Below are 51,314 nucleotides of genomic sequence, written 5' to 3'. Positions count from 1 at the left end.
AGAGGATGTGGGAGAGTAGCACGTCGCCGCTACACACGTAACCGAATCCCCGGCAGGACAACACAGTCCCCGGGGATTCCTGTTTTCCCGGCTCCGGGCGAACCCGACCCGGAACGGGCGGGAGTACGTTCCCCCGGACACTCCTAAGAAACTTCCGGACAACCGTACTCCTACGATCGGTATCCGTACGGTTGGCCGGAAACCGGTCGAAAACACCCGGACAACCGTACTCCTACGATCGGTATCCGTACGGTTGACCGGAAACCGGTCGAAAACCTCCGCAAGAACGTACGCTGACAGGCAATGGCAGCATCCGCAGCCTGATCCTTATCGGGCGGACAAGGAGTTTTAGGCATGGCCGACCTCAATCCGCAGTCGCTGGTCACCTTGTGGCGCATCGAACAGTACGGTTCGTTCTCCGCCACGGCCAAGGCGACCGGATGGTCGCAGCCGGCCATCAGCCAGCAGATCAGAAAACTGGAATCGCAATGCGGCACCACGCTGGTCGATCGCACGTCACATGGCGTCGCGCTGACGGCCACGGGCGTGATGCTCGCACGTCACGGAGAGGCCATCGCGGACCGACTGGAACGGGCGTCACGCGAACTCAAGGACTATCGCGAACGCCGGTTCGCGCATCTGACGCTGGTCGCGCCGCCGTCGATCTGCTCGACGATCGCGGCCCGTGCGGTCGTCAAACTTGGCATGTTCACCGACATCGAACTGAGCCTGACGCAGATGGAGCCGCCCGAGGCGATCGCCCTGATCTCGCAGGGCAAGGCCGACGCGGCCGTCGTGTTCCGCTACAGCAGCATCCCCGGCTTCCTGCCCATCGGCGACGATCTTGTGTTCCAGACGCTCGGCGACGATCCGCTGCGACTGCTCGTGCGCCGATCCAGCGACATCGCGCGCACGTACGAGTCGGGGAACGCTCCCATCCCGCTGTCCGCGGCCAAGGACGAACCGTGGATAGCCGGATGCGCGACCTGCCGGGCGAACCTCGTCAAACTCGCCGCCCGCGCCGGCTTCACGCCGGACATCCGCCATTCCACGGACGATTACTGGGCGACGCAGAACCTCGTGGAGGTCGGCATGGGCGTCTCGCTCGTGCCGGCGCTCGATACGCATATCAATCTCGGCGGCGATCTGGTCGCCTGCCCGATCGCGGACGACTACGCGTCCCGCGAGATCGGCGTCGTCACGCGCGCAGGCGACGGTCGTCCGGCGCTGGAACCGCTTATCGCGGAGTTGAAGCGCACCGCGTTGCGGTATCTGACAGGTTCGGAAGGACGCTGACAGCCGATAAGCAACATTGCCAACGCCATTATGATTCCGGGGTGCCCGGGCGTTGAGGGGTCGCCATGCGCCGGGAACAATGGGCGTCATGGATACGAAGAGCAGCATCATCGACCGTGTGACGAACGAGACGGCGGAATCCGACGGCGGTTTCGACGCCGCGCGCATCGACGCCGAAAGCATCGAGGAACTCGAGCGCGTCGGATCGGACAAGTGGACCCGTCACCCCGGATGCATCGGGGCGTTCATCGCGGAGATGGACTACGGTCTGGCTCCGTGCGTCGCCAAGGCCATCGAGAAGGCGACCGCACGCGGCGCGCTCGGCTACATCCCCGACCCGTGGAAGCGCGAGGTCGCACGCTCCTGCGCCGCCTGGCAGCTGCGCTACGACTGGAACGTGAATCCCGCGGTGATCCGGCCGGTGCCGGACGTGCTCGAGGCGCTCGAGGTGTTCCTGCGCGAGATCGTGCGCGCCGGCAACTCGATCGTCGTGCCGACGCCCGCGTACATGCCGTTCCTGAGTGTGCCGCGCCTGTATGGCGTCGACGTGATCGAGATCCCGATGCTGCGTGCGTCGTCCGGCGACTCCGGCGAGGCTGGCGACTCCGGCGCGGAGTGGCTGTTCGACTTCGACGCGATCGAGCGCGCGTTCGCGTCTGGCTGCCACGCGTTCACGCTGTGCAATCCCCACAATCCGATCGGCAAGGTGCTCACGCGCGAGGAGATGCTGCGCATCTCCGATCTCGCGGCGAAGTACGACGTGCGCATCTTCTCCGACGAGATCCACGCGCCGTTCGTCTACCGCGGTCACAGGCATGTGCCGTTCGCCTCGATCAACGAGCGGACCGCGATGCAGGCGTTCACGTCCACGTCCGCCTCAAAATCCTTCAACATCCCCGGCACCAAGTGCGCGCAGGTGATCCTCACCAACCCCGACGACCTCGACATGTGGATGCGTAACGCGGAATGGTCCGAGCACCAGACCGCGACCATCGGCGCGATCGCCACCACCGCGGCCTACGACGGCGGCGGCGTGTGGTTCGACGGCGTGATGACCTACATCGAACGCAACATCGCGCTGGTCAACGACGAGATGCGCACACGGTTCTCGCGCGTGCGCTACATCCCGCCGCAGGGCACGTACATCGCGTGGCTCGACTTCTCGCCGCTCGGACTGGACGATCCTGCCGGATACTTCCTCGAGAAGGCCGGAGTCGCCCTGACGGACGGACGAGAATGCGGCGAGTGCGGCGCCGGATGCGTCCGCATGAACTTCGCGATGCCCTACCCGCTGCTCAAGGAGTGCTTCGATCGCATGTATGAGGCTTTGCGCGCGGACGGGCGGTAAGCTGTCAGGCATGTACACCGACATCATCTTCGATTTCTGTGACGTGCTGGTCGACTGGAGGCCGCGACGCGCCGTCGAGGGTCTGTTCCCGGACGACGTGCTCGACGCGCTCTTCGACCGGCGCGACCCGTTCGGCTTCTGGCATTACGACATCCTGTCCGATCTGGGCTGGAGCGAGGAGCAGGTCCTCGCCGAATACGCGGCGCGGCATGGCATCGGGGAGGAATCAGGCGGCAAGGCACGCCAGCTGGAGGCGTACGCCACGTATTTCCGGCGCCAGCGACGTGCGCTCGTCGGCATGATCCCCGGCATGGAGACGCTGCTGCGCGATCTGGACGCGGCCGGCGTGCGGTGTTGGGGGCTGACCAACTTCACCGTGAAATACGTCGACGCGGCGCGCGAGCTGTTCCCCTCGCTGAACATCCTGCGCGACGTGGTCGTATCCAGCGCCGAGAAAATCCATAAGCCCGATGCGGAGATCTACCGGCGCGCGGTCGCGCGGTTCGGTGTCGACCCGGCGCACACCGCGTTCGTCGATGACAAGCAGCGCAACGCCGACGCCGCATCGGCCGCAGTACCGGGCTTGACCGGCATCCGCTTCGTCGACGAAGCGACGCTGCGCCCGCTGCTGCTTGGGCAGTGAGAGTCAAGATGAGAGTATGAAGCATGCGATGCGTGTCAAGGTGTTCATTCGTGAGCGTGTATGCCGGTCGGAGTTCGATGCAGGGGACGTCCCCGGCAGATTGGTACATCTGCTTGCGCTCGAGAGCGGTGGCTACTGCAGCTGACCGAATACGTCTATAAACACGGTCGTCACGGCTGGCTCATCAAGACCTTATACAGTGGTGCATATCGGCGATGCGATTTCAAGGGAGAAACGAATGGACAATTCAAGCGAGACATCTGTCGAATCGGATGCATGGCGTGACGGGATGATCAAGGATCTCACCCTGATGCTGTTGTGGCTGACGTCATGGGATGAGAATTCCAAGACCGAGGGTGCAAAACCCTTGCTGCGCTCGTGGGTCAGCTACAGCTGGGGCGCCGTGGATGCGCTACGTGACGAACAGCTGGTGGAGGGGCGCAAAGGCAACAAGTCCGTCTATCTGACGGAGCGGGGGATCGATCTCGCCGAGGCATTGGTCGATCGGTATCGGAACATGACCGGTGGTGGCGCTGCGAACGGTGTGGGTCATGGGCATCATGACATGTTTGCGCAGATGATGGAGGATGTCGACACCCTTACCGAGCAGGAAGCGCAGATGGTGGTGATGTCGCTGATGGCACGCGCGGCAGGTCGTCCCGACCTCGATCCCTCTGATGAACGGAACGATCTCGAACACGTCTTCGGTCCGCACGGATTGGTGACATTGCTGGAAGACGATGGTGACGAATCCCATGCGGATCATTCGGGCTTTGATCCGTTCCGCGGATACGCCAGCTACGGTGATTCAACACCGATGGATCATATCGTAGAACATATTGACACGAAGTACGTAGGCGTCGATGATCCGCGCTCATTTCTGTTGCGTGTGACCTTGCGTCTACACGATGCGACGTCACCTGACGGCAAGCCATTGGTATGTTGGCGTGAAATTGAGATGCCAGCCGGATCGTCCTTCACCGACCTGCACATGGCCATCCAGCATGCGTTCGACTGGAAGGACTACCACCTATGGAACATCCAGCTGAACAGTCGCGGTGTGAAATACCAGTTGGAGTCCTCGTCGAACGAGAATTCGTTCGACGACTACTGGAGCCGGCGTACGCCCGCCGACGCGGACACCGTGCGTCTTGATGAAGTGTTCCCGCGCAGCCGCACCGCGCTGTACACGTACGATTACGGCGACAACTGGGAACACGAGATCAAGCTTGTCAAGACCAACACAACGAGCGGGATCGAACATCCCACGGTTTGTGGGAGTGAGGGTGACGCACCTCCTGAAGACGTCGGAGGACCATGGGGGTTCGCCGAGTTCCTCAAGGCGTATACCGACCCGAACCACCCCGATCACAAGTTCATGGTCGAGTGGAAGAAAGGGATCGATTCACTGTGATGCCATGATGACGGTCAGCTGCCGCTGTCGATGTACACCCAGCCGTGCTCGGCGTCGGGCGAGCCGGGCGCGTAGGCGTAGTAGTCGTGCCAGCCGGTCGTCGTGCCCCGGTTGAACCCGTAGCCGTAGGCGCTCTGGTGCGCGCAGGTGAAGTCGGTGGTGAGCACGGCGACATGGTCGATGCCGTACTTCCTGATGGCGCTGTAGACGGAGGAGCCGCTGTCCGCGCCCGAGCCTTCGACCATCCGCACCTCCGAGCGCAGCATGTCGTCCGAGCTGGTCTCGTCGTAGGTGACACTGTCGATCGAACAGCCGCGCAGCGACTGCTTGTGCTCGAGCATGACGTCTATCGCGTCGTCGAGCTGCGCGTGCGTGAACTTGGAGCCGTCCGTGGCGATGACGTATCGCGTATGACTGGTGTCGAGCGGCCTGTACGGCAGCCAGATCCAGAAATACGCGATGACGGCGAGCGCGACGACGACCGCCAGCGCTTTCCAGTGCCGCGCGATCGTCCGCAACAGGTTCCACGCGGTCCGGGCCGCGGCCGTGCGCGTCGGGTCCTTCTGCAACGTCAGGAAGACGAGGGCGACGACGAGGAGGATCGCGATGGACAGGACGCCGAGGGAGGCGTTGCCGGTCAGGGTCGTGGTCGTGGCGACGAGGAACGTGCCGAGGATCGAAGCCGTCTTGCCGAAGATGTCATACAGACCGTAGTACTCGTTGGCGTGCTCCTTGGGGATGATCTTGCCGTAGTAGGAGCGCGACAGGGCTTGGATGCCGCCTTGGAACATGCCGACTAGGATCGCGAGGATCCAGAATTCGACGGCCGACTTAAGGAAGAACGTCGCGAAGAACACGATGCCCATGTACGCGGCGACCGCGACCATGATCATCGGCTTGCAGCCGAAGCGGCCGGCCAGCCGCCCGTAGAGGATCGCGCACGGGAACGCGACGAACTGTGTGACCAGCAGCGCGACGACCAGCTGGGTCGAGTCGATGCCGAGCTGCGTGCCGTACGACGTGCTCATCGAGATCACGGTGTTGACCGCGTCGATGTAGAAGAAGAACGCGACCATGAACATCCACAGCGGCTTGTTCTTGACGAGCTTGCGCAACGTGCCGGCGAGCTCGGTGAACGTGCCGCGCACCGCCTCGGCGGCGTGGTCGCGCGTCGCACGGTAGTGGACCTGCGTGTAGCTGGTGAGGAGCGGGATCGTGAACGCGACCCACCAGATGGCGGTGATGACGAACGCGGCGCGCGTGCACGCGGCCGTCGACCAGCCGAGGATCGCCGGGCCGCCGAAGATCAGGGCGATGCAGGCGATGAACGGGATGGTCGAGCCGACGTAGCCCCAGCCGTAGCCGTGCGAGGAGACCTTGTCCATGCGTTCGTTCGACGTCGTGTCGATGAGCATCGAATCGTAGAACGTGAGCGAGCCGTTCAAACCGATCGTCGCCAGCACGTAGACGATGAGGAACGGCAGCCACGTCAGCGGCAGGGCCATCGCGCAGCACATGACCACGCCGGTGCCGAAGAAGCCGAGGAAGAACTTGATCTTCATGCCCTGCACGTCGGCGATCGAGCCGAGCAGTGGCATGAGCAGGGCGATCACCAGCGAGGCGATCGTCTGCGCGTAGCCCCACGCGGACACGATGTTGCCGTCGGCCGGCATCAGCGACTTCGCGTAGATCGGGATGACGGCGGTCGACAGCAGCACGAACGCGGAGTTGCCCACGTCATAGACGATCCACTTCTTCTCGCGCGCGGTGAGCTTGGCGGAGGCGGGCAGGGCCGCGGTGGTGCTTTCGGGCATGTTCACTCCTCGACGAATCCGTGGGCGTTCGACGGAACGTCCAGACCACCTTTAATCGTACGGATGCGGGACGCCGGTGCGGGCCGTGGATAGGTGAACGCAGGATGAACTTCTACCGAGGCGTATGTGGGTGTCATTTCCTAGGCAGGTTTTGCGTTTCTTAGGCAGGTCGCGTCTCGTGCCCATCGGATAAGGCGCGGAAAATCACGGTTCCTTTTTGTGTTTTCCACGCCCACCTGCCTAGGAAGTGAGAAAAGTGCCTAGGAAATGGGTGCGTCAGCACGAGGACTGCGAATCGGGCGCGACTCCGGCGAGCGCGATCGCCTCGTCGGCGGACGGGCAGACCGGCACTCCGGCGCGGGAGCGCTGGATGGCGATCGAGGCGGCCGCGTTGGCGATGTTCACCGCGTCGGCGAGCGACCAGCCCTTCGCGAGCATCGCGCACATCGCGCCGGTGTGGCAGGAGCCTGCGGAGCGGGTGTGCACGCCCTTGGTGGGGTAGCCCTCGACGTGGATCGTCTCGCCGCCGGGTTCGCGCACCCACGCGCCGCGCGATCCAGCGCGCACGACCAGCGGGGCGCGCAACGTGTTGCCGAGCGCCTCGCACAGCGTCTTCATCGCCTTGTCGAAGCCGCCGCCGACGGTGAGCGTCTCCTCCTCGTCGATGACGATGCCGAGTCGTTCGGCCAGCGTGGTCGCCTCCTGTCGGTTGCACGACCAGATCGGCCGGGCCAGCACCAGATCCTCGAGCAGGTGGTCGTTGACCAGTTTCAGCGTGTTCGTGGGGTTGATGACGAGCCGGTACGGGCGCTTCCTCGGATCGGTGCCGGCGCGGTCCATGAACCCGTCGATGCCGGCGGCCGTGTGGTCGAGGAGCGTGTTGCCGGAGATGTGCACCACGTCGCCGGCACCCGGCTCGAGGGCGTCGAACGTGCGCTCGTCGCCCTGCGCCTCGGCGCCGTAGTGCGCGACGAAGGTCTTGCGTCCGTCGGCGTCATGGAACACGAGGCGGAATCCGGAGTCGGCGTCGAGGCGGCTCGGCCCGACGTGCGCGATGTTGTCCTCCTCGTACGCCTTGCGGATCATCGACGCCCACACGCCGTTGCCGATGACGCCCGCGTGCTCGGCCGGGACCCCCATGCGGCTGGCCGCGTCGAGGACGCGGTAGCTGCCGCCGATGGCCGGGTGCGCGTCGTCGGCGACGGCGAACCCGCCGCTCGCGGGCAGCGCGTCCACGTCCATCATGATGTCGACCCACACCTGCCCCAGGGAGATCACCGCGGGGATGTGCGCGGGCGCGTCGGCGTTGCCGGCATCGGGCTGCGTTTCGGCGCCGGTGCCGGTGCTGGCAACGCGCTCGCGCTCCTCCTCGCGACGCCGCAGTTCCTCCTCCTGTTCGGCCTTCCTCTTCGCGATCAGCCTGCCGAGCATGGTCTCCTCGTTGACGGTCAAACCGAGCATTGTCGTCCTCCTTGTGCCCGTGGAAGCGGCCGGTCGTGGCCGTTCCTTTTCGATTTTCATCGCCGCGTCGTCGCCCCGTCGGTCGTTCCCCGCCGTGCGTCAGTGCGCGGCTTGGATGCGGGCGGGACTCTCCGCCATATACAGTCTGTTATGTTGCAGTTGTGGATGTAATTTCAGTTCTACCGTGATTCTATGCTGACACGCTGGAATCGCAATGGTCAAAATGATACGGGCGGTCCGTTTTCCGTTGGTTTCCGGTGAATTTCGCCGGCGTGGGCGCCTTGGCGTTTCGGCGGGTTTCGGTGCGTTTCGATGCCGTTCGACGCCGTGCGCGGGGTAGGATACCACGCCGCGGTTGCGTTTGTCGGCATTTAGGGATATATTCGTGAAGTTGTGTGTTCGGCTAGACACTCAGCGTGTGTCGGCGATTGCGCCTGACGTATGCGGATGTGCCCGGCCGGAACGCGAAAGACTTGACAGTCAAGGTTAAAGGGAGTCCATCATGGCAGCTCGTTGTGCAGTGTGCGGCAAGGGTCCGCAGGTCGGATACACCGTGTCTCACTCGCATATCCGCAACAAGCGTCGCTTCCGCCCGAACCTTCAGCCGGTGCGCACCACCGTCGACGGCCAGAACGTCCGTATCGCCGTGTGCGCCAAGTGCCTCAAGGCCGGCAAGGTCCAGCGCGTGGTTGCGTGAGTGCGCGATAGCGTAAACGTTATGAAGCCCCCATCGGTTCGCCGATGGGGGCTTTTGCTATCTTCACTGGTCCGCGTCCGCATATGCGGGAACAATGGATTGCCATGAGCATAACGTTGGATACCCGTATCGCCTCGCTGCTGGCGAACACGCGGCGCGTGTCCGCGCTCAAATCCTTCGGCATCGCGACCATCGGCGACGCGCTGACCTACTATCCGTTCCGCGTGTCCGATCCGGTGCCCGCGCGCGCCGTGCGCGAGGCGCGCGTCGGCGAGTCGATGGCGTTCGTCGCGACGGTCGTCTCGTCGCGTGTGATGACCGGCCGGATGCTCAGGCTCGAGGTCATCGTCGATGACGCCGTCTTCGCGGCCACCCGCGGTGTCGCCCCCGGCAAGGCCCGGCTCGTCTTCTTCTCCGGCAAGCGCGGGTACATCGACTGGATGTCGGCCAGGCTCGCCCGTGGCGCCGTCGTGGTCGTCGCGGGCGTGGCGGGCGAATACATGGGCCAGCTGCAGTTCACGCATCCGCAGATCCTCACCGTCGCGCCGGGCGTCGACATCGAGCGCAACGTGCGCGACCGGTCCAATCCGGGGTATCGCACGACAAACTATGACGCCCCCTCGCCGATCGAGGGGCTCGCGCGCGTCTGCCGGCCGCGTCCCGTCTACCATGCGTCGGCGCGACTGTCCAGCGAACGCATCCACGAGACGATCCTGAGCCTGATGTGGGCGCTCGGCGGACGGGACATGGCCGCGCCCGGCACCGACGACATCGCCCTGCAATCGCACGACGATGAGGAGGAGTTCGCCGGCACGCTCGCCAAGGCCATCCCCGACGTGCTGCCAGAGGATGTTCGCGCCGCGCGCGGGCTCATGCACCGGGCCGAGGCGTTCCGCGCGGTCCACGACCCCCAATCCGTCGAACTGTTCCACAAGGGCATCGAGACGTTGCGCTACGAGGAGGCGTTCGTCTGCCAGACGGCGCTGCTTCGGGCGCGTGACAGCGCGCACAAGGCCCCTGCCCACCCGTGTCCGCTGGAACCGCTGGAGATCGGGAATGTGGGGGAGTCACAGGCGCAAACCGGTCTGCGCGACCGGTTCCTCGCGTCGCTGCCGTTCGCGTTGACCCACGGCCAGCGCCAGGTCGTCGACGACATCGCGCGTGACATGTCCGGCGAGCGCCCGATGCGCCGCCTGCTGCAGGGCGAGGTCGGCTCCGGCAAGACCGTCGTCGCGCTCGCCGCGATGATGCAGGCGGTCGGCGCCGGGTATCAGGCCGTGCTCGTCGCGCCCACGCAGGTCCTCGCCGAACAGCACTACGACACCATCCGTCGCATGGTCGAGGCGATGGCCGGGGGATCGGCCGAGGGGCCGGCCGGGGAGCCGGTCGTGCCGGTCACGATGCTGACCGGCGGGATGCGGCTCGCGGCGCGGCGCAAGGCGCTCGCGTCGGCGGCCGGTGGCGAGGCGGGCATCATCGTCGCGACGCACGCCGCGTTCTCCAAGAGCTTCCAGGCGCCGAACCTCGCGCTCGTCGTCATCGACGAGCAGCACCGTTTCGGCGTCGAACAGCGTGACGCGCTCAACGTGGCGTCGGATGACGGCAGCGTGCCCCACCTGCTGGTGATGACCGCGACGCCGATCCCGCGCACCGCCGCGATGACCTGGTTCGGCGACCTCGACATCTCGTGGCTGACCGAACTGCCCGGCGGCCGCAAGCCGATCCGCACGATCGTCGTCGACGAGGCGGACGGGGCGACGATGGGGCGCATGTTCGCGCACATCCGCGCGCGCATCGACGCGGGGGAGCGCGCGTACATCGTGTGTGCGCGCATCGACGCGGATGCGGACACGGAAGGGGCGGGCTCGGACGCGGGTGGCGACGGCATCGACGACCTGTTCGAGGCGGTGGACGAGAACGGCGAGGCGGTGGCGCGCCCGCCGCTGCACTCGGTCGCGGAGATTGCCGCGCGTCTCGAATCCCTGCCGCAGTTCAAGGGCGTGAGGTTCGCGACGATGACCGGACGCGACAAGGACGACGTCAAGACCGCCGTCATGGCCGGATTCGCCTCTGGCGAGACCCCGGTGCTGGTCGCCACCACCGTCATCGAGGTGGGCGTCGACGTCAAGCAGGCCAGCTGCATCGTCATCTTCGACGCCGACCGGTACGGCCTGTCGCAGCTGCATCAGCTGCGCGGGCGCGTCGGACGCGGCGGCACCGACAGCTGGGCGTTCCTCGTCTCGCGCGCCGAGGCCGGCTCGCTTGCCGCGCAACGGCTCGAGGTCATCCGCGGGTCGCTCGACGGCGCCGAGATCGCCAAGGCCGATCTCGAGCTGCGCGGCGCCGGCGATGTGCTCGGCGATGCGCAGTCCGGCGCCAAATCGGGGCTCAAACTGCTGCGCGTCGTCAAGGACGCCGACCTCATCGTCGACGCGCGCTCGCGCGCGGAACGGCTGCTCGCCGCCGACCCCGAGCTGTCCGGCAACCCGCAGCTCGCCGGCGCCGTGCTCGACTTCACGCGCGGCAACGAGACCTTCCTCACCTCCAACTAAAGTCGGTCGTCATGCGTGTGATTTCCGGACGATTCAAGGGCATGGCGCTGGCCACGCCGAAAAGCGTGACCCGCCCCACCACCGACCGCACCAAGGAGGCGATCTTCTCCCGGCTCGACTCGTGGGGCGTGCTTGACGACGCCCGCGTGCTCGACCTGTTCGCCGGCACCGGCGCGCTCGGCGTCGAGGCGCTGTCGCGTGGGGGCCGTGAGCTGGTCGCCGTCGAGGCCAACGGTCCGGCGGCCGCGCTGATCGCGAAGACGCTGGGCGCGCTGAAGCGCAACCGCGCGTGGTCGGCGGATCTGAGGGCTCGCGTGGTCAAGGCGAAGGCGGAGCGGTTCGTCGAGCCGGCGCACCGGGTGGCGGGCGATGGCGCGGTGACCTTGCCCGCGGCCGACGCCTACGACGTGATCTTCATCGACCCGCCCTACGCGTTCGAGACCGAGGCGTGCGAGAAACTGCTCGCCGATCTTGCCTCCTCGGGCATGGCGGGCGAAGGCACGGTGATTGTGCTGGAGCGTTCCGCGCGCTCCGCCGACCCCAATCCGCCCGCCGGGTGGGGCGTCACCGATCGTCGCGATTACGGCGAGACCGCCGTGTTCTATATCGAGCGCGCCGAGGAGTGATGTGTCTGTCGGCTTCGTCTGTCTCTCCCCCAGTCAGCTTCGCTGACAGCCCCCTCGTCAGAGGGGGCCGGGCAAAGTCGAGATGGGGTGGGCCAGTGGAACGCCTCGGGTGAAGTCGAGAGGGGCCGGGCGGTGGAACGAGTCGGGCGGAATCGCGCTGTCTGGGATATCTCGTATCGTGGTATTCGTAAGCAATGGATCGAAACGATATATGTCAGATTGTGGCAATCTGTACGACGCCTGACGTTCACCGACGTGGACCGATCAGGTGCCGGGCGTCGTGGAGGGCCGGAACACCGAACCATGTGCAATCATGTGAAAGGGACAATCATGTCGAACTTCGTCGAGGAACTCGAAAAGCGCCGCTCCCAGTACGCCCTGACCGACGCCTCCCCGATCAGCGACCAGGAGATCGCCGACCTCGTCAAGAAGGTCACCGTCGAGGTGCCGAGCGCCTTCAACTCCCAGCCGCAGCGCGCCGTCGTCCTGTTCGGCGACGCCAACCAGAAGCTGTGGGGCATCGTCAAGGAGACCCTGCGCAAGGTCGTCAACGACGATGAGCAGTTCAAGGCCACCGAGGCCAAGATCAACGGCTTCGCCGCCGGCCATGGCACCGTGCTGTTCTACGACGACGAGGACGTCACCAAGCAGCTGCAGGAGAACATCCCGGCCTACGCCGCCAACTTCCCCGGCTTCGCCCGTGACGCCGCCGGCATGCTGCAGCTCGCCGTGTGGACCGCGCTCGCCGAGAAGGGCCTCGGCGCATCCCTGCAGCACTACAACCCGCTGATCGACGAGGCCGTCACCGCCGAGTTCGGCCTGCCGGCGAGCTGGAAGCTGCAGGCCCAGATGCCGTTCGGCGTCGTCGCCCAGCCGGCCGGCCCGGTCGACAAGCAGCCGGCCGACGCCCGCGTCAAGGTGTTCGGTCTGTGATCTAACCGGGGCCGGTTCACGGGATTCGTGTGTGCGATCCCCGGGAACCGGCCTTCCTTTCACACCCTCCTCGGATGAGCCGAGGAGACCTCCCAGCCGAGCGCGATCAGCGTCTTGCGGTCGGCCTTGTCGAGTGCCTTGCAGTCGAGCCGCTCGATCAGGTCGGGGCGGATCTCGCTGGTGCGCTCCAGCGCCTCGTCGCGGCGGTAGCGGTCCACCTTGCCGTGGTCGCCGGACAGGAGGATGTCCGGTACCTTGAGGCCGCGCCATTCGGCCGGCTTCGTGTACTGGTGATGCTCGAGCAGGGCGTTCTGCCCGGTGTAGGATTCCTCGACGATGGAGTCGGAGTTGCCCATGAACCCCGGAATCAGGCGGGTGATCGCCTCGATCATCACCGAGGTGGCGACCTCGCCGCCGTTGAGCACGTAATCGCCGATCGAATACTCGCGCACGTCCACGCCGCGCGAGCGGTAGTACTCGGGGATGCGCGCGTCATAGCCCTCGTAGCGGCCGCAGCCGAACAGCAGGTGGCCGGCGTGGGAGAGCTCGGTCGCGTCGCGTTGCGTGAACAGCGGCGCCGACGGATTGGGGAAGATCAGGACTGGGGTCGGTTGATCGGTCGGGGCGGTCGCCCTGTCGTTTGGCGCGGGGGCCTCGATATCCGCCGGCTCGAGACCGAGCAGCTCATCAAGACATTCGGCCCAGACACTGGGTTTCATGACCATGCCCGCGCCGCCGCCGACCGGGGTGTCGTCGACCGAGTGGTGCACGTCATGCGTCCAATCGCGCAGGTTATGCGCCGTAATGCGCAACAGGCCCTTCTCCTGCGCCTTGCCCATCAGGCTCAGCCCCATCACGTCGAAATATTCGGGGAACACGCTCACGATATCGATCTTCATAACCACCCACCCTATCGTAAGAGGTGCGTATAGGAACAATCGCACGAAGGAGCACATGATGGCGGCACGCAAGCTGATTCTGGATCTGGACACGGGCATCGACGACACGCTGGCGATCGCCTACGCGCTGGGCAGCGCCGACGAGGCCGACCTCATCGGCGTGACCGGCACGTACGGGAACGTCACCGTGCGCCGGGGCGTGCGCAACTCGCTCGCCGTGCTGCACCTGTTCGGGCGCGACGACGTGCCCGTCTACCCGGGCGTCGACCATCCGCTCGCCTATGATCCGGTGGCGAACGGCCCGTGGAAGCCGAGTGCCGGATCGGTCGCGGTCCACGCGCCCAACGGCCTCGGCGGTGCCGAGATCCCGGACTCGCCGCGCGAGGCCGAGCCGGACGGCTCCGCGGTCGACTTCATCATCGACGCGGTGCGCACGTACGGCGAGAACCTCGTGATCGTGCCGACCGGCGCGATGACGACGATGGCGACCGTCCTCGACAAGGCCCCGGACGTCAGGGACTCCGGCGCGCGCATCACCCTGATGGGCGGGGCTCTCACCGTGCCGGGCAACGTGAGCCCGGGCGCCGAGGCGAACATCTCCCAGGACCCCGAGGCCGCCGACCGCCTGTTCCGCTGCGGCGCACGCACTACGATGATCGGGCTCGACGTGACCCACCAGACCGCGCTGACCCGCAAGGGCACGGCCGTCTGGCGCGCCCTCGGCACCCCGGCGGGCGACTTCCTCGCCGACATGACCGACTACTACATCGACTTCTACCTCGCCAACCAGCCCGAGATCGGCGGATGCGGCCTGCACGATCCGCTCGCCGTCGCCGCCGCGCTCGACCCGACGCTCGTCACGACGCTCGGCGTGAACCTCAAGGTCGATCTGGACGGCGCGTTCCGCGGCCGTACGATCGGCGACCGGGCGCGCCTGACCGATCCGGACAAGCGCACGCAGGTCGCCCTCGGCGTCGACGTGCCGGAGTTCCTCGAGAGGTTCATGACGCGCGTCACCGCCCTCGCGGCGAAGTAGCGGCGGGGCGTCGGAGGGGCGCCGGGACGGAGCCCGAGACTGGGCCGCGGAATCTCCCACGATGAAATATCTCGTATCGTGGCGTCAAACGTGAGATTTCGCGGTGGAAAAGCGGGCTATCGACGGAACCGATAACGCTCACATCCCGCGGAAAACCGCGGTGCGGATAGCGCGCCATCAGAATTGACGATCCTCGGCAACTTCCTCGCCGACATCGCGTACTCGATCGCCGACCCGCGCGTGCGACTCGCGCAGAAGGCGCAGGCGTGAGATGGCGAAATCGAAGGCAACGAACATGATCGGCGTCAAGTCCAAGCCCAACCGCACGATCCCGCTGTGGCGACGCTACACGCGCGACCTCGTGCACATCCGCGCCGCGCAGATCGCGATCGGCATCCTCATCTTCATGCTGGTGTTCAGCTATCTGGGCCCGCTGTTCAGCCCGTATGGCCAGAACCAGCTCAACGTGCGCTTCGCCGAGCAGGCGCCGACCCTCGCGCACTGGCTCGGCACCGACGACTACGGCCGCGACGTGCTCACGCGACTGATGTACGCGGGCCGCGTCTCGATGCTCATCGGCATCCTGTCGACCGTCATGTCGATCGTGCTGGGCGCGCTCGTCGGCGTCGCCTCCGGCTACTTCGGCGGCCTCGTCGACGCGGTCATCATGCGCGTCGCCGACCTGCTCATGTCCATCCCGAGCCTGCCGCTGCTCATCATCATGGCCGCGTTCCTCTCCGCGTTCAAGGTGCCGCCCGACTCGCGCATCTACGTGGTGATGATCATGCTGAGCCTCATCGGCTGGCCCGGCATCGCCCGCATGATCCGCGGCGAGGTGCTCTCGCTGCGCGAGGAGCTGTACATGAAGGCCACCGAGGCGCTGGGGCTGAGCACCCGCTCGCGCCTGTTCCACCACCTGCTGCCCAACGTCTACCCGCTGCTCATCGTGCAGACCACGCTGAGCGTGGCCGGCGGCATCCTCATGGAGTCGACGCTGAGCTTCCTCGGCCTCGGCGTCATGCCGCCGAACGCCTCGTGGGGCAACATGATGGCCGTCGCCTCGAACCTCATGGACTTCCAGAAGCGCTGGTGGCTGTGGATCCCGCCGGGGTTCGCGGTCTTCATCACCGTGGTCAGCATCAACGTGCTCGGCGACCGCATCCGCGACGTCGTCGACCCGCGCTCGAAGGAGGCGTGATTTGTCGGACGAGAACAAGAACCGGTCTTCCATCCCCGAGCCCGGCGACGCCCTGCTGCGCATGAAGGACCTGCATGTGTCCTTCCCGCTGGAGGACGGCACCGTACGCAAGGCAGTCGACGGCGTCACGTTCGACGTGCCGCGCGGCAAGGTCACCTGCATCGTCGGCGAATCCGGCTCCGGCAAGTCCGTGACCGCGATGTCCGCGATCAACCTGATCGACAGGCCCGGACGCATCGACTCGGGGTCGATCGACTTCGACGGGCGGGATGTGCTCGCGATGGACGCCAAATCGCTGCAGCGACTGCGCGGCGAAGGCATCTCGATGATCTTCCAGGAGCCGATGCACTCGCTCAACCCGGTGTTCACGATCGGCAGCCAGATGGTCGAGACGATCATGACGCACCTCGACGTCACCAAGAAGGAGGCGTGGGCCAAGTCGGTCGCATGGCTCGAGCGCGTCGGACTGCCCAACCCCGAACGCATCATGCGCCTGTATCCGTACGAGCTGTCCGGCGGCATGGTGCAGCGTGCGATGATCGCGATCGCGCTGAGCTGCGAGCCGAAGCTGCTCATCGCCGACGAGCCGACCACCGCGCTCGACGTGACGATCCAGGCGCAGATCATCGACCTGCTGCTCTCGCTCAAGGCGCAGATGGGCCTGACGATCCTGTTCATCACGCACGATTTCGGCGTGGTCGCGGAGGTCGCCGACGAGGTCGTCGTCATGTACGAGGGGCACATCATGGAGCAGGGCGACGTCTACACGATCTTCGATCATCCGACGCACCCGTACACGAAGGCGCTGCTCGCCACCCGTCCGGTGATCGGCAGCCGGCGCCGTCGCCTCGCCACCGTGCGCGACATCGCGCCGGAGTTCTCCGACCTGTCCGACGGCACGTTCTTCAGCAAGCAGTATGGGTTCGACGACGCGACGGCCGGTTCCGGCGGTGCGGCGGGCACTGCGGGTGCGTCGGGCGCGGCAGGCGTCTCGCTCGACGACTTCAACGCCGTCGACCTGTCCGGCCGCGACCTCGGCGACCCGAACGCGCCGCTGGTCGAGGTGAAGCATCTCAAGAAGTACTTCCCGATCAAATCGGGCTTCTTCAACCGCGTGACCGACGTGGTGCGCGGCGTCAACGACGTGAACCTCACGGTCAACGCCGGTGAGACCGTCGGATTGGTGGGGGAGTCCGGTTCGGGCAAGACCACGCTCGGACAGACGATCCTGCGACTGCAGTCCAAGACCGAGGGCGAGGTGCGGTTCCGCGGGCGCGACGTGTTCGCGTTGCCGCCCAAGGAGCTGCGCACGCTGCGCCCGCAGATGCAGTACATCTTCCAGGACCCGTACAGCTCGCTCAACCCGAGGCTGCCGATCGTCGACGCGATCGGCGAACCGATGGTCGAGCACGGGCTGGCGACGAAGGACGACGTGCGCGACAAGGTCGTCCAGATGCTCGAGATCTGCGGGATGAACGCCGACGCGCTCGACCGCTACCCGCACGAGTTCTCCGGCGGCCAGCGCCAGCGCATCGGCATCGCCCGCGCGATGGCCCTGCGCCCCGATTTCGTCGTGGCCGACGAGCCGGTCGCCTCGCTCGACGTGTCGATTCAGGCGCAGATCATCAACCTGTTCAGTGATCTCAAGGAGATCCGCAAGACGGCGTTCCTGTTCATCTCGCACGATCTGAGCGTCGTCGAGCACCTGTGCGAGCGGATCGTCATCATGTATCTGGGCGTCGTGGTCGAAAGCGGCAGCCGCGAGGAGCTGTTCGCCAACCCACTGCATCCGTACACCAAGGAGCTGCTCGACGCGATCCCGGTGCCGAACCCGCGCCAGCGCCGCGCGGTCTCGGCCGCGGACGTGCCCGATGGGGACCCGGCCGCGCACCGCCCGTACGCGAAGGCGATCCGCGAGGGGCGTGTACCGGCGCTGCATCGGGTCGGTGACACGGATCACTGGGTCGCCGAGGTGTGATCCGGGGGATCGATCACATCCCCGGGATCAGCCCGCCCGGCGGGTCGAGGGTGAGATAGCCCTCCTCAAGGTCGATCTCAGGCACGATCTCGTCGACGAACGGCACCAGCGCGGTCTTCTCGACCACCGGCGTGCCGTCCTTGGCGGTGCCGACCGTCACCGGCTCGGCGAGACGGATCTTGAGCAATGACTGGGCGGGGGAGTCGATCACATCGACGACCTTGCCCACCACGCGCCCGGCCTCGACGCCGAGCGCGTTCTCCTCGTCCATGCGCGCCTCGAGGCCGATGAGATCCTTCGGATACCATTCGTCGGCCTCGAGCATGTCGTCCGGATCGTCGGCCTCGCCGTACAGCATGGTGCCGTTGAGCGCCTCGGAGGCGTTGCGGTCGTCGCAGCCATCCAGTTTGATGATCCATCGGTTCTTGAACGTGCGAGAGGATTCAATGGTGTACTCCGTCTCGCCGTCCTCGGAATACAGCACCGACCCGGGCTCGAAACGCCATTCCGGTTCGTCGGTGAAGATCTGTACGGTGACCTCGCCCTTCATGCCCTGGGCGCGGCCGATACGACAAACCCTCAGCAGCTCAGGCTGCTGAGGGTCGTCCTGCATATTCTGCTGATCTGTCATGCTAGGCAGTGTAGCCCAAGGCCGGCACCACCATCACACGTCGATCGGCGTGGCTGTCTCGCACAAGGTCAGCGGCGCACATCCATGATGTCGACGCGCACCTTGTGGTCGGACAGGGCCTGCACCACCGTGCGGATCGCGTTGGCCGTGCGGCCGGAGCGACCGATGACGCGGCCGATGTCCTCCGGGTTCACGCGCACGCGAAGCAGTTCGCCGCGCGCGTTCTCGTGGGACTTGACGGACACGTCATCCGGGAAATCGACGATGTTCTTGATGAGGTGTTCCACAGCCTGTGCGAGCATGACCAGCCTTCCTATGCGTTATGCCTGTTGGCGCAAGCTCACTCGGCGTCGGCCGGAGCGGCTTCCTCGGCCGGGGCCTCCTCGGCGGCGGCAGCGGCCTCAGCCTCGGCCTTGGCCTTCGCCTCGGCTTCGGACTTGGCGGCCTTGAGCTTCTGGGCCTCGGCCTCGACGGCCTCGACACGGGCGGCGGCATCCGGGCCGGCCTCGACGGTCTTCAGGGTGCCCTCGGCACCGTCAAGACCCTTGAACTTCTGCCAGTCGCCGGTGATGTTCAGCAGCTTGTAGACCTGTTCGGTCGGCTGGGCGCCGACACCCAGCCAGTACTGGGCGCGCTCGGAGTCGATCTTGATGGTCGACGGCTGGGTGTTCGGATCGTACGTACCGATCTCCTCGATGGCACGGCCATCGCGCTTGGTACGGGAATCCATGACGACCACGCGGTAGAACGCGTAGAACTTCTTACCCATGCGCTTGAGACGAATCTTGGTTGCCAAAACGGCTCTCCTTGTAAATCTAGGTTTGCGGAATCGGTTCGCTTTGTGGGGCGCAGCTCGCCGAGCCCACGTGTTCCTCGCGGCACGGGGTGTAGAGGGCGCCACGCACGCGCGAATAACTGGCCCATTATAACGCCGTGCCGCGGACTGTGCGACACGCGGCCATATCCTTGGCTCCCCTTGTCAGGGGAGCTGACCCGCGAAGTGGGGCTGAGGAGTAGTCGAGGTGATCGAGACCATGTCAGTCCAGCGTGATCGTGCCGGTGAGCGCGAGATGATCGGTGTCCTTGACCACGAACGATTCGACGCCGGAGAACGCGACTCCGGGCGTGGCAAGGATGTGGTCGAGCTCGATGCGCGGCCACGCGAGCCAGCTCGGGAACGTGAGTCGCGGTCCGGTGCCCTGTGTCAGGCTCGCGTCGCGGAACCGGCCGCTCGTCGTGCCGCCGCGGCCGCCGCGCGTGCCGAGCAGCGCGCGGAAGCTCGGGTGGTCGGTCGAGGAGTTGAGGTCGCCCATCACGACCGCGATGTTGCGGTCGCCGATGTGCTTCGCCCCGGCGAGCGCGCCGAGTCCGCGGATGCCGGCCGACCAGTCGCGGCAGCCGCGCATCGGGGACTTCGGATGCGCCGAGGCGATCGTCGCCGTGCGCCCGTCGGCCAGTCGCAGCGTGATCGCCGGCACGTCGGCCGCGGGGATCACGACGACGTTCGCCACGGCCGCGGCGGGCTCGAGCGTCGAGAACAGCATGTTGTAGCCGCCGTTGTCGCTCGCAGCCTTCGGCTCGCCGGACTGGCGGTGGGGGAGGAGATCGGCGATGCCGGCGGCGTCGAGCCGCGCGACGAGGTCGTCGGTCACCTCCTGCAGGGCGAGCACGTCGATGTGGCGCTCGCGCACCTCGCGCACGATCTGCGCGGCGTCGGCGCGGCCGTAGCGGCAGTTGAGCGTCATCAGGTTGAGGCGGGAGGGGAGTGTTTCACGCGGTGTTTCACGGTCGACGGAGACGTCGGAATGTATTTCACGCAGTGTTTCACGCGATGCGCCGGCGGCAGTGGAGCCGCCCTTGCCACCCCGCGGATTGAGGCTCTTCGACCAGTACTCGCTGCGACGCGTCGTCGAGGCGAGCGCCACAGCGATCAGCATGCACATCACGCCCCACTCGTGCGCCACGGCCGCGACGACGGCCGCGGCGCCGAGCGGCAGCCACAGGAACGGGATCAGCGCGATCATGTACGGCAGCGGCATCCACGCCTCCAAGCCGGCCGGCAGGTTCGCCACCGCCACCCAGATCGCGCCGACCAGCATCGCCACATACAGGACCGTCACCAGCATGAATCGTGTCCTCCCCGGATCAGTGCAGCAGGCCTGCGAGTCCGCCGCCGAAGTTCGGGGGCAGTTCGCCGCCGTTCGCGTCGAGCGCCTCCTGAAGGCCCGCGGGCAGGGCCGGGTTCTGCGGCTTCTTCGCGAACGCCGAGCCGCCCGACGCGCCGGACTTCTTGCCGGCGAGCTTGTCGCGCAACGCCTTCTCCTCGGCCTCGCGCTTCATCGGGTTGCCGGACTTGCCGCCCCTCTTCTTGTTCTTGCCCTTGCCCTTCTTGCCGCCGCCCATGGACGGGCCGCCGAAGCCGGGCATGCCGCCGCCGACCTTGTTGGACATGCGCTTCATCATCTTCGCGGCCTGCTCGAAACGCTGCAACAGCGCGTTGACCTGCGAGACCGTGGTGCCCGAACCGTAGGCGATGCGCGCGCGGCGGGAGCCGTCGATGATCTTCGGATCGCGGCGTTCGGCCGGCGTCATCGAGCGGATGATCGCCTCCGTGCGGTCGATCTCGCGCTCGTCGAACTGCTCCAGCTCCTTGCGGTGCTGGGCCATGCCCGGGATCATGCCAAGCAGCGACTTCATCGAACCGAGCTTGCGCACCTGCTGCAGCTGGTCGAGGAAGTCATCCAGACCGAACGAGCCGTCGGAGATTTTCGTGGCGGCCTTGCGGGCCTCCTCCTCGTCGAACTGCTTCTGCGCCTGCTCGATCAGGGTCATGATGTCGCCCATGTCGAGGATGCGCGAGGCCATGCGGTCCGGGTGGAAGACCTCGAAGTCCTTGAAGCCCTCGCCGATCGAGGCGAACAGGATCGGCTTGCCGGTCACGGACGCCACCGACAGGGCCGCGCCGCCTCGCGCATCGCCGTCGAGCTTGGAAAGCACCACGCCGGTGAAGTCCACGCCCTCGTCGAACGCCTTCGCGGTCTTGACCGCGTCCTGGCCGATCATCGCGTCGATGACGAACAGGATCTCGTTCGGCTGCACGGCGTCGCGGATGTCGCGCGCCTGCTTCATCAGCTCCTCGTCGACGCCCAGACGGCCGGCGGTATCGATGATCACCGTGTCATACAGCTTCTGCTTGGCGAACGCGATCGAATCGCGCGCCACCTTCACCGGGTCCCCGGTCGTGAGTCCCGGAGCGGACACCTCGTCGCCGCCGTCCGACTGCACGCCCTTCTCCGGGGCGTACACCGGCACGCCGGCGCGCTCGCCGACCACCTGCAGCTGCGTCACGGCGTTCGGACGCTGCAGATCGGCCGCGACCAGCAGCGGCGTGTGGCCGGAGTCCTTGAGCCAGTAGCCGAGCTTGCCGGCCAGCGTCGTCTTGCCGGCGCCCTGCAGACCGGCGAGCATGATGATCGTCGGCGGGTTCTTCGCGAAGTTCAGCGGACGGTCGACGCCGGCGCCGAGCACGTCGGTCAGCTCCTCGTCGACGATCTTGACGACCTGCTGCGCCGGGTTGAGCGCCTGCGACACCTCGGTGCCGAGGGCGCGTTCGCGCACGCGCGCGGTGAAGGAGCGCACCACCTCGAGCGCCACGTCGGCGTCGAGCAGCGCGCGGCGGATCTCGCGGATCGTGCCGTCGATGTCCGTTTCGGAAAGCTTGCCCTTGCTCTTCAGATGCTTGAACGCATTCGAGAGCTTGTCAGTCAAAGAACTAAATGCTGCCATAATGGGTTCAGTCTAGCCGCCACGCGGGAAAACCGGCGGCGGTCGGACGCCGGGCTCTGGCGTGGCCGGGCCTGATGCGGACTCAGCCCGGAGCATAGCCGGATCGGGGGTATCCGGTATCATAGAGGGGCAATAAAATTCCGTGGAATGTATCACGGCGGCCATGATGGCCGTGTTTTGATGATTTCCTGGACACCACCGAGCTGACTGCTGTGAGCCACTCCCCACAGGGCGGAAGCCAGGAGGGCAAGGGCCAACGCGGACAGCCAAGCACCGGAAGGCCCATCTATGAGCAGTACCCCCAATCAGCATCAGAACCACAATCAGAACAAGAACCAGAACAAGAATCACAAGACCATCGAGCGCCGCGCGCTCACCGTCGGCATCGTCGTCAACGTCGCCCAGGTCGCGGCCGGCATGGTCGTCTTCCTTATGACCGGCCTCAAGGCCATGTTCCTCGATTTCTCCTTCACCGCGATCTCCGTGCTGTCGGGACTCGTCGCGGTCTACCTGTCTCGTCGCACCGTGCGCACCACCGAACGCTTCCCGAACGGGCTGTTCGCCCTTGAGCCGATCTACGCGATCGCCAAGGCCATCCTCACGCTCTCGCTGCTCCTCTACTCCCTGCTCGACGTCATCCAAGTCGCCTACAACTACTTCGCGCTCGGACAGGGCGAGCCGATCGTCACCGGGCCGGTCGTCGTCTACGAGCTCTTCGCCGTGGCGGCCTGCTTCGGCCTGTGCGTCTACTACCGCTCCCGCAACCGTTCGATCCGCGATTCCAGCACGATGCTGAACGCCGAGGCCAACAGCTCCTTCGTCGACGGCGTGATGTCGGCCGGCGTCGGCGCCGTGGCGGTGATCCTCATGATCCTGCCCGCGGGCGGCCCGCTCGGGTTCCTGCACTACACCGGCGACTTCTTCATCACCGTGGCATTGGTCATCGCGACCATCAAGGAGCCGTTCGGCGTGCTGAGGGAGGCGTTCGTCGAACTGGTCGGCGGCGTGCACGACGACGACGAGACGAACGCGCACGTCGAGGCCGTCGCCCAGCGGCACCTGCCGGCGAACACCGAATACGACAAGACCCTGATCTTCAAGACCGGCATGAACTACACGGTCGACGTGTACCTCGCCGGCACCGGCGACACGATCGACGTGGCCGACCTCGTCGAGTGCAAGCGGTCGCTCGAGCGCGAGCTTAAGCGCCGCCTGCACATCGTCGACGTCGACTTCGTCTTCGACTGACCGGGGTCCGATCGGAACCTCGATCAGAGACCGCCGGGTCTACTTGAGAGACCAGGTCGAGCCCTGCGGGCCGTCCTCGATGGCGATGCCGGCCTCGGCCAGCGTATCGCGGATGGCGTCGGCCTTGGCGAAGTCGCGGGCCTTGCGGGCCTCGGCGCGGGCGGTCAGCTGCTCGCCGATCAGGGCCTCAAGCGCCTTGTGCTCCGGGGACTCGTCCCCGCCGTCGCCGGCCGCCCCGGCGGCGCCCTGCGACACCCACGGCTCGGCCAGCGGGTCGAGGCCCAGCGTGTCGAGCATCGCGCGCACCGAAACCAGCGCCGCGCGCACCTCGGCCCTGGCCTCGGGCGAGTCGGCGTGGTCGGTCAGGCGCGACAGCAGCGTGTTGCCGGAGCGGATCGCGGTGAAGATCGCCGCGGTCGCGCCGGACACGTTCACGTCGTCGTTCATCGCGGCCGTGAAATCGGCCGGCAGTCCCTCGGCCGGAACCGCCGCGATCTCCTCGCGCGTGGGCTGGCCGGACAGCGCGACGCCGGCGCGCTCGATGAAGTTCGCGATGCGCTCATAGGCCGCCTCGGCCTCGACGAGCGCCTGATCGGACCATTCGAGCATCGAACGGTACTGCACGCCGCCCAGCGCGTAGCGCACCACCCACGCGGAGTGCTCGGCGAGCACGCTCGGCACGGACAGGCCGGTGCCCAGCGACTTCGACATCTTCTCGCCCTTGGCGGTGACCCACGCCGAGTGCATCCAGCGCGCGGCCGAGTCGTAGCCGGCGGCGCGGGTCTGCGCCATCTCGTTCTCGTGGTGCGGGAAGCGCAGGTCGAGGCCGCCGCCGTGGATGTCGAACCCGTCCTTGAGGTAGCGGTGGCTCATCGCCGAGCATTCGATGTGCCAGCCCGGTCGTCCCACGCCGAACGGGGTGTTCCAGCGCGCGTCCAGCGGATCGGTGTCCTTCGGCGCCTTCCACAGCGCGAAATCGCGCGGATCGTGCTTGTCGGGGGAGGCGTCGGCCGGATCGACCGGATTGTACTTGTCGTCGCCCGCGGCGTCGACGGACGGGCCCATGCGGTCGGCGACGGCCGCCGCCTCGTCCACCTCCGCGGCTCCGGACTGCTTCTGATGCGTCAGCTCGCCGTAATGCGGCCAAGAGGCGACGTCGAAGTACACGTTGCCGGTCGGCTTGCCGTCCTCGTCCGTGACGACGTAGCCGTGGCCGTTGTCGATGATGCGCTGGATCAGGTCGATCATGTCGGACATGTGGCCGGTCGCGCGAGGCTCGACCGTCGGCGGCAGCACGCCCAGCGTCTCATAGGCGTGGGTGAACTCGCGCTCGTAGTAGTAGGCGCGCGCCCACCACTGCTGGCCCGCGGCGGCGGCCTTGTCGAGGATCTTGTCGTCGATGTCGGTGACGTTGCGCACGAACGTGACCTTGTACCCGAGCTTCAGGAACCAGCGGCGGATGATGTCGAACGCGACGGCCGCGCGGATGTGGCCGATGTGCGGCGACGACTGCACGGTGGCGCCGCATACGTAGATGCCCACCTCGCCGGGCTTGATCGGCGTGAACACGCTCGTCGTGTGCGAGGCGGTGTCATAGAGCCTGAGCCCCGCGGCGAGCGGGGAGACCTTCGCCTCCGTGAGCGAGCTCGGCATCACGGAAGTATTGAAATCATGCGATTCTTGGCTATTTCCCATACGTCAAGGGTACACCCGTGGCCTACATCCCGTGGCCTGCACATGACTTGGGGCGACTCGGGGGCGATCGCCGTTTACGTGGCTCGTGCCACAATGGGGGGCATGACTCCGCAAGTGCTTGTGCTCCAACACGTGCCCTGGGAGAAACCCGGGCGTATCCTCACCAATCTCGAGGACCTCGGTATCAACTATCAGGTCCTCAGCATCGTCGACGAGAAGAAGCCGGACCTGCCCTCGTTCGACGAAGTCGCGGGCGTGGTCATCATGGGCGGTCCGATGGGCGCCACGGACTACGACAAGCACCCCGGGCTCAAGGCCGAGGTGAAACTCGCCCGCGCCGCGATCGCCGTGAACAAGCCGGTGCTCGGCGTATGCCTCGGGCATCAGATCATCGCCACCGCGCTCGGCGCGAAGCTGCACCACGGCGAGGCGCCGGAGATCGGCTTCGGGCCGATCAAACGCGTCGACAAGCACGACTACTTCTCGATGTGGGACAAGCAGATCGACGTGCTCCACTGGCACAACGACGTGGTGGGCCTGCCCGAGGGCGCGCAGCTGCTCGCCCGATCCTCCGCCACCAAGGTTCAGGCGTTCCGCGCCGGCTCCGCGCTGGGACTCCAGTTCCATCTGGAGGTCACCGCCTCGCTGCTCGAGGAGTGGCTCGCCGAACCGAGCATGGTCAAGGACCTCAAGGCCGCCGGCGGCTCCAAGACGCAGCTGCGCGAGGACTTCGAACGCTGCAACCCGCTGCTCGAGCCGTTCGCCGAACAGGTGTTCTCCGGGTTCGCCGTGCGCTGCAACAACTACGCGCAGGGGCTCGCCAAGGCCGAGGCGGAGAAGGCCCCCAAGGACCCGGTCATCTCCTAGCGGGGTGAGCAACACTTCTTAGGCATGTTTTGCATTTGTTAGGCACCCACGTGCCGAAACGGGTGTCCGTAGCACGTCAGGGCCGCCGGAAAACCGCGCTTTTCCGGCGGCCGCCGTTATGGACACCTCGTGGCATGTGCCTAAGAAACGTCAGATGTGCCTAGCAAATGCGAAAAAAGTGTATGTCACGGCCCCTGTTGCGGCCTCAGGCTACATTGGTGAGTCATGCCGACTTACGATATTGGACTCGAACACGTTTCGCTCGCCTTCGCCACCAAGACCATCTTCACCGATGTGACGCAGGGCGTATTCGAAGGCGACCGCATCGGCATCGTCGGCCGCAACGGCGACGGCAAATCCACGCTGCTGCACCTGTTCCGCGGCACGCAGGAGCCCGATTCCGGCCGTGTGACCAAACGCGGCGGCCTCACCTTCGGCATGCTCGACCAGCGCGATCCGCTCGACGACGACGCCACGATCCGCCAGGTCGCGCTCGAGGGCCGAGCCGACTACGAATGGGCGTCCGACAACACCTCCCGCGAGATCGTCGAGGCTCTGCTCGGCGGCATGAGCCTCGACGCGAAGGTCGGGTCCCTGTCCGGCGGCCAGCGCCGCCGCGCCGACCTCGCCCGACTGCTCCTCAAGGACTGGGACATCCTCGCGCTCGACGAGCCCACCAACCACCTCGACGTCGTCACTATCCACTGGCTCGCCGAACACCTGAAGAACCGCTGGTCGAAGGGGCAGGGGGCGCTGCTGCTCGTCACCCACGACCGCTGGTTCCTCGACGAGGTGTGCGAGTCGATGTGGGAGGTCCACGACGGGGTCATCGAACCGTTCGAGGGCGGCTACTCCGCGTACATGCTCCAGCGCGTCGAACGCGACCGACAGGCCGACGTGCGCGAGACCAAGCGCCGCAACCTCGCCCGCAAGGAGCTCGCGTGGCTGTCGCGCGGCGCACGCGCCCGCTCCACCAAGCAGAAGTTCCACGTCAAGGCCGCGCGCGAGCTCATCGCCGACGTGCCGCCGATGCGCAACACGCTCGAACTCAAGCAGATGGCCACCTCGCGCCTCGGCAAGCAGGTCGTCGACCTCGTCGACGTGACCCAGATCTTCGAGCATGCGCAGGGCACCGTGTCGGCCGCCGACGCCATCGACCCGGACGTGGCGGCGCTCGCCGACTCCGCGTCGCGCGTGGACGTGGTCGATGCGATGTACGCCGAACCGCAGGTGCACGGCTCGGTCGAGGTGGCCGTCACCGACATGACCGACCCGCGTCTCGTCGACGCCGGCGTGCCCGAGGCGATCAAGGCCGTCGAGGAGGCTCGCGCCCGGGCCGAGGCGGAAGGCGGAGCGGCGGCTGCGGCCTCGTCGACTGTGTCCGTGCCGTCGCTCAACGACGACCGCGAGGTGCGTCGCATGAACACCGGTGGCGAGACCATCGGCGGCGGACCCGAAGCGGGCGGAGCCGAACCCACGTCCGCCGCGCGCAAGGTCACCGTGACCGGCCGCGAGATCCTCGACGACGTGACCTGGCTGATCGGCCCGGGCGACCGGTTCGGCATCGTCGGCGCGAACGGCGCCGGCAAGTCGACGCTCCTGAAGCTCATCGACGGGACGATCACCCCGACCGCCGGGCATGTGAACATCGGCAAGACCGTGAAGTTCGCGGTGCTTTCGCAGCGTCTCGACGAGCTCGAGAAGCTCGGCAAATACAAGATCAAGGAAGTGCTCTCGCGCTACAAGCCGAGCTACATCGTCGACGGCAAGGAGGTCACTCCGGGCCAGCTGATGGAGCGTCTCGGCTTCGAGTCCGCGCAGCTGATGACCCCGATCCGCGACCTGTCCGGCGGCCAGAAGCGCCGCATGCAGCTGCTGCTCATCCTGCTCGACGAGCCGAACGTGCTCATCATGGACGAGCCCGGCAACGATCTCGACACCGACATGCTCGCCGTGATGGAGGACCTGCTCGACACCTGGCCGGGCACGCTGATCGTCGTCTCCCACGACCGCTATCTGCTCGAGCGCGTCACCGACCAGCAGTTCGCGCTGATCGGCGGCAAGGTGCGTCACCTGCCCGGCGGCGTGCAGGACTATCTCGACATGGTCGAGGACCTGAAGAACGGCAAGGGACTGCCGGACGAGGTCGCCGGGATCGCGGGCACGGGTTCCGGTTCGGGTTCCGGGACGAGGGGACGCGCAGGTTCGGCAGGCGCCGCCGGCGGCAGGAACGGTCAGGCGTCCGATGCGGCGTCTTCGGCCTCCGTCGCCGGTGATTCCGGCGATTCCGCGCCGAAGCTCACCGGCAAGGCGTTCCACGACGCGTCGAAGCGCGTCTCCGCGATCGAACGCAAGCTCGACAAGCTGGAGGAGCAGAAGACCGACCTCGAGGCGCAGATGGCCGCGCACGACCCGAGCGACTACGAGGGCCTCAACAAGCTCAACGATCAGCTCAAGGCCGTCTCCGACGAGTCGGAGGAGCTCACCCTCGAGTGGATGGACCTGTCCGAACAGCTCGGCCGGTAGCCGGCGCCTTCCCCTATCGCGAGCCGTTCATGCGGATGTAGGCCGCGTGTTCGCGCAGATACTGGCGTAGATAGGGGATGGCGAAATCCACCTTGCCATAGCCGGCGTCGCTGATGACTTGGGCGTCGATGAGTCTCGTCCGGTAGATGTTGGCGTAGTTGACGTCCTTGCCCATGCGCTCGGCGACCGTCGATGTGGATGATGGGCCGTCGTCCTGCGCCATCGCGAGCAGGTAGGTTTTGTCAACGGGGGAGAGACCGTTCAGCTCGGGGCCGTGCACGGCGTCACCTAGTCTGGTCAGCGCGTTGGCGATGCCCTGTTTGGCGTCTTCCTCGGTGACTCTGGCATCGTCCGCAGTGGTTCCGTCGGCATTGCGGTGACGGCGGTAGGCGATGCGCCAGATATGATAGCCGACCAGTTGAATCATGAAGGGGTATCCCTCCGTGGCGTTGGCCGCCATGGAAAGTGGTTCGCCGGCAATGGTGATTCCGGAATCGGCGAACGTGTCCTCAAAGGCGTCTGTGACGTCTTGCAGGGGGATGTCACCCAGTTGCTCGGCCTGTGCGCGTCGCAGAAATGTCAGTACCTCGTCGTTGAGCCACTTGGACGCAATGGTGGGTAGTCCGGCGAAGACGAAGGCGATGTTGCGTTCCTCGCGGATCAGGTGCTGGACAGCGGTGGCGATGGCGACCATGTCGGTGCGCTCGGCGGCTTGCGCTTCATCGATGGTGACCAGCAGTCCGGCATGCTTGTGTGCGAGTGCGTCCAATCTGCGGCCGAAGGCGTCGCGGAGTGTCAGCGGCATCTGCTGCGACGAGACATGGGCTTCGCCCAGACTCAGCCCACCCAATCCAGCAACCGACAGTGACGGTTTGAGCGAGAGATCGACCGCTGTCGCGGGAGGCGTCAATCGGTCGAGCAGACGTTGTGCGAGGCCGGTTGAGGCCGTCTCGTCGATCACCTCCCATTTGCGTGCTTTGGCGATGAGGCCGAACTCGGTCAGGATGACGGTCTTGCCGACTCCTCGGGCTCCGGTCACGCGCATCAGCCGGCCCGGTGCACCGGGGCCGTCGTCGAGTCCCTCCTCGAAATCGTCGATGACGGTGTCGCGGCCGATAAGCAGCGGCGGCATCCGTCCTGCAGTGGGCTTGAACGGATTGCTGTGTCGTTGCATCGCCATGAGTGCCTCTCCTTCACCTTATCTGTGCCTTATCTGTGCCTTATCTATGCCGTGTCGTGCTGCGAGGCCGTTGAAATATAAAGATTATAAAGAATTATAAAACTTTATAAAAGAATGTAAAGATGGGATTGCTTGGTCATCGCGCGGTCTGGCGTCCCATCGTGCGGTGAATGTCCCATGGAGCGGTGAGGTGATTTTGCGGATTGGCGGAATACCGCCATTTTGCGTCACCGCGCGATGGGCGAAACACTACTTCATGGGGAGTTCACCGCTTCATGGGAGAGTTCACCGCGCGATGGAGCGGCTGGGGTCGGGGCCAACTGCGCTCGCGGATGTCGGACGTCCGCCGCCATGCCGGACATCCGCCGCCATGTCGGTCATTCACCGGGGTTCTTCAGCAGGTTGTCGGTGATCTTCATGTCGTTCTCCCGCAGCGGGGTCCAGTGGATGTCGGCACGGGGGTGACGGTCATCTCCGCCGAATGGCATGGCGTTGAGCTTGGCGATGGCCGCATCAACCTGCAGAAGGTAGCTCCAGTCGACAAGCGCCAGATGGCGTTCTGCGGATTCGTCGATGCGGACGACGTCCTTCAGATACTTCCCAAGCTGGCCGTCGTCGAGATGCGCGAGATCGTGGAAGGCGTCATACGCCTCGTCGCGTTCCCGGACCAGTTGCGTGACGTCGCAGGGCTTGGGAACGAATCCGTTGGTTACCATGTAGGCGTTCCAGCGCAGATGCTCCAGTCGGCCGATCTGTTCCTTGACCTGTTCGGTGTCCTTGGTGCCGTACGCTTCCCATACCCGACGTTCGATCGGGATGAAATCGGCGGCTGCACGGCTGGATTCGCGATCGTACAGGCTGCAGTCGTTCCACCCGTTGCGAATGTCCTGCGTGAGATCACTCTCATCGGCCTTGATCAGATCGGCGCTCTTCGCCGCAGCAAGGTCGCTATACCGTCCGTTGATCAGCATCGCCCGCGTGTCGAGCTCAGAGTGCAGCAGCACTCGTGCGGAGACGGTCTCGTCGATGTCGCCATACAGGCGCACGGTGATGGAGCTCCATGCGGTGCCCCCGTCGTCGTTCCGTGCGCCCTTCGCGTCGGGGTTCTCGCGTCCGCCGTATTCGTTCTCGTGCACGTATCCGGCAGGTTCATCCTCGCTGTACTGGACGAACAGCAGCCGGTCATGCTTCAGCGTGCCGAACCGGCGCCGAAGCGCGCGTGCGATGATCGCGCGTTGTGACGGCGCACGGCCGGTGTCCGGCGAGGTGAACACCACCAGGGTGGCCTGTTCGGCGTCGCCCGTCTGATCGTCGGCCTCAGCAGCCCCGCCGTCCGAAGGCGTCGTGACCGATCTCACCATCTCGAAAACGGTGTGGTGGAAGGTGAACGTCGCCGGGGGAGTCAGCGGATAGGTGTGCTCCGGCATCGTGTCGGCGAACAGGGCCGGGTACGCGCAACGCAGTCGCTCCTCGATGATGTCGGCGTGCTCGCTGGCGATGTGGATCGTCGGGTATCCCTCGAGCGACTGCCCGTTGCGGATGAGATAGACGGCCATCAGCACCACGCTCTCCACGTCGTCGCCGACGATCATCGCGTTCAGCCGGCGCAGTCCGAGCTCGAACCGTGGAGTGTTCTCGCTCAGAGCGTCGTCGGCGATATGTCGTATCAGCTGTCGGATCTGGATCTCCCTGACGCTGTACGAATAGGTGTCGTTCGTCAGGTTCGTGGCGGTGTCCGTAATCAGCTCGTGGGCCGCATCCTTCATATCCTGTTTGCCGCCTGTGACGTGCCTGTCGAGTGTATCGGGGTCGTGCTTGAACACGGTGATGCGTCCGTTGCGGAACACGACGGATGTGAACGCGTCGCCGTTCGGCGTGTTCGCCGTTTCCCGCCTGGATCGCTTGTGTTTGAGGGCCGAAGCCAGTGTGCGCTCCATCGATTTGCGTTTCGTGTTCGCATGGCCGTCCCCGAGAACGATGGAATAGCGGGAGTCGTCATCGTCGGGCGTCAGTCTGATTCGCAGGATCAGATGTCGTGGCGAGTGCCGCTTGCCGCTTGGTCCCGTTCCGTCCGCTTCGCTTGTTCGATCCTTCCGATTGCGGTCCGATTCGTTCCGTTCCGTGAGATCGTCGATGAAGGACTGCGCCTGTTCGCGCATATCGTCCGTGAACTTCACGATGATGACGTCGTCGTACCGGTGGAACGTGGTTCGTAGGAACGTCCAGAAATTGGTGAACGTCGACAGCAATGCTTCGGCTGTGAGAGCGAAGGCGAGGATGTTGAGCAGGATGAATGCGATGTGCACCAGCGCCTGCCCCGGATCTCCAGAGATCCAGATTGCCCATTTGTCTGGTTCACAGTCCGACATCATGGATGGCAGCACCGTGAAGCTGTTGCCTCCGACGAATGCGAGGGCGGCGTTGCCGAGGGCGGTCAGGATGAGCGTCGGCAGGCCGAGTACGTTCCGTGCAGTCGAACCATCCCAGTTCTCGAAGCACGCGCATACCAACACCGCGACGAAGACGACCATGAACGCCCATGGACGTCTATTGCCAGACAGATATCGGTGAATAAGGTAGATCGCCGCCATCAATAGCGCCGCCGACAGCAGAATGATGCCGATGCCTCCGATGATCGCCCCTGTGCCAGACAGCATATCCGTTGCCTCGGAGCCGGTCGGACATGCGGCAGAGCCCTGTTCCGCGGCGAGCTGGATGGACGATGCGATCGGACTCATGACGATCCCCTTAGTCTCTTCTTGATCTCGATTCTATCGAAAAGCGGGTCATCGGTCTCGGTGATCCCACGGGTTGATGACCGTGACGTCGGTGCCTTCGAAGTCCTTGACGTTGCGCGTAGCCACGGCCGCGCCGTGCGACCGCGCGATCGCCGCGATCATCGCGTCCTGCACGCCGATCGGACGGCCCTGGGAACGGCGCGCGGCCATGATCGCCGCGTAATGGGGTGCTGCGGCACTGTTGAACGAGAATGTTCGGTGCCGGAAGTGCTCGATGAAAGCCGATGTGGTCTGTCTCAGCCGTTCTTTTCTGGAGGATTCGGGCATCAGGGCGAGACCGTACAGCAGCTCGGCGACGGTGATGCTGGTGACGTGCAGGTCCTGAAGGCGCTGGGCGATCATCCAGTCTCGGACGTTTCGATCCATCTGCCGTCTGCTGGTGACTTCGCTGATGACATTGGTGTCGAGGATGATCATCGGACGTCCTCCTGATCGCCGGCATCCCCGAAGTCAACGGGGCGGGGGCCGTGGTCGTAGGTGTTGCGCGGAGGACACAGCTGCTCGTCCCCGTCGAGCCCCTCGCCGCCGAGCAGCCGTTCCATTTCCTCTACGAGATCGGACGAGGTGGTGACCTGATGGGTGAGCCATTCGGTAGTGAACTCCTCGAGGATCGAACGCACCTCCGCCTCCATGGGCCGGTTGTTGTCCTTGGCCGCCTGCTTCAGCGTCGCCACGCATTCGTCGGAGAGCCGTCTGATGGTCAATGTGTTGGTTTTGCCGGGTTTCGGCTGCGTCGCTGCGGTGGTCATAGGTGCCTCCTGCTCTATGCTGTCGTGTCATGCCCGCAAGCGCTTGCATTGTGCTTGCATTGCCTGCATTCATGACGATAGCACATATTTGCATGCACTATGCAGTCATGTAGTGGGTTGGAATATTGCCTCATGGACAATTTGTCATGTCATGGAGAGGGGCCCATGACGAGGTGCTGGAGACTGGCGTGTTTTCCAGAGGGGGTGATCGTGATCATGTGCATGGTATGAATCATCGTGCGGGGAGCGCGGCATGGCGGAAACCGTTTCATTCTTGTGTCGTTTTACGTCACCGCGCAATGGACGAAACACTACTTCATGGGAAGTTCGCCATGCGATGCGAGACGCCGCAGGAACTCGGGCGACGTCAGCCCCTGGTCGATGGCCGCGTACGCCAGTCCGATGATTCCCGCCTGTGCCTCGTCCGAACAGGATTCGATGCGCAGCGAGGTGGTGGCGAGCGGTTGGGCGCGGGCCCACACGCGCTCGCGGATGCCGGACATCAGCAGTTCCCCGCAATGCGACAGCTCGCCGCCGACGACGATGCACGACGGGTTGAGCAGGTTGACGCAGGCGGAGATCGTGTCACCTATGAGCCGACCCGCCAGGCGGATCAGTCGCACGGTCTCGACGTCGCCGTGATCGGCGAGCTCGACCACGTCGCCCAGCGTGCGTACCGGCCGGCCGGCGTCGCGCAGTGCTTGTATCACGGCCCAGCCGCCGGCCGAAGCCTCCACACAGCCGGTGTTGCCACATCGGCAGAGGCTTTGTGCGCCGTCCTCGCTGAAGACATGGATGTGGCCGATGTCGCCGGCGGCGCCGAACGCGCCATGCATGACAGTGCCGGAGGAGATGACGCCGGCGCCCAAGCCCATGCCGGCATGCACGTACAGGAGGTCGGCGATCATAGGCGCGCCGTCGCCCCGTTTGGCGCCGGCATAGCCGGTGCCGTCCTCGGCCAGTTCGTACGCCTTGCAGAGGGCGCGGGCGTTGGCGTCGTTCTCGACGAACGCGGGCACGTGGTAGTGCGCCGTGAAATAGTCGCGGAGGTTGTGGTTCTCCCAATGCCGCATCACGGGCGCCTGGATGATGTTGCCAGTGGTGGTTTCGACGCGGGTGGTCACCGCGACGGACACCGCGCACAGGCGCGTCGGTGCGACGGGGGAGAGCGGGGCGTCCGCGCCGCCGGCAAGCATCGCGTCCGCCGTCGTGCGGATCAGGGCGAGCGTCTCCTCCGGTTCGTTTTCGGCGCCGACCGCGATGGTCCGGGTCACGGTGGGGTGTGCGGACAGGTCGCATAGGGCGATGGTGGTGGCCGTGGTCGCGATGTCGATGGCGAGGATGGCCGCGCAGGACGCGTCGAAGGCGAAGCCCTGCGCGGGTCTACCTCCGGTCGGGCTGGGCATGGACAGCGGACGGACGATGCCGATGCCGTCGAGTTCCTCGATGCGGCGGTTCACGGTGGGACGCGCCCATCCGGTGACGGCGCCGATTTCGCTGCGCGTCATCGGACCGTGTGCGCGCAGATGGGTGAGCAGTTCGACGGCGCCGGCGCCGAGATCGGTGTATTCCGCAGACTTATCCATACCAGTTAGCATACAGCAGCAGAGTATTGACAGAATCTTTACAGTTTCATGCTGACTTTTGTATATTCTTATACAAAACTGTGGTAGACTTATGTACTGCAAGGAGAACAACGGATGACGGTGACGCATCCGCGGACTCCACCGCAGTCATCTCCCGAAGAAGCGGAGACGGCTGCACCCACGAACGACGACACCATAAAACCGCATCTTTCCCATTCATTGGCGATGCCGACGAATAGGAGGGGTGCAAAACTCATAGGAGGAACGACGATGACCGTCAACATTGCGAATCTTGAAGAAGCCCAGTCCCGCGTGAGGGAGCTGCTCGCCGCCGACGAGCGGGTGATCCTCGGCATCGTCGGCGCGCCCGGCGCCGGCAAGTCCACTCTGGCCCAGCTGCTCGCCGAGGCGTTCGCTGAAGGGGTCCCGGGCGGCGCCGCCGAACCGAAGGACCACTTCTCGGCGTGGGTGCCGATGGACGGCTATCATCTGGCCGACGTCGAACTCAGGCGTCTGGGGCGCCTGCAGCGCAAAGGCGCGATCGACACGTTCGACGCCCGTGGCTACCGCTCCCTGCTCAGGCGCATCAGCGCCGGCGAGGACGGCGTGATCTATGCGCCGATGTTCGAACGCGATCTGGAGCAGCCGCTGGCCGGGGCGATTCCGGTGTTCCCGTGGACCCGCCTCGTGGTCACGGAGGGCAACTACCTGCTCGACGAGGCCGACGCGTGGAATGACGTCCGCAAGGCGATGACCGAGGTCTGGTACGTCGACGTCGATGACGACCTGCGCCGCGAGCGCCTCGTCGAACGCCACATCCGATTCGGCAAGGAACCCGAGCAGGCGCGCAGGTGGGTCATGGAGGTCGACGAGATCAACGCGCGCCGCATCGCCGCCTGCCGCGACCGCGCCGGCGCCACGGTCGAACTGCCGCCGCTGGACCTGTGAGTTTCGCAATCTGTGCACGTATCAAAGAGGGCGTCCATCCCGTCGTTTCGGGATGGACGCCCTCCATTGTGATTGGCTGTGATCGGCGGTGTCCACCGGCTCAAGGCCGGTTCATCGAAACCGAAATCACCGGCCTGTGATCTCGGAGCCGATGACCTTTTCGGCCAGGGCCTTCGGGCCGCGGGTGACGGCGACGGCGCCGGAGCGCACCAGCTCGATCACGCCGTAGTGTTCCAGGAGGCCCAGCAGGGCGTCGATCTTGCCTTCGGCGCCGGTGGCCTCGATGGTGAGCGACTCCGGGTTCACGTCGACGACGCGCACGCGGAACAGTCGCACGATCTCGAGCACGTCGGAACGGTTTGACTGGTCGGCCGCCACCTTGATGAGCACGAGCTCGCGCTCGACGGTGGTGTTCGGGTCGAGTTCGACGATCTTCAACACATGCAGCAGCTTGTTGAGCTGCTTGATGATCTGCTCGAGCGGCACCGCCTCCACATCGGCGGTGACGGTCACGCGCGAGATGTCGGGCCTCTCGGTGGGGGAGACGGACAGCGAGTTGATGTTGAACGCGCGGCGGGCGAACAGGCCGGCGATGCGCGCCAGCACGCCCGGACGGTTCTCCACCAGCACGCTCAGCGTGTGGCGCTCGGAACCCGGCTTGGATGCGGGATAGTTGGCGGGCATGTCAGTTCTCCTTTCCGTTCTCGGTGTTCCCGGCGGCGGCCCCGGCGTCAGCCCCGGCGACTTCGGCCGTGGCCGCGGCCACCTCGGACTCCTCGATCGGCCCGGTGCCGGTATCTCCCTTCAACGGCTTCAGGCCCGGACGGTACGTCACCTCGTCGTTCGACTTGCCGGCGGCGACCATCGGCCAGACCATCGCGTCCTTCCAGACGCGGAAGTCGATGAGCACCGGGCGGTCGTTGATCTCGTTCGCCTTGCGGATCGCCTCGACGGCCTCCTCCTCGGTGAACACGCGCATCGCGACGCAGCCGTACGCCTCGGCCAGCTTGACGAAGTCCGGCACCTCGAGCGGCAGTTCGCCCGCGGCGGCCTGCGCATCGCCCTTGGGACCGTGCGCCTCGCCGTCGAGCAGGTTGGTCTGCGAGTAGTGGTGGTCGTAGAACAGGGTCTGCCACTGGCGGACCATGCCGTACACGGAGTTGTTGAGCAGCGCGATCTTGACCGGCGTGTGTGCGAAGAACGCGGCCGCCAGTTCCTCGCTGGTCATCTGGAACGAGCCGTCGCCGTCGATCAGCCACACCGGCTTGTCGCCGTCGAACTCGCGCGCCGATCCCACCGACGCGCCGATCGCGGCCGGCAGGCCGTAGCCCATCGTGCCCAGGCCTCCGGAGGAGATCCACTCGTGCGGTCCGTGGAAGTCGATGAACTGCGACGCCCACATCTGGTGCTGGCCCACGCCGGTCACCCAGATCGTCGACGGATCGGCCATCTCGGACAGCGTCTTGACGACCCATTGCGGGGCGAGCGAGCCGTCGGTCGGCTTGTCCCACGTCATCGGGTACTTCTCGCGCCAGCTGTTGATGCGGTCCCACCACGGCTTGCGGTTCGGCTTCGGCGTGATCGCCTGCTCGCGCTCGATCTCCGGGATGAGGTCGTCGAGCACGGTGGCGACGTCGCCGACGATCGGCACGTCCGGCGTGCGGTTCTTGCCGATCTCCGCCGGGTCGATGTCGATGTGGATCACGCGCGCGCCCGGTGCGAACGCGTCCAGCTTGCCGGTGACGCGGTCGTCGAAGCGCGCGCCGATCGCGACGAGCAGGTCGCAGCGCTGCACGGCGCCGGTCGCGGCGATCGTGCCGTGCATGCCCAGCATGCCGAGGTTCTTCGGATCGTCGTCCGGCACGATGCCGCGCGCCGGCAGGGTGGTGACGATCGGCGACTCGGTCAGGTCCGCCAGGGCCTTGACCTGCTCGCTCGCGCCGGAGCGCATCGCGCCGCCGCCCACGTACAGCACCGGGCGGTAGGACTGGTTGAACAGCTTCGCGGCGTCGGACAGCACACGGCCGTGCGCCTTGGTCGTCGGGTTGTAGCCGGGCAGGATCATGCGCTGCGGCCACGAGTAGTACATCTCGCCGGTCTGCGCGGTCTTCGTCAGATCCACGACCACCGGGCCGGGACGGCCGGTGGAGGCCACGTGGAACGCCTCGGCCATGACGCGCGGGATGTCCTGCGCGCGCGTGACGAGGTACGAGTGCTTGGAGACCGGGTAGGTCATGCCGACGATGTCGGCCTCCTGGAAGGCGTCGGTACCGATCGCCTGCACGCCCACCTGGCCGGTGACGACGACCATCGGCACCGAATCCATGTTCGCGTCGGCGATGGCGGTGACGACGTTGGTCGCGCCCGGGCCGGAGGTCACGATGCACACGCCGACCTTGCCGGTGGCGATCGCGTAGCCCTCCGCGGCGTGGCCGGCGGCCTGCTCGTGGCGCATCAGGACGAAACGGAACTTCAGATCGTCGGTGATCTGGTGGTAGACGGGCAGGATCGCGCCTCCGGGGATGCCGAAGACGTCGGTGACCCCCAGGTCCTCCAGCGAACGGACCAGCGCCTTGGCGCCGGTCATCTTCTCGCCGTCGACGATGGTCTGCTTGTCGCTCACGGGTGTCTTGGGCACCCCGCTGAATGCCTGCAAAGGCGTGGGTAAAGCCATAATCCTCTCACACTTCGCTTTGGTCTGTTCTCGCCGACGTCCTGCCGGGCGGGGTGGCTGTGGGCCTGTCCGTCCGGTCCGGTCGGCATCGATCGCGTCATATACCGGTTCGTGGCCGGTTTCGCGCGTGTTTCTCCAGTCTATTCACGTTCGTGACGTATGCGCGTCCGGCGCCCGATGCGTGGGACGCGCACACGATCGGTGTGCGATACGTCACGATGCGTCACTCGCGACTATTCGTCGAGCTGGTGCCACGCCGCCTCGGCGGCCGCCAGCTGCGCCTTGCGCTTGCTGGTGCCGCGTCCGACGCCGATGACGGTCTCGTCGTCGCCGAGCGTGACGCGGGCGATGAACTCCTGCGCGTACTCCGGGCCGGTGACGGCCATGTGGTAGACCGGTTCCTCCTTGCCCATCTTGTGCGCCTTGACCGTCAGCGATGTCTTCCAGTCGAGCGCCGGGCCCTCGGTCGCGACCTCCTTCAGCGTGTCGTCGATGAGGCGGTGGACGGTGTTGCGCGCGCCGTCGATGCCGTGCTCGACGAACGTCGCGCCGATCAGCGATTCGACGATGTCGCACAGGATCGAGCTTTTCTCGGCGCCGCCGTCCGCGGCCTCGCCGTGGCCGAGCAGGATGTACGGCCCGACGTGCAGCTTGTCGCGGGCGATCGCGCTCAGCGCCTCCTCGGAGACAGCCTTGGCGCGCATCTTGGCCAGCTGGCCCTCGGTCATGTCCGGGTGGATGCGGTACAGCGTCTCGGTGGCGACGAGCTCGAGCACGGCGTCGCCGAGGAACTCGAGTCGTTCGTAGTGTTTGACGCCGGGGTGCTCGTGCGCGAAGGAGCGGTGGGTGAGCGCCTGGACGAGCAGCTCCGGGCTGATCGTCGTGTCCAGTTCCTTGAGCAGCGCCTCGACGGCCTCGTTCGACGGGCCTGTCGTGCGCACGGTGTGCTGTGTGTTCTGCTGGTGATTCGTCATGATGATTGAGATGGTTGGTGGTCGGTCGCGGCAGTGGCACCGGGGCGAATCCCGAACGACTTCGGCGATGCCCGGAAATCCAAGGGAATTGGGGGCATCCGGGGGAGTCGCCCGCGATACCGCACACCGCGAATGGCGGATAGTTACGCGAAAGCCCCGCCACCCGTCGATGGCAGGGCTTTCTTTCATTTCATGCCGCGGTCAGCTCCGGCGACTCACTTGGCGTGAGGGGCGCGGATGGCTTCACGGTAGATGCGGCCGCGGAAGGAACCGCAGCTCGGGCAGGCCACGTGCGGCAGGGCCGGAGCGCCGCAGTTCGGGCAGCTCACGGTGGCCGTAGCGGTCGCCTTCCAATTCGCGCGACGCGAGTGCGTGTTGGCGCGCGAGGTCTTGTACTTAGGCAGTGCCATTTTCAGTATCCTCTATTTCGTTCGAACATTTGAGCTTAAGCGTTCAGTACTCTAGCGCAACGCCCGTACAATGTCACGTCCGCACGAAACACGGCGTTTCTTGTGTGATTCAGCGTGATTCAGCGTGATTCAGTGTGATTCAGTGTGATTCAGTGTGATTCAGCGTTCGCCGTCCGATTCCGCGGCCTCGAGCTGGGCCTTGAGCGCGGCGAGTCCGGCGAAACGGTCGTCCATGATCTCGTGATGATGGTCCGGGTGCTCGTTCAGGTCGACGCCGCACTGCGAGCACAGTCCCTGGCAGTCCTCGCGGCACAGCGGCTGCAGCGGCAGCGCCTCGACCAGCGTGTCGCGCAGCAGCGCCTCGATGTCGGCGAACGCGCCGCCGTCGAGTAGCGGGTAGGAGTCCTCCGACTCCTCCTCGCCGGCGATGATCTCGACCTCGCCCTTGCCCTTGTTGCCCTTGCCGTCGGCCTTGCCGGCGTTCTCCGATTCGTACGGGAAGAACGCGGTGACGTTCACGCCCCAGTCGCGTGTGATCGGCTTGAGGCAGCGGGTGCACTCGGCGTGCACCGGCGCGGTGACGCGCGCGTTGAGGATCAGTCCGTCGACGATCGAATCGAAGGATCCCGCCACATGCACCGGGGCGCCTTCCTCGACGCCGATCACCTCGTCGCCGATGCCGCTCGGCGCGGGGAAGTCCGCGTCGAGCTCCTTGGACTGGCCGGCGCGGGATGCGACCTGCGCCACCGACACCGCCCACGGGGAAAGTTCAGGACGAGCCATGATATTGTTCAGCCTTTCTAAGTGTTGGTAATATTGGCCCCCTCTGACGAGGGGGCTGTCGGATCGCGGCGACCACATTCCATCCGCGGGGTGCATCGGCCCCCTCTGACGAGGGGGCTGTCAGCGAAGCTGACTGGGGGAGAGACAGACCGCGTATCGACTACCCCTCAGCCCCGCTTCGCGGTCCAGCTCCCCTGACAAGGGGAGCCTGGAATCCGGGCAAACGAACTGTTGACACGGAATGCTGGACCTAGACGTTTCCGATCCCTCCAGCGTTACTGTGCCTCAGGATAATCGTTGATGTCGAGGTGCGGCAGGTCCTGCGCGGCAGCCTTGCGACGCTCGTAGAGCACGTTGAGGCCCGCGTCCACGTCGCCGCCCATCTTGTTGAGCTGCGCGCGCAGCGTCTCCATGACCTTCGTCGAGTACTCGTCCGCGCCGTGCGTGAGATGGTCGGCCTTCGCCTGTGCCGTGTTGAGGATCGTGCGCGCCTTCTGCCGGGCCAGTTCCGTGACGTTCTCCTGACCGGCGAGGAACTGCGCCTGCTCGTTGGCCTCCTTGACGATGTCGGCCGCACGGCTTTGCGCCGACGCGACGATCGCGTTCGACTGCGTCTGCGCCCCCTCGAGACGGCGCTCCGCCTCGCGCATCAGCGCCGAGGCGCGTTCGAGCTGCACCGGGAGCATCTTCTTGAGCTCGCTCAGGTGGCCGCCGAACTCGTCGCGGTCGATCCTGACCATGCTGGGGGAGAAGATGCTGCCCTTCGCCTCGTTCAGAGACGCCTCGAGCTGGTCGATGATGTCGTAGACGGTCGTGAACTCCTCACGACTCTGGTCGATGTCGTCCTCCTCGGCGTCCTCGCGCAGGTCCGGCAACGGGAACGGGGACTTCAGCACGCGCGCGTCGTCGCCGGCCTTGGCGTCGGTGTCGTCGGTGTCGTCGGTGCCGTCGGGAGTGCCGGGAGCGCCGGGGGCCGTCGGGCTGGGTGTCGTCGCCGGCATCGTGTCGGACTGGGAGGGCGATTGCGGCGGGAACAGCGGTGCGGGCTGCGCCGCCGCCTGCCCGGCGCCGGCCGCGGGTTGCGTCGCGCCGGCCGCGCCCGCGACGCCGGCCGCACGCACGCTGTCGACGGTGTCCTCGCTGGAGACGTCGGCCGCGCCCGCGATGTCGGTGAAATCGACCGCCGGCGCGACGTAGCCGGCGGCGTTGGTACCGTCCGCACCGGTCGCGTCCGACGACTGCGCCGTCAGATCGACATACCCCTCCGGGTGCTCGCCCGGCTTCGAATAATCCGTGATGTCACTCATCATGCGTTCCTTTCCGCGTTCCTGACATCCCCGCCGTCCCCGTTCAGCGCCTCGTTCAGCATCGGCACCACGCAGTCGGGCACCATGCCGGTCACGTCGCCGCCGTGGCGGGCCACGTCCTTGACGATCGAGCTGGAGATATGCTCAAGCACCGGATCGGCGGGCAGGAACAGCGTCTCCACGCCGCCGAGCTTGCGGTTGACGAGCGCCATGCCGAGCTCGGCCTCGTAGTCGCCGTTCTGACGCAGGCCCTTGACGATGACCGACGCGCCCACCTTGTTGCAGTAGTCGGTGATCAGCCCGTCGGTGGACGAGACCACGACGTTCGTGCAGCCATCCTTGGCGAGGGCGCGTCGGATCACGTCGACGCGGGTTTCGGTGGGGAACATCGGCGTCTTGGCGGCGTTCACCGCCACCACCACATGCACTTCGTCGAAGAAGCGCGCGCTGCGTTCGATAACGTCAAGATGTCCGGCGGTCACTGGGTCATAGGAGCCGGGGCACACTGCTTTGGTCATAGGCACTAGCCTACCGCGCCCATGCGCGTGGTGTGATGATGTGCGCCGGCGCCACGGCGATTCGCCGCCGTCCGTCATCTCCCGTTACCTCAATCGTTTGCATGAACACTATGATGGAGTGCAGAACATGCCCTACAAGGAGGTCGCCATGATGATCAACAATGCGCTCGCCGATGAATGCCTCGACGCCGATACGTCCTCGCCGCTGTCCAACCCGGACGCCGAGACCGGCACCGCGGTGCTCGAACGCCCCGAGACCAAGGAGGAGAGCAAGCGCGCCGACGACGGCGACGCGGACCGTTTCGCCCACTACGTCTCGCGTGACCGCATCGCCGAGTCGCAGGCCACCGGCCGTCCGGTCGTCGCCCTGTGTGGCAAGGTCTGGGTCCCCAAGCACGACCCGTCCAAGTACCCGGTCTGCCCCGACTGCAAGCGCATCTACGACGAGATGCGCGGCTGGTGAGCTGATATTGAGCTGATATAAGGACGTCCCCGCCCGTGATCGCACGATCATGGACAGGGACGTCCCCGTATATGTGGGTGTATGTGGGTGCGGGCCGACAGCGGGCTCAGCGCTGGGAGATCTCGTCGATCCTGGCGAGCTCCTCGTCGCTGAACGTGGTGTTCTTCAGCGCGCCGATGTTGTCGATGATCTGCTGCGGCTTGGAGGCGCCGGCGAGCACGGAGGTGACGACGCCGTCGTGCAGCAGCCACGCGAGGCTCATCTCGGCGAGGGTCTGGCCGCGGGCGATCGCGATGTCGTTGAGCTCGCGGATCTGCTGGAGACGCTCGGGGGTGAGCGCGGAGTCCTTGAGGAATCGCGGATCGAGGGCGATGCGGCTGTCGGCCGGCACGCCGTTCAAGTAGCGGTTGGTCAGCAGTCCCTGCGCGAGCGGGCAGAAGGTGATGAGACCTTTGCCGAGGCGCTTGGCGGTGTCCTTGAGCCCGTTCTTCTCGACGGTGCGGTCGAAGATGTTGTACTTGTTCTGGTTGATGACGAACGGCACATTGAGTTCGTCGAGGATCGCGGCGGCCTTCGCCATGGTCTCCCCGTCGTAGTTGGACAGACCGACGTACAGCGCCTTGCCGGAATTGACGATCTGGGCGAGCGCGCCCATCGTCTCCTCGAGCGGGGTCTCGGGGTCCGGTCGGTGGTGGTAGAAGATGTCGACGTAGTCGAGGCCGAGACGCTCGAGGGACTGGTCGAGCGAGGCGATCAGGTACTTGCGCGAGCCCCAGTCGCCGTACGGGCCGGTCCACATCTCGTAGCCGGCCTTGGTGGAGATGATGAGCTCGTCGCGGTGGGCCTTGAAGTACTTGTTGAGCAGCAGGCCGCAGTTCTTCTCCGCCTGGCCGGGTTCGGGGCCGTAGTTGTTGGCGAGGTCGAAGTGGGTGATGCCGTGGTCGAACGCGGTGAACACGAGCTGCTTCATATGCTCGAACGGCGTCAGATCGCCGAAGTTGTGCCAGAAGCCGAGCGAGACGGCCGGCAGCTTGAGGCCGGATCGTCCGGCTCGGTTGTAGGTCATGGTGTCGTAGCGGTCGTCCGCCGGCGTGTACGTGGTGATGGGTTCGAGCATCGTCGTTCTCCTTCGGGTCGATTTTGACCGGTTGACTGATTCGCCATCATCATCACAGTTCAAGTAAGCTTGAATGCAAGTGCGCCGCGGAAGGGCGGCGTGTCGCGGGCGACGCCGCAGGAAAGGACGGATGCGACAATGACGGACGACATCGACGAATCGACGGGTGACGAGTCGGCGAACAAGCCGAGGACCTACACGATCCGCGAGGTCGCGGATCGGTTCCATATGGAGCCCTCGGCGCTGCGGTACTACGAGGATCAGGGACTGCTGACGAACGTCAAACGCAACGCGAGCGGGCAGCGCGAATACGAGGAGTGCCACATCAACCGCCTGCGCGCGATCTGCTGCTTCAAGAACGCGGGCATGACGATCGGGGATCTGAAGAAGTTCTTCACCTACGAGAGCAACGAGCCCGAGCACATCGACGAGATCCTCGAACTGCTGCAGGCGCGGAGCGAGGCGCTCGACGAGCAGCGTCGCGCGCTCGACGAGGCCGCGTTGCATGTGCAGCGCAAACTGCACTTCTACGGCGACATCAAGCGCGCGCTCGCCGAGCATCGCCCGCTGCCCGACTGGAAGTACTACAAGACTCGCAGCTACTCGATCGACTGCTGATTGGCTGCTCTCTATCTCTTCCCCCAGTCGGCTTTGCTGACAGCCCCCTCGTCAGAGGGGGCCATGAGGTTAGAACTCGCGGGGGTTGGCCTGACATTCGATGGACCATTTGGCCTTGTTCGCGTCATAGTTGGGGTCGGCCATGTCGTGGGGGATCCGGGTGAAGTAGGTGTCGGGGCTCTGGGCGGTGAGTTCGGCCTCGATCTGCGCGTCGGTCATCGAGTCGTCGACGACGCCGTGCCGGCGCATGCAGTCGATGACCATCGGGATGTCGTTCTTGCCGTCCGGATTGGTCCGGTCCTGATAGAGCAGGCCCGCCAGATAGCGGATGCCGGACTCCTGCTCGCAGGTGTCGCTGGCGCTGTTTATCCGATCGGCGGACACCCCGTCCGGTACGTAGACATCGCCCGATCCGTCGATGGACTTGGTGGCGGTGAAGCCCTTGTCCGCCATGCAGGAGACGTAGCGGTCCGCCGCCTCCTGGGTCTCCGCCTCGGTGAGCTCGCCGTCGGAGAGCGCCCGCACCGCGAACTCGCTGCCCTCGCGCTTCGCCCGTTCGTACGCCCACGAATAGTCTTCCGCATGCACGCCGGTGAACACCGGCTCGCCGTCCGCCCCGGCTCCGCCGCCATTCCCGCTCCCACTACCCGAGGCGAGTGGATTGGAGGCGCACGACGTCAACGCCATGATCGCGACAAGGGCAACGCATACAACGCCCGACAAGCGGCGTATCCGCGATGTCGATACCGTTCGATGATGATCCCGTCCCATGTCCGTCTCCTTCGCCGGCCCGGTTGCTTTTGCATTTTCAGGCTACGGCGCATCCCGGCGGCAGACAACATCCCGCGTAATCCCCAAGACGACGCGGACAAGCGGACACAAGAGGACAAAGGGGTGGGGCGTGGAACGCGATGCCGGACCGTAGGCTTGGCCGAACGGCCTTGAGTGTGTCCGGCATCGCGTCCCACGCCCCACCCCGCCCCACCAGACGGCAGGATGCAGAAGACGCGAATAAGCGAGGCGGCGACTTACAGCACCGTCACCTCGGTAGGAATCACCGGGTCGCCGCGCATGAGGCTCTGCGCCGCGATCGGCAGTTCGGCCAGCGCCTTCGCGCGGTAGTCGTGCGCTCGCTGGATCGCGTCGTGCCCCTGCCACTGCGAATCGATCTCGCCGTGGTCCACGAAGTCGACCATGAGATCCTTCCAGCCCTCCTCAGGGCGGAACGCGGCGAGCTTCTCCTCCGATCCGGAGATCACGTGCTCGACGTCGGCGAGGCCGTACTCGTACGAGCGGTAGGCGACCTTGCGGCCCGGCACGGTGGCCTTGTCCTTCGACTTCTTCATGACCGGGACCATCACCCCGTCCGCGCCCTCACGTTCGGTGAGCTTGTACACCATCGCGCAGGTGGGCGCGCCCGAGCCGGTGACGAGCATCGTGCCGACGCCGTACGAGTCGACCGGCGCGGTCTGCAGCGCGGCCAGCGCGTACTCGTCGAGGTCGTTGGTGACGGTGATGCGCGTGTTCGTCGCGCCGAGCGCGTCGAGCTGGTTGCGCACGCGCTGGGCCATGAGCGCGAGATCGCCCGAGTCGATGCGCACGCCGCCGAGCTCCGGGCCGGCGACCTCGACCGCGGTCTTCACGGCCTGTTCGATGTTGTACGTGTCGACGAGGAGGGTCGTGTTCTTGCCCAAAGCGGCGATCTGCGATTCGAACGCCTGGCGCTCGCTGTCGTGCACGAGCGTGAAGCAGTGCGCGGCCGTGCCGATCGCCTTCAAGCCGTACATCTGCGCGGCGAGCAGGTTCGCGGTGCCCTGGAATCCTCCGACGACCGCGGCGCGCGCGGCGGCCACCGCGCTCCACTCGTTCGTGCGGCGTCCGCCCATGTCCATGCAGGGGCGGTCCTTCGCGGCGGAGGCCATGCGGGAGGCGGCCGAGGCGACCGCGGAATCGTAGTTCAGCACGGACAGGATCAGCGTCTCGAGTAGCGTGCACTCGCCGAACGTGCCCTCGACCTCGAGGATCGGGGAGTTCGGGAAGAACATCTCGCCCTCGCGGTAGCCCTTGATCGTGCCGGAGAAGCGGAAGTTCTCGAGCCACTTGATCGTCTCGGGGCTCACGATCCTGCGGTCGGCGAGGAATTTCAGGTCCTCGTCGTCGAGGTGGAAGCGCTCGAGCTCGTCGAGGATGCGTCCGGTGCCGGCGACCACGCCGTAGCGCCGGCCGATCGGCAGGTGGCGGGTGAACACCTCGAAGACGCACTTGCGGTTCGCGGTGCCGTCCTTGAGGCACGCGTCGAGCATCGTGTATTCGTACATGTCGGTCATCAGCGCCGGTGAATAATCCATGTGAACTCCCTGATCGGATGTTTCGATGTTTCGCTGTGATTTCGCTGGGCAACAGCCTACTCCGGTTCGCATGTTCCGCCTAGACTGGGGACCATGAGATTCATCGCGGGACTGTGGCGGCTGGCGATCGCCGCCATGTGCTTCGTCGGCATCTACGAGGCGTGGCACAAGCCTGAATACTGGACCTATTTCACGTTCCAGGCGGGGTTCGCGCTCGGATTCGTGATGCTGTGGGCCGGCGCCTCCTCGATTCTGAAGGGCATCGAGCCGCCCGCCTGGCTGAAGGGCTGCGTGACGGTGTACGCGGTGATCACCGCGGTCGTCGCGTTCCTGCTGATGCCGCCCGACGACCCGGCGTACGTGCCGGCCGTGCTGGGGCTGATGACGAACACGTGGCTGCATCGCGTCGCGCCGATCATGGCGCTCGTCGACTTCCTGCTGTTCGATGCGCATCGCCGGTTCAAGTGGCATTACATGTTCAGCTGGCTGCTGTACTTCCCCGTGTACCTCGCGTTCGTGCTCATCCGCGCCGCCCTGTGGCCCACGGGTGGGCCGGCGGCCGGCGGCAACCCGTACCCGTACCAGTTCATCGACCTGAAGGCGTTGGGGTGGATGCAGTTCGGCGTCAACTGCGGCAAGCTCGCGCTGGGATTCCTCGCGATCGGGCTGGTCGTGTTCGTCATCGACCGGATCCTGCCGCCCAAGCCGCTACTCGGGTAGGCCGGTCGGATAGGGCTGCTCGGATATCGGATAAGCGGCTAAGCTGGGCCGTATGGTCGAAATCACAGATACCCTCGGAAACCAATCCATCACCCGTCAGGACGGACGCAAGGTCGACGAACTGCGCCCCGTCAGGATCACCCGCCACTTCACCGACGCGCCGGAGGGCTCCGTGCTCATCGAGTGCGGCAACACGCGCGTCATGTGCACCGCCACGTTCACCCCGACTGTGCCGCGCTGGCGCAAGGACTCCGGCCTCGGCTGGGTCACCGCCGAATACGCGATGCTGCCGCGCGCCACGAAGGAGCGCACCGACCGCGAGTCGGTCAAGGGCAAGATCGGCGGGCGCACGCACGAGATCAGCCGCCTGATCGGCCGGTGTCTGAGGGGCGTCATCGACATGAAGGCCCTCGGCGAGAACCAGATCCAGCTCGACTGCGACGTGCTGCAGGCCGACGGCGGCACGCGCACCGCGTCCGTGACCGGCGCGTACGTCGCGCTCGTCGACGCGCTCCGTTGGGCCGAGGCCAACGGCCACATCAAGTCCGCCGACACGGTGATCAAGGACTGCGTGTCCGCCGTGTCGGTCGGCGTGATCGACGGCACGCCGATGCTCGACCTGCCCTACCCGGAGGACAGCCGTGCGATGACCGACATGAACATCGCGATGACCGGCTCCGGCACGTTCATCGAGATCCAGGGCACCGCCGAACACCGCCCATTCAACCGCGCGGAGCTCAGCGAGCTGCTCGACCTCGCCGAGAAGGGCAACAAGGAGCTGCAGGCCGCGCAGCGCGCCGCGCTCGCGCTCGACTGAGCCCGGCCCTAATCGACCCAATCGCCCCAATCGAAAGGACATCCATGAAACTCGTAGTCGCCACGCACAACGAAGGCAAGCTCGTCGAGATCCGCCGCATCCTCGAGGAGGATCTTGGCGCCGACGCCGCGAAGGTGGAGCTCGTCTCCGCCGGATCGCTCCATCTGCCCGACCCGGTCGAGACCGGCGTCACGTTCCAGGAGAACGCGCTGCTGAAGGCGCGCGACGTCGCCCGCCGTACGGGATTGCCGGCCATCGCCGACGACTCCGGCCTGATCGTCGACGTGATGGGCGCGGCCCCAGGCATCCTCTCCGCCCGCTGGGCCGGCGCGCACGGCCATGACAAGGCCAACAACGCGCTGCTGCTCGCCCAGATCGAGGACATCCCGGACGACAGGCGCACCGCGCGCTTCCGCTGCGCCGCCGCGCTCGTCGTGCCCGGCGACGAGGTCGACTCGACCGCCGGCGACACGCTCGCCGCGGGCTCCGGCGCCGCCCTCGCAGCGCATCACGTCATCGTCTCCGAGACGGTCGAGGTGGGGGAGATGCCCGGGCGCATCATTCGTGAAGCGCGTGGCGAGCACGGCTTCGGCTACGACCCGATCTTCGTGCCGGACGACCAGCCCGGCCGCACCAGCGACGAGCCGGACCACGAGGGCGAGCCGCTGACGAGCGCCGAGATGACCCCGGCCGAGAAGAACGCGATCTCGCACCGCGGCAAGGCCCTGAAGTCCCTGGTCCCCGCGATCGAGGCCCTTCTCTAATTCTGGCTCCCCTGGTCAGGACGTTGCCGTGAAGCAAACAGCGGAGCTGTTTGTAGGCAACGTGCGAGCCGACAGGTGAGCCGTTATAACGCGCGCGTAGCGCGTCTGTAATTGCAGGACAGCTGGCCCGCGAAGCGGGTCTGAGGGGTAGTCCGGTGACGGGAAACTCAAACCCCACCGATCACGCCGGAATCAGGACGTTCACGGCGGTCATCAGCACGATCGCGATGATCGCCGTGATCGACAGCGTGAACCCGGCGAGCTTGGCGTTGCCGAGCACGCGGTCGGTGAACAGCGTCGAGAACACCGCGGTTGGCGCGAGGGAGAGCATGACCGCGGCCTTGCGCACCGGGGCGTCGAACGGCAGCAGGAACCAGCAGGCCGCCGCGAACAGCGCGCCGAGCGGGAGCCTCCAGCCGAGCACCTGCAGCACGTCCATCACGTCCTTGCGGGTCTTCGGCAGGTCCATGAGCATGCCGACCATGAACACCGAGCAGAACGAGTTCGCGTCCGCAACCGGCTGCAGCAGCGTCGGGATGAACGCGGGGATCGGGATCGAGAAGACCATCACCACGATCATCAGCATGTAGATGTCGAACGGCACCGACGTGAGGAAGCCCTTGAGCACCTGCTTGAGCTTCGCGCGGCGGGCGAGGCGCCTCGCGTCCGGGTCGGTCGGCTTCGTGTACGGCATCGTCGGGGCGGAGCCGGCGTGCTGTTCGGCGAGCGTGCGGTTCATGTCGATGTGCAGCAGGGACGTGGTCATCACGTTCGACCCAGCCGTGACGACCACCGAATTGCCGATGTCGAACATCGCGGCCGTCACCAGCGCCGACGGGCCCATGAACGCCTGGATCACGGGGAAGCAGAAGTTGCCCACGTTGAAGCCGGAGCAGTTGAGCATGAGGAACGCGCGGTCGGCCACCGGGCGGTGCCGGGTCGCCGCGTAGACGAGCAGCAGCGGCAGCAGGCCGAACACGATCGCGAACACCGAGATGATGAGCATGCTCAGGTGATGCGGGTTCGTCGCGAACGACACGATGATCGACGCGGGCAGGGTGAAGTCGAAGACGACCACCTGCATGACGCGGTAGTCGCGCGGACGGAACAGCCCGGCGCGTTTGACGAGGTACGCGGCGGCGATGATGAGCAGGAACGCGATCGGTTTGAGCAACGCGGTCATGGTGTCTTCTTCCGCTTGTCGTCTTCTCTTCCCATTCCCCGGATTCCCGCCCGGATGGGGATCCGGATATGCGGGCGCCGGGGATGATCGTGCGCGAGATGGGACTCGAACCCACACGAACGAAGTCACAGGAACCTAAATCCTGCGCGGCTACCAATTACGCCACTCGCGCGCAAGGAGCCAATCTATCACAAGGCCTGCTTACGGGGTGTCCCGTGGCGTGAGGGGCGCGAGGGGCGTGAGGGCGGGAATCGCGAACCACGCAATCGGAAAACGAAAAACCCCGGACCTTGCGATCCGGGGTGACGGAGCCACTTGTCAGAATCGAACTGACGACCTGCTCATTACGAGTGAGCCGCTCTACCGACTGAGCTAAAGTGGCGTCGTGCTTGGAAAGCATTCGCGATCCATGCACAAGATGGAGAGTATAGGGCATCGCGCGGAAAACGCAAAATCGACGTGTCGTGTGTCGCCGTGTCGGCGTGTCGCGACGGGGATAGCGCGCCGGATGGCGCATTGTGACGGATCTCCTCTACGTAGTTCGCTCGTTATCCACCTGCGTTCACCGCTACGTTGCCGACATGTCAACATTTATTCTTTTTGTGTTGTTGTGTCCGCTTTTGTGAGTATTCTGTTCCTTGATAAGGGACATCGCGTGACCTCGTCCGCATCATCGGGCAAGGCCCAGCGCGGCGTTTCGATCGATGAT

The 51,314-nt window shown here is 65.7% G+C and carries 45 protein-coding genes, 2 tRNA genes and 2 pseudogenes; 22 read left to right on the top strand and 27 right to left on the bottom strand.

The window, feature by feature from the left end; translation table 11 throughout:
• The first annotated feature begins 354 nt into the window (after positions 1-354).
• The 4 genes from CSQ85_RS11145 to CSQ85_RS11130 all read left to right on the top strand — a co-directional run bounded on the left by CSQ85_RS11145 (position 355) and on the right by CSQ85_RS11130 (position 4,701).
• Positions 355-1,296 carry a LysR family transcriptional regulator gene (locus CSQ85_RS11145; protein WP_150384101.1) on the top strand — a complete coding sequence of 314 codons (942 nt, stop codon included), beginning with the start codon at positions 355-357 and terminating at the stop codon, positions 1,294-1,296.
• Positions 1,297-1,384: 88 nt separating this feature from the next.
• On the top strand, positions 1,385-2,644 hold the full coding sequence (locus CSQ85_RS11140; RefSeq protein ID WP_150384100.1) for a MalY/PatB family protein: 1,260 nt from the start codon (positions 1,385-1,387) through the stop codon (positions 2,642-2,644).
• 10 nt (positions 2,645-2,654) lie between these two features.
• Positions 2,655-3,287 (top strand): HAD family hydrolase, encoded by a 633-nt coding sequence (locus CSQ85_RS11135; RefSeq protein ID WP_150384099.1) that lies wholly within the window; start codon positions 2,655-2,657, stop codon positions 3,285-3,287.
• Between the two features lie 238 nt (positions 3,288-3,525).
• Positions 3,526-4,701, top strand: a complete 1,176-nt coding sequence (locus CSQ85_RS11130; RefSeq protein ID WP_150384098.1) for a DUF6429 family protein — start codon at positions 3,526-3,528, stop codon at positions 4,699-4,701.
• Positions 4,702-4,715: 14 nt separating this feature from the next.
• Here the strand turns inward: CSQ85_RS11130 and CSQ85_RS11125 are convergent, their stop codons facing one another.
• Together CSQ85_RS11125 and CSQ85_RS11120 are read right to left on the bottom strand one after the other, a co-directional pair.
• Positions 4,716-6,515, bottom strand: a complete 1,800-nt coding sequence (locus CSQ85_RS11125; RefSeq protein ID WP_395956867.1) for an MFS transporter — start codon at positions 6,513-6,515, stop codon at positions 4,716-4,718.
• A gap of 276 nt (positions 6,516-6,791) precedes the next feature.
• Positions 6,792-7,976 carry a PfkB family carbohydrate kinase gene (locus CSQ85_RS11120; RefSeq protein ID WP_223846953.1) on the bottom strand — a complete coding sequence of 395 codons (1,185 nt, stop codon included), beginning with the start codon at positions 7,974-7,976 and terminating at the stop codon, positions 6,792-6,794.
• A gap of 502 nt (positions 7,977-8,478) precedes the next feature.
• On the opposite strand from CSQ85_RS11120, the gene rpmB reads away from it, so the two are divergent.
• The 4 genes from rpmB to CSQ85_RS11100 all read left to right on the top strand — a co-directional run bounded on the left by rpmB (position 8,479) and on the right by CSQ85_RS11100 (position 12,784).
• On the top strand, positions 8,479-8,673 hold the full coding sequence (gene rpmB, locus CSQ85_RS11115; protein ID WP_043166896.1) for a 50S ribosomal protein L28: 195 nt from the start codon (positions 8,479-8,481) through the stop codon (positions 8,671-8,673).
• A gap of 104 nt (positions 8,674-8,777) precedes the next feature.
• Complete coding sequence (locus CSQ85_RS11110) at positions 8,778-11,225, top strand: ATP-dependent DNA helicase RecG (RefSeq protein ID WP_150384097.1); 2,448 nt, start codon at positions 8,778-8,780, stop codon at positions 11,223-11,225.
• 11 nt (positions 11,226-11,236) lie between these two features.
• Positions 11,237-11,851, top strand: coding sequence for an RsmD family RNA methyltransferase (locus tag CSQ85_RS11105; RefSeq protein ID WP_150384096.1), 615 nt, complete (start codon positions 11,237-11,239; stop codon positions 11,849-11,851).
• Positions 11,852-12,181: 330 nt separating this feature from the next.
• Positions 12,182-12,784, top strand: coding sequence for a nitroreductase family protein (locus CSQ85_RS11100; protein WP_107041938.1), 603 nt, complete (start codon positions 12,182-12,184; stop codon positions 12,782-12,784).
• 59 nt (positions 12,785-12,843) lie between these two features.
• On the opposite strand, the gene trmD is transcribed toward CSQ85_RS11100, so the two are convergent.
• The gene (gene trmD, locus CSQ85_RS11095) at positions 12,844-13,683 is read right to left on the bottom strand and encodes a tRNA (guanosine(37)-N1)-methyltransferase TrmD (protein ID WP_150384095.1); all 840 of its coding nucleotides are present in this window, start codon (positions 13,681-13,683) and stop codon (positions 12,844-12,846) included.
• A 58-nt stretch (positions 13,684-13,741) separates the two neighbouring features.
• Between trmD and CSQ85_RS11090 the strand changes: the two genes are divergently transcribed.
• From CSQ85_RS11090 to CSQ85_RS11080, 3 genes are all read left to right on the top strand, one after another.
• Entirely contained in the window at positions 13,742-14,719 is a 978-nt protein-coding gene (locus CSQ85_RS11090; RefSeq protein WP_150384094.1) for a nucleoside hydrolase, read from the top strand.
• Between the two features lie 271 nt (positions 14,720-14,990).
• On the top strand, positions 14,991-15,917 hold the full coding sequence (locus CSQ85_RS11085; protein WP_223846952.1) for an ABC transporter permease: 927 nt from the start codon (positions 14,991-14,993) through the stop codon (positions 15,915-15,917).
• Position 15,918: 1 nt separating this feature from the next.
• Positions 15,919-17,895 carry an ABC transporter ATP-binding protein gene (locus tag CSQ85_RS11080; protein WP_223846951.1) on the top strand — a complete coding sequence of 659 codons (1,977 nt, stop codon included), beginning with the start codon at positions 15,919-15,921 and terminating at the stop codon, positions 17,893-17,895.
• A gap of 13 nt (positions 17,896-17,908) precedes the next feature.
• Here the strand turns inward: CSQ85_RS11080 and rimM are convergent, their stop codons facing one another.
• From rimM to ffh, 5 genes are all read right to left on the bottom strand, one after another.
• Positions 17,909-18,526, bottom strand: coding sequence for a ribosome maturation factor RimM (gene rimM, locus CSQ85_RS11075; protein ID WP_150384093.1), 618 nt, complete (start codon positions 18,524-18,526; stop codon positions 17,909-17,911).
• 68 nt (positions 18,527-18,594) lie between these two features.
• Positions 18,595-18,828: an RNA-binding protein gene (locus CSQ85_RS11070; RefSeq protein WP_003828241.1), complete on the bottom strand. Its 234-nt coding sequence runs from the start codon at positions 18,826-18,828 to the stop codon at positions 18,595-18,597.
• A gap of 38 nt (positions 18,829-18,866) precedes the next feature.
• Positions 18,867-19,322, bottom strand: coding sequence for a 30S ribosomal protein S16 (gene rpsP, locus CSQ85_RS11065; RefSeq protein ID WP_107041943.1), 456 nt, complete (start codon positions 19,320-19,322; stop codon positions 18,867-18,869).
• A gap of 241 nt (positions 19,323-19,563) precedes the next feature.
• A complete protein-coding gene (locus CSQ85_RS11060; protein WP_150384107.1) occupies positions 19,564-20,649 on the bottom strand; it encodes an endonuclease/exonuclease/phosphatase family protein in 1,086 nt (361 codons plus the stop codon).
• Between the two features lie 22 nt (positions 20,650-20,671).
• Entirely contained in the window at positions 20,672-22,312 is a 1,641-nt protein-coding gene (ffh, locus tag CSQ85_RS11055) for a signal recognition particle protein (protein WP_150384092.1), read from the bottom strand.
• 288 nt (positions 22,313-22,600) lie between these two features.
• On the opposite strand from ffh, the gene CSQ85_RS11050 reads away from it, so the two are divergent.
• Positions 22,601-23,560 carry a cation transporter gene (locus CSQ85_RS11050; RefSeq protein WP_150384091.1) on the top strand — a complete coding sequence of 320 codons (960 nt, stop codon included), beginning with the start codon at positions 22,601-22,603 and terminating at the stop codon, positions 23,558-23,560.
• Between the two features lie 39 nt (positions 23,561-23,599).
• Here the strand turns inward: CSQ85_RS11050 and cysS are convergent, their stop codons facing one another.
• The gene (gene cysS, locus CSQ85_RS11045; protein WP_150384090.1) at positions 23,600-25,255 is read right to left on the bottom strand and encodes a cysteine--tRNA ligase; all 1,656 of its coding nucleotides are present in this window, start codon (positions 25,253-25,255) and stop codon (positions 23,600-23,602) included.
• Between the two features lie 102 nt (positions 25,256-25,357).
• On the opposite strand from cysS, the gene CSQ85_RS11040 reads away from it, so the two are divergent.
• From CSQ85_RS11040 to CSQ85_RS13670, 3 genes and pseudogenes are all read left to right on the top strand, one after another.
• Positions 25,358-26,122 (top strand): type 1 glutamine amidotransferase, encoded by a 765-nt coding sequence (locus CSQ85_RS11040; RefSeq protein ID WP_107041949.1) that lies wholly within the window; start codon positions 25,358-25,360, stop codon positions 26,120-26,122.
• A gap of 225 nt (positions 26,123-26,347) precedes the next feature.
• Positions 26,348-26,743 (top strand): annotated as a pseudogene (locus CSQ85_RS13675) (ATP-binding cassette domain-containing protein); the annotation flags it as partial.
• Between the two features lie 852 nt (positions 26,744-27,595).
• Positions 27,596-28,648, top strand: a pseudogene (locus CSQ85_RS13670) (ATP-binding cassette domain-containing protein); the annotation flags it as partial.
• Positions 28,649-28,661: 13 nt separating this feature from the next.
• Here the strand turns inward: CSQ85_RS13670 and CSQ85_RS11030 are convergent.
• Complete coding sequence (locus CSQ85_RS11030; RefSeq protein ID WP_150384088.1) at positions 28,662-29,828, bottom strand: ATP-binding protein; 1,167 nt, start codon at positions 29,826-29,828, stop codon at positions 28,662-28,664.
• Positions 29,829-30,205: 377 nt separating this feature from the next.
• Positions 30,206-31,594 (bottom strand): hypothetical protein, encoded by a 1,389-nt coding sequence (locus CSQ85_RS13665; RefSeq protein ID WP_395956860.1) that lies wholly within the window; start codon positions 31,592-31,594, stop codon positions 30,206-30,208.
• A 192-nt stretch (positions 31,595-31,786) separates the two neighbouring features.
• Here CSQ85_RS13665 and CSQ85_RS13660 point away from each other — a divergent pair, with 192 nt between their 5' ends.
• Entirely contained in the window at positions 31,787-32,044 is a 258-nt protein-coding gene (locus CSQ85_RS13660) for a hypothetical protein (protein ID WP_395956858.1), read from the top strand.
• 570 nt (positions 32,045-32,614) lie between these two features.
• Here the strand turns inward: CSQ85_RS13660 and CSQ85_RS11020 are convergent.
• From CSQ85_RS11020 to CSQ85_RS11010, 3 genes are all read right to left on the bottom strand, one after another.
• The gene (locus CSQ85_RS11020) at positions 32,615-33,043 is read right to left on the bottom strand and encodes a type II toxin-antitoxin system VapC family toxin (RefSeq protein ID WP_150384086.1); all 429 of its coding nucleotides are present in this window, start codon (positions 33,041-33,043) and stop codon (positions 32,615-32,617) included.
• Positions 33,040-33,375 carry a FitA-like ribbon-helix-helix domain-containing protein gene (locus CSQ85_RS11015; RefSeq protein WP_150384085.1) on the bottom strand — a complete coding sequence of 112 codons (336 nt, stop codon included), beginning with the start codon at positions 33,373-33,375 and terminating at the stop codon, positions 33,040-33,042. The genes CSQ85_RS11020 and CSQ85_RS11015 overlap by 4 nt, the downstream gene beginning before the upstream one ends.
• Before the next feature lie 311 nt (positions 33,376-33,686).
• Entirely contained in the window at positions 33,687-34,961 is a 1,275-nt protein-coding gene (locus CSQ85_RS11010; protein WP_190973020.1) for an ROK family transcriptional regulator, read from the bottom strand.
• Positions 34,962-35,231: 270 nt separating this feature from the next.
• Between CSQ85_RS11010 and CSQ85_RS11005 the strand changes: the two genes are divergently transcribed.
• The gene (locus CSQ85_RS11005; protein WP_150384083.1) at positions 35,232-35,909 is read left to right on the top strand and encodes a nucleoside/nucleotide kinase family protein; all 678 of its coding nucleotides are present in this window, start codon (positions 35,232-35,234) and stop codon (positions 35,907-35,909) included.
• A 126-nt stretch (positions 35,910-36,035) separates the two neighbouring features.
• On the opposite strand, the gene ilvN is transcribed toward CSQ85_RS11005, so the two are convergent.
• The 7 genes from ilvN to coaD all read right to left on the bottom strand — a co-directional run bounded on the left by ilvN (position 36,036) and on the right by coaD (position 42,575).
• On the bottom strand, positions 36,036-36,593 hold the full coding sequence (gene ilvN, locus CSQ85_RS11000) for an acetolactate synthase small subunit (protein ID WP_043166926.1): 558 nt from the start codon (positions 36,591-36,593) through the stop codon (positions 36,036-36,038).
• A 1-nt stretch (position 36,594) separates the two neighbouring features.
• Positions 36,595-38,583, bottom strand: coding sequence for an acetolactate synthase large subunit (locus tag CSQ85_RS10995; RefSeq protein WP_150384082.1), 1,989 nt, complete (start codon positions 38,581-38,583; stop codon positions 36,595-36,597).
• A 233-nt stretch (positions 38,584-38,816) separates the two neighbouring features.
• Positions 38,817-39,557: a ribonuclease III gene (rnc, locus tag CSQ85_RS10990; protein WP_150384081.1), complete on the bottom strand. Its 741-nt coding sequence runs from the start codon at positions 39,555-39,557 to the stop codon at positions 38,817-38,819.
• Positions 39,558-39,772: 215 nt separating this feature from the next.
• A complete protein-coding gene (gene rpmF, locus CSQ85_RS10985) occupies positions 39,773-39,967 on the bottom strand; it encodes a 50S ribosomal protein L32 (RefSeq protein WP_081887263.1) in 195 nt (64 codons plus the stop codon).
• A 159-nt stretch (positions 39,968-40,126) separates the two neighbouring features.
• Positions 40,127-40,750, bottom strand: a complete 624-nt coding sequence (locus tag CSQ85_RS10980) for a YceD family protein (RefSeq protein ID WP_150384080.1) — start codon at positions 40,748-40,750, stop codon at positions 40,127-40,129.
• 275 nt (positions 40,751-41,025) lie between these two features.
• A complete protein-coding gene (locus CSQ85_RS10975; protein WP_395956853.1) occupies positions 41,026-42,057 on the bottom strand; it encodes a cell division protein in 1,032 nt (343 codons plus the stop codon).
• On the bottom strand, positions 42,057-42,575 hold the full coding sequence (coaD, locus tag CSQ85_RS10970) for a pantetheine-phosphate adenylyltransferase (RefSeq protein WP_150384079.1): 519 nt from the start codon (positions 42,573-42,575) through the stop codon (positions 42,057-42,059). The genes CSQ85_RS10975 and coaD overlap by 1 nt, the downstream gene beginning before the upstream one ends.
• Positions 42,576-42,726: 151 nt before the next feature.
• Here coaD and CSQ85_RS10965 point away from each other — a divergent pair, with 151 nt between their 5' ends.
• Complete coding sequence (locus tag CSQ85_RS10965; RefSeq protein WP_190973023.1) at positions 42,727-43,038, top strand: DUF3039 domain-containing protein; 312 nt, start codon at positions 42,727-42,729, stop codon at positions 43,036-43,038.
• Positions 43,039-43,144: 106 nt separating this feature from the next.
• Here CSQ85_RS10965 and CSQ85_RS10960 read toward each other — a convergent pair whose 3' ends face one another.
• On the bottom strand, positions 43,145-44,155 hold the full coding sequence (locus CSQ85_RS10960; RefSeq protein WP_150384077.1) for an aldo/keto reductase: 1,011 nt from the start codon (positions 44,153-44,155) through the stop codon (positions 43,145-43,147).
• Positions 44,156-44,293: 138 nt separating this feature from the next.
• Between CSQ85_RS10960 and CSQ85_RS10955 the strand changes: the two genes are divergently transcribed.
• Positions 44,294-44,773 (top strand): MerR family transcriptional regulator, encoded by a 480-nt coding sequence (locus tag CSQ85_RS10955; protein ID WP_150384076.1) that lies wholly within the window; start codon positions 44,294-44,296, stop codon positions 44,771-44,773.
• A 69-nt stretch (positions 44,774-44,842) separates the two neighbouring features.
• On the opposite strand, the gene CSQ85_RS10950 is transcribed toward CSQ85_RS10955, so the two are convergent.
• Together CSQ85_RS10950 and CSQ85_RS10945 are read right to left on the bottom strand one after the other, a co-directional pair.
• A complete protein-coding gene (locus CSQ85_RS10950; protein WP_150384075.1) occupies positions 44,843-45,460 on the bottom strand; it encodes a hypothetical protein in 618 nt (205 codons plus the stop codon).
• A gap of 341 nt (positions 45,461-45,801) precedes the next feature.
• Entirely contained in the window at positions 45,802-47,121 is a 1,320-nt protein-coding gene (locus CSQ85_RS10945; protein ID WP_150384074.1) for a nicotinate phosphoribosyltransferase, read from the bottom strand.
• Between the two features lie 93 nt (positions 47,122-47,214).
• Between CSQ85_RS10945 and CSQ85_RS10940 the strand changes: the two genes are divergently transcribed.
• The 3 genes from CSQ85_RS10940 to CSQ85_RS10930 are packed head-to-tail and all read left to right on the top strand — an operon-like array spanning position 47,215 to position 49,422.
• Entirely contained in the window at positions 47,215-47,841 is a 627-nt protein-coding gene (locus CSQ85_RS10940; protein ID WP_150384073.1) for a Pr6Pr family membrane protein, read from the top strand.
• 52 nt (positions 47,842-47,893) lie between these two features.
• A complete protein-coding gene (gene rph, locus CSQ85_RS10935) occupies positions 47,894-48,658 on the top strand; it encodes a ribonuclease PH (RefSeq protein ID WP_150384072.1) in 765 nt (254 codons plus the stop codon).
• 44 nt (positions 48,659-48,702) lie between these two features.
• Positions 48,703-49,422, top strand: a complete 720-nt coding sequence (locus CSQ85_RS10930; protein ID WP_107041967.1) for a non-canonical purine NTP pyrophosphatase — start codon at positions 48,703-48,705, stop codon at positions 49,420-49,422.
• Between the two features lie 181 nt (positions 49,423-49,603).
• On the opposite strand, the gene CSQ85_RS10925 is transcribed toward CSQ85_RS10930, so the two are convergent.
• The 3 genes from CSQ85_RS10925 to CSQ85_RS10915 all read right to left on the bottom strand — a co-directional run bounded on the left by CSQ85_RS10925 (position 49,604) and on the right by CSQ85_RS10915 (position 50,987).
• Positions 49,604-50,605, bottom strand: a complete 1,002-nt coding sequence (locus CSQ85_RS10925; RefSeq protein WP_150384071.1) for an AEC family transporter — start codon at positions 50,603-50,605, stop codon at positions 49,604-49,606.
• Positions 50,606-50,695: 90 nt separating this feature from the next.
• A tRNA-Leu gene (locus CSQ85_RS10920) sits at positions 50,696-50,777 on the bottom strand.
• Positions 50,778-50,914: 137 nt separating this feature from the next.
• Positions 50,915-50,987: transfer RNA gene (locus CSQ85_RS10915), tRNA-Thr, on the bottom strand.
• Positions 50,988-51,314: the final 327 nt, after the last annotated feature.

Origin of the sequence: Bifidobacterium rousetti (assembly GCF_008698235.1) — a bacterium.
GTDB lineage: Bacteria > Actinomycetota > Actinomycetes > Actinomycetales > Bifidobacteriaceae > Bifidobacterium > Bifidobacterium rousetti.
This window is presented reverse-complemented; position numbering and strand designations above follow the sequence as displayed.

Bases quoted from the DNA above. Each gene is read 5' to 3' on its own strand.
- CSQ85_RS11145 (WP_150384101.1), top strand. From the start codon at position 355: ATGGCCGACCTCAATCCGCAGTCGCTGGTCACCTTGTGGCGCATCGAA.
- CSQ85_RS11140 (WP_150384100.1), top strand. From the start codon at position 1,385: ATGGATACGAAGAGCAGCATCATCGACCGTGTGACGAACGAGACGGCG.
- CSQ85_RS11135 (WP_150384099.1), top strand. From the start codon at position 2,655: ATGTACACCGACATCATCTTCGATTTCTGTGACGTGCTGGTCGACTGG.
- CSQ85_RS11130 (WP_150384098.1), top strand. From the start codon at position 3,526: ATGGACAATTCAAGCGAGACATCTGTCGAATCGGATGCATGGCGTGAC.
- CSQ85_RS11125 (WP_395956867.1), bottom strand. From the start codon at position 6,515: ATGCCCGAAAGCACCACCGCGGCCCTGCCCGCCTCCGCCAAGCTCACC.
- CSQ85_RS11120 (WP_223846953.1), bottom strand. From the start codon at position 7,976: ATGCTCGGTTTGACCGTCAACGAGGAGACCATGCTCGGCAGGCTGATC.
- rpmB (WP_043166896.1), top strand. From the start codon at position 8,479: ATGGCAGCTCGTTGTGCAGTGTGCGGCAAGGGTCCGCAGGTCGGATAC.
- CSQ85_RS11110 (WP_150384097.1), top strand. From the start codon at position 8,778: ATGAGCATAACGTTGGATACCCGTATCGCCTCGCTGCTGGCGAACACG.
- CSQ85_RS11105 (WP_150384096.1), top strand. From the start codon at position 11,237: ATGCGTGTGATTTCCGGACGATTCAAGGGCATGGCGCTGGCCACGCCG.
- CSQ85_RS11100 (WP_107041938.1), top strand. From the start codon at position 12,182: ATGTCGAACTTCGTCGAGGAACTCGAAAAGCGCCGCTCCCAGTACGCC.
- trmD (WP_150384095.1), bottom strand. From the start codon at position 13,683: ATGAAGATCGATATCGTGAGCGTGTTCCCCGAATATTTCGACGTGATG.
- CSQ85_RS11090 (WP_150384094.1), top strand. From the start codon at position 13,742: ATGGCGGCACGCAAGCTGATTCTGGATCTGGACACGGGCATCGACGAC.
- CSQ85_RS11085 (WP_223846952.1), top strand. From the start codon at position 14,991: ATGGCGAAATCGAAGGCAACGAACATGATCGGCGTCAAGTCCAAGCCC.
- rimM (WP_150384093.1), bottom strand. From the start codon at position 18,526: ATGACAGATCAGCAGAATATGCAGGACGACCCTCAGCAGCCTGAGCTG.
- CSQ85_RS11070 (WP_003828241.1), bottom strand. From the start codon at position 18,828: ATGCTCGCACAGGCTGTGGAACACCTCATCAAGAACATCGTCGATTTC.
- ffh (WP_150384092.1), bottom strand. From the start codon at position 22,312: ATGGCAGCATTTAGTTCTTTGACTGACAAGCTCTCGAATGCGTTCAAG.
- CSQ85_RS11050 (WP_150384091.1), top strand. From the start codon at position 22,601: ATGAGCAGTACCCCCAATCAGCATCAGAACCACAATCAGAACAAGAAC.
- cysS (WP_150384090.1), bottom strand. From the start codon at position 25,255: ATGGGAAATAGCCAAGAATCGCATGATTTCAATACTTCCGTGATGCCG.
- CSQ85_RS11040 (WP_107041949.1), top strand. From the start codon at position 25,358: ATGACTCCGCAAGTGCTTGTGCTCCAACACGTGCCCTGGGAGAAACCC.
- CSQ85_RS11030 (WP_150384088.1), bottom strand. From the start codon at position 29,828: ATGGCGATGCAACGACACAGCAATCCGTTCAAGCCCACTGCAGGACGG.
- CSQ85_RS13665 (WP_395956860.1), bottom strand. From the start codon at position 31,594: ATGAAGGATGCGGCCCACGAGCTGATTACGGACACCGCCACGAACCTG.
- CSQ85_RS13660 (WP_395956858.1), top strand. From the start codon at position 31,787: ATGGCCGTCCCCGAGAACGATGGAATAGCGGGAGTCGTCATCGTCGGG.
- CSQ85_RS11020 (WP_150384086.1), bottom strand. From the start codon at position 33,043: ATGATCATCCTCGACACCAATGTCATCAGCGAAGTCACCAGCAGACGG.
- CSQ85_RS11015 (WP_150384085.1), bottom strand. From the start codon at position 33,375: ATGACCACCGCAGCGACGCAGCCGAAACCCGGCAAAACCAACACATTG.
- CSQ85_RS11010 (WP_190973020.1), bottom strand. From the start codon at position 34,961: ATGGATAAGTCTGCGGAATACACCGATCTCGGCGCCGGCGCCGTCGAA.
- CSQ85_RS11005 (WP_150384083.1), top strand. From the start codon at position 35,232: ATGACCGTCAACATTGCGAATCTTGAAGAAGCCCAGTCCCGCGTGAGG.
- ilvN (WP_043166926.1), bottom strand. From the start codon at position 36,593: ATGCCCGCCAACTATCCCGCATCCAAGCCGGGTTCCGAGCGCCACACG.
- CSQ85_RS10995 (WP_150384082.1), bottom strand. From the start codon at position 38,583: ATGGCTTTACCCACGCCTTTGCAGGCATTCAGCGGGGTGCCCAAGACA.
- rnc (WP_150384081.1), bottom strand. From the start codon at position 39,557: ATGACGAATCACCAGCAGAACACACAGCACACCGTGCGCACGACAGGC.
- rpmF (WP_081887263.1), bottom strand. From the start codon at position 39,967: ATGGCACTGCCTAAGTACAAGACCTCGCGCGCCAACACGCACTCGCGT.
- CSQ85_RS10980 (WP_150384080.1), bottom strand. From the start codon at position 40,750: ATGGCTCGTCCTGAACTTTCCCCGTGGGCGGTGTCGGTGGCGCAGGTC.
- CSQ85_RS10975 (WP_395956853.1), bottom strand. From the start codon at position 42,057: ATGAGTGACATCACGGATTATTCGAAGCCGGGCGAGCACCCGGAGGGG.
- coaD (WP_150384079.1), bottom strand. From the start codon at position 42,575: ATGACCAAAGCAGTGTGCCCCGGCTCCTATGACCCAGTGACCGCCGGA.
- CSQ85_RS10965 (WP_190973023.1), top strand. From the start codon at position 42,727: ATGATCAACAATGCGCTCGCCGATGAATGCCTCGACGCCGATACGTCC.
- CSQ85_RS10960 (WP_150384077.1), bottom strand. From the start codon at position 44,155: ATGCTCGAACCCATCACCACGTACACGCCGGCGGACGACCGCTACGAC.
- CSQ85_RS10955 (WP_150384076.1), top strand. From the start codon at position 44,294: ATGACGGACGACATCGACGAATCGACGGGTGACGAGTCGGCGAACAAG.
- CSQ85_RS10950 (WP_150384075.1), bottom strand. From the start codon at position 45,460: ATGGCGTTGACGTCGTGCGCCTCCAATCCACTCGCCTCGGGTAGTGGG.
- CSQ85_RS10945 (WP_150384074.1), bottom strand. From the start codon at position 47,121: ATGGATTATTCACCGGCGCTGATGACCGACATGTACGAATACACGATG.
- CSQ85_RS10940 (WP_150384073.1), top strand. From the start codon at position 47,215: ATGAGATTCATCGCGGGACTGTGGCGGCTGGCGATCGCCGCCATGTGC.
- rph (WP_150384072.1), top strand. From the start codon at position 47,894: ATGGTCGAAATCACAGATACCCTCGGAAACCAATCCATCACCCGTCAG.
- CSQ85_RS10930 (WP_107041967.1), top strand. From the start codon at position 48,703: ATGAAACTCGTAGTCGCCACGCACAACGAAGGCAAGCTCGTCGAGATC.
- CSQ85_RS10925 (WP_150384071.1), bottom strand. From the start codon at position 50,605: ATGACCGCGTTGCTCAAACCGATCGCGTTCCTGCTCATCATCGCCGCC.